The 57,671-nt window shown below is 46.0% G+C and carries 50 protein-coding genes and 1 pseudogene (1 of these 51 only partly in view); 17 read left to right on the forward strand and 34 right to left on the reverse strand.

The window, feature by feature from the left end; translation table 11 throughout:
• From B9N89_RS17040 to B9N89_RS17050, 3 genes and pseudogenes are all read right to left on the reverse strand, one after another.
• Positions 1–1,054: the 5' end (the start) of a ligase-associated DNA damage response DEXH box helicase gene (locus B9N89_RS17040; RefSeq protein WP_159455437.1), read on the reverse strand. It extends 1,370 nt beyond the left edge of the window; only the first 1,054 of its 2,424 coding nucleotides appear in the window; the start codon lies at positions 1,052–1,054; its stop codon lies beyond the left edge, outside the window.
• Positions 1,047–2,636: pseudogene (locus tag B9N89_RS17045) on the reverse strand (ATP-dependent DNA ligase); the annotation flags it as partial. The gene B9N89_RS17040 and the pseudogene B9N89_RS17045, both read right to left, overlap by 8 nt.
• A gap of 18 nt (positions 2,637–2,654) precedes the next feature.
• Positions 2,655–3,677 carry a ligase-associated DNA damage response exonuclease gene (locus B9N89_RS17050; protein WP_132321058.1) on the reverse strand — a complete coding sequence of 341 codons (1,023 nt, stop codon included), beginning with the start codon at positions 3,675–3,677 and terminating at the stop codon, positions 2,655–2,657.
• 184 nt (positions 3,678–3,861) lie between these two features.
• On the opposite strand from B9N89_RS17050, the gene B9N89_RS17055 reads away from it, so the two are divergent.
• The 3 genes from B9N89_RS17055 (at position 3,862) to B9N89_RS17065 (ending at position 6,690) form a co-directional block, all read left to right on the forward strand.
• On the forward strand, positions 3,862–4,773 hold the full coding sequence (locus B9N89_RS17055; RefSeq protein ID WP_159455438.1) for a histone deacetylase family protein: 912 nt from the start codon (positions 3,862–3,864) through the stop codon (positions 4,771–4,773).
• An 85-nt stretch (positions 4,774–4,858) separates the two neighbouring features.
• Positions 4,859–5,683, forward strand: a complete 825-nt coding sequence (nei, locus tag B9N89_RS17060) for an endonuclease VIII (RefSeq protein ID WP_132321062.1) — start codon at positions 4,859–4,861, stop codon at positions 5,681–5,683.
• Positions 5,684–5,748: 65 nt separating this feature from the next.
• Entirely contained in the window at positions 5,749–6,690 is a 942-nt protein-coding gene (locus B9N89_RS17065) for a tRNA-dihydrouridine synthase family protein (RefSeq protein WP_132321064.1), read from the forward strand.
• Here B9N89_RS17065 and B9N89_RS17070 read toward each other — a convergent pair.
• The 12 genes from B9N89_RS17070 to B9N89_RS17125 all read right to left on the reverse strand — a co-directional run bounded on the left by B9N89_RS17070 (position 6,655) and on the right by B9N89_RS17125 (position 17,324).
• The gene (locus B9N89_RS17070) at positions 6,655–7,122 is read right to left on the reverse strand and encodes a MarR family transcriptional regulator (RefSeq protein ID WP_132321066.1); all 468 of its coding nucleotides are present in this window, start codon (positions 7,120–7,122) and stop codon (positions 6,655–6,657) included. The two genes, B9N89_RS17065 and B9N89_RS17070, sit on opposite strands and share 36 nt — an antisense overlap.
• A 9-nt stretch (positions 7,123–7,131) precedes the next feature.
• Entirely contained in the window at positions 7,132–7,818 is a 687-nt protein-coding gene (locus tag B9N89_RS17075; protein WP_132321068.1) for a hypothetical protein, read from the reverse strand.
• Between the two features lie 453 nt (positions 7,819–8,271).
• Positions 8,272–9,258, reverse strand: coding sequence for a metallophosphoesterase family protein (locus tag B9N89_RS17080; protein WP_159455439.1), 987 nt, complete (start codon positions 9,256–9,258; stop codon positions 8,272–8,274).
• Positions 9,259–9,332: 74 nt separating this feature from the next.
• Complete coding sequence (locus tag B9N89_RS17085; protein WP_132321072.1) at positions 9,333–10,892, reverse strand: LTA synthase family protein; 1,560 nt, start codon at positions 10,890–10,892, stop codon at positions 9,333–9,335.
• A complete protein-coding gene (locus tag B9N89_RS17090) occupies positions 10,879–11,712 on the reverse strand; it encodes a lysylphosphatidylglycerol synthase domain-containing protein (RefSeq protein WP_132321074.1) in 834 nt (277 codons plus the stop codon). Before B9N89_RS17090 ends, B9N89_RS17085 begins: the two co-directional genes overlap by 14 nt.
• The gene (locus B9N89_RS17095; RefSeq protein ID WP_132321076.1) at positions 11,696–12,442 is read right to left on the reverse strand and encodes an FkbM family methyltransferase; all 747 of its coding nucleotides are present in this window, start codon (positions 12,440–12,442) and stop codon (positions 11,696–11,698) included. Before B9N89_RS17095 ends, B9N89_RS17090 begins: the two co-directional genes overlap by 17 nt.
• 3 nt (positions 12,443–12,445) lie before the next feature.
• On the reverse strand, positions 12,446–13,402 hold the full coding sequence (locus B9N89_RS17100) for a glycosyltransferase family 4 protein (protein WP_132321077.1): 957 nt from the start codon (positions 13,400–13,402) through the stop codon (positions 12,446–12,448).
• A 3-nt stretch (positions 13,403–13,405) separates the two neighbouring features.
• Positions 13,406–13,786: a 6-pyruvoyl trahydropterin synthase family protein gene (locus tag B9N89_RS17105; RefSeq protein WP_132321078.1), complete on the reverse strand. Its 381-nt coding sequence runs from the start codon at positions 13,784–13,786 to the stop codon at positions 13,406–13,408.
• A gap of 32 nt (positions 13,787–13,818) precedes the next feature.
• Positions 13,819–14,802, reverse strand: coding sequence for a zinc-dependent alcohol dehydrogenase (locus tag B9N89_RS17110; protein ID WP_132321079.1), 984 nt, complete (start codon positions 14,800–14,802; stop codon positions 13,819–13,821).
• Positions 14,799–15,491: a RibD family protein gene (locus B9N89_RS17115; protein WP_159455440.1), complete on the reverse strand. Its 693-nt coding sequence runs from the start codon at positions 15,489–15,491 to the stop codon at positions 14,799–14,801. The genes B9N89_RS17110 and B9N89_RS17115 overlap by 4 nt, the downstream gene beginning before the upstream one ends.
• A 62-nt stretch (positions 15,492–15,553) precedes the next feature.
• On the reverse strand, positions 15,554–16,234 hold the full coding sequence (locus tag B9N89_RS17120) for a CDP-alcohol phosphatidyltransferase family protein (RefSeq protein ID WP_132321081.1): 681 nt from the start codon (positions 16,232–16,234) through the stop codon (positions 15,554–15,556).
• Between the two features lie 100 nt (positions 16,235–16,334).
• On the reverse strand, positions 16,335–17,324 hold the full coding sequence (locus B9N89_RS17125) for a hypothetical protein (protein ID WP_132321083.1): 990 nt from the start codon (positions 17,322–17,324) through the stop codon (positions 16,335–16,337).
• A gap of 148 nt (positions 17,325–17,472) precedes the next feature.
• On the opposite strand from B9N89_RS17125, the gene B9N89_RS17130 reads away from it, so the two are divergent.
• Entirely contained in the window at positions 17,473–17,775 is a 303-nt protein-coding gene (locus tag B9N89_RS17130) for a hypothetical protein (protein ID WP_132321085.1), read from the forward strand.
• Between the two features lie 12 nt (positions 17,776–17,787).
• Here the strand turns inward: B9N89_RS17130 and B9N89_RS17135 are convergent, their stop codons facing one another.
• From B9N89_RS17135 to B9N89_RS17150, 4 genes are all read right to left on the reverse strand, one after another.
• The gene (locus tag B9N89_RS17135; RefSeq protein ID WP_159455441.1) at positions 17,788–18,159 is read right to left on the reverse strand and encodes a response regulator; all 372 of its coding nucleotides are present in this window, start codon (positions 18,157–18,159) and stop codon (positions 17,788–17,790) included.
• 670 nt (positions 18,160–18,829) lie between these two features.
• Positions 18,830–21,898 (reverse strand): efflux RND transporter permease subunit, encoded by a 3,069-nt coding sequence (locus B9N89_RS17140; RefSeq protein ID WP_132321089.1) that lies wholly within the window; start codon positions 21,896–21,898, stop codon positions 18,830–18,832.
• An 8-nt stretch (positions 21,899–21,906) separates the two neighbouring features.
• Complete coding sequence (locus tag B9N89_RS17145; protein ID WP_132321091.1) at positions 21,907–23,343, reverse strand: TolC family protein; 1,437 nt, start codon at positions 23,341–23,343, stop codon at positions 21,907–21,909.
• 203 nt (positions 23,344–23,546) lie between these two features.
• Positions 23,547–25,058, reverse strand: coding sequence for a fibronectin type III domain-containing protein (locus B9N89_RS17150; RefSeq protein ID WP_132321093.1), 1,512 nt, complete (start codon positions 25,056–25,058; stop codon positions 23,547–23,549).
• Positions 25,059–25,378: 320 nt separating this feature from the next.
• Here B9N89_RS17150 and B9N89_RS17155 point away from each other — a divergent pair, with 320 nt between their 5' ends.
• From B9N89_RS17155 to B9N89_RS17170, 4 genes are all read left to right on the forward strand, one after another.
• Positions 25,379–26,083, forward strand: a complete 705-nt coding sequence (locus B9N89_RS17155; protein ID WP_132321095.1) for a hypothetical protein — start codon at positions 25,379–25,381, stop codon at positions 26,081–26,083.
• 266 nt (positions 26,084–26,349) lie between these two features.
• Positions 26,350–26,679 (forward strand): c-type cytochrome, encoded by a 330-nt coding sequence (locus tag B9N89_RS17160; protein WP_132321097.1) that lies wholly within the window; start codon positions 26,350–26,352, stop codon positions 26,677–26,679.
• Between the two features lie 331 nt (positions 26,680–27,010).
• Positions 27,011–27,886 carry a glycerophosphodiester phosphodiesterase family protein gene (locus tag B9N89_RS17165; RefSeq protein ID WP_165931723.1) on the forward strand — a complete coding sequence of 292 codons (876 nt, stop codon included), beginning with the start codon at positions 27,011–27,013 and terminating at the stop codon, positions 27,884–27,886.
• A 211-nt stretch (positions 27,887–28,097) separates the two neighbouring features.
• On the forward strand, positions 28,098–28,736 hold the full coding sequence (locus tag B9N89_RS17170) for a DUF2959 family protein (protein ID WP_132321101.1): 639 nt from the start codon (positions 28,098–28,100) through the stop codon (positions 28,734–28,736).
• Positions 28,737–28,742: 6 nt separating this feature from the next.
• On the opposite strand, the gene B9N89_RS17175 is transcribed toward B9N89_RS17170, so the two are convergent.
• From B9N89_RS17175 to B9N89_RS17190, 4 genes are all read right to left on the reverse strand, one after another.
• Complete coding sequence (locus B9N89_RS17175; protein WP_132321103.1) at positions 28,743–29,768, reverse strand: MBL fold metallo-hydrolase; 1,026 nt, start codon at positions 29,766–29,768, stop codon at positions 28,743–28,745.
• Between the two features lie 441 nt (positions 29,769–30,209).
• Positions 30,210–30,971 carry an ABC transporter permease gene (locus B9N89_RS17180; RefSeq protein WP_132321105.1) on the reverse strand — a complete coding sequence of 254 codons (762 nt, stop codon included), beginning with the start codon at positions 30,969–30,971 and terminating at the stop codon, positions 30,210–30,212.
• On the reverse strand, positions 30,968–31,912 hold the full coding sequence (locus tag B9N89_RS17185) for an ABC transporter ATP-binding protein (protein WP_132321107.1): 945 nt from the start codon (positions 31,910–31,912) through the stop codon (positions 30,968–30,970). Before B9N89_RS17185 ends, B9N89_RS17180 begins: the two co-directional genes overlap by 4 nt.
• Positions 31,913–32,049: 137 nt before the next feature.
• Positions 32,050–33,402 (reverse strand): cytochrome P450, encoded by a 1,353-nt coding sequence (locus tag B9N89_RS17190; RefSeq protein WP_159455442.1) that lies wholly within the window; start codon positions 33,400–33,402, stop codon positions 32,050–32,052.
• 352 nt (positions 33,403–33,754) lie between these two features.
• Here B9N89_RS17190 and B9N89_RS17195 point away from each other — a divergent pair, with 352 nt between their 5' ends.
• A complete protein-coding gene (locus B9N89_RS17195; protein ID WP_132321111.1) occupies positions 33,755–35,713 on the forward strand; it encodes an ADP-ribosylglycohydrolase family protein in 1,959 nt (652 codons plus the stop codon).
• 74 nt (positions 35,714–35,787) lie between these two features.
• On the opposite strand, the gene B9N89_RS17200 is transcribed toward B9N89_RS17195, so the two are convergent.
• Positions 35,788–37,578: a family 49 glycosyl hydrolase gene (locus B9N89_RS17200; protein WP_132321113.1), complete on the reverse strand. Its 1,791-nt coding sequence runs from the start codon at positions 37,576–37,578 to the stop codon at positions 35,788–35,790.
• Positions 37,579–37,970: 392 nt separating this feature from the next.
• Here B9N89_RS17200 and B9N89_RS17205 point away from each other — a divergent pair, with 392 nt between their 5' ends.
• Positions 37,971–40,616 (forward strand): alpha-amylase family glycosyl hydrolase, encoded by a 2,646-nt coding sequence (locus B9N89_RS17205; RefSeq protein WP_234996125.1) that lies wholly within the window; start codon positions 37,971–37,973, stop codon positions 40,614–40,616.
• 23 nt (positions 40,617–40,639) lie between these two features.
• Here the strand turns inward: B9N89_RS17205 and B9N89_RS17210 are convergent, their stop codons facing one another.
• Positions 40,640–40,873: a hypothetical protein gene (locus B9N89_RS17210; protein ID WP_132321117.1), complete on the reverse strand. Its 234-nt coding sequence runs from the start codon at positions 40,871–40,873 to the stop codon at positions 40,640–40,642.
• Positions 40,874–41,061: 188 nt separating this feature from the next.
• On the opposite strand from B9N89_RS17210, the gene B9N89_RS17215 reads away from it, so the two are divergent.
• Complete coding sequence (locus B9N89_RS17215) at positions 41,062–41,517, forward strand: hypothetical protein (protein WP_132321119.1); 456 nt, start codon at positions 41,062–41,064, stop codon at positions 41,515–41,517.
• 260 nt (positions 41,518–41,777) lie between these two features.
• Here B9N89_RS17215 and B9N89_RS17220 read toward each other — a convergent pair whose 3' ends face one another.
• The gene (locus B9N89_RS17220) at positions 41,778–42,530 is read right to left on the reverse strand and encodes a methyltransferase (RefSeq protein ID WP_132321121.1); all 753 of its coding nucleotides are present in this window, start codon (positions 42,528–42,530) and stop codon (positions 41,778–41,780) included.
• Between the two features lie 257 nt (positions 42,531–42,787).
• Here B9N89_RS17220 and B9N89_RS17225 point away from each other — a divergent pair, with 257 nt between their 5' ends.
• Positions 42,788–43,996, forward strand: a complete 1,209-nt coding sequence (locus B9N89_RS17225; protein WP_132321123.1) for a serine hydrolase domain-containing protein — start codon at positions 42,788–42,790, stop codon at positions 43,994–43,996.
• Positions 43,997–44,039: 43 nt separating this feature from the next.
• Here the strand turns inward: B9N89_RS17225 and B9N89_RS17230 are convergent, their stop codons facing one another.
• Both B9N89_RS17230 and B9N89_RS17235 read right to left on the reverse strand, forming a co-directional pair.
• Complete coding sequence (locus B9N89_RS17230) at positions 44,040–44,702, reverse strand: hypothetical protein (RefSeq protein WP_132321125.1); 663 nt, start codon at positions 44,700–44,702, stop codon at positions 44,040–44,042.
• A complete protein-coding gene (locus B9N89_RS17235; protein WP_132321127.1) occupies positions 44,699–45,196 on the reverse strand; it encodes an RNA polymerase sigma factor in 498 nt (165 codons plus the stop codon). Before B9N89_RS17235 ends, B9N89_RS17230 begins: the two co-directional genes overlap by 4 nt.
• A 176-nt stretch (positions 45,197–45,372) precedes the next feature.
• On the opposite strand from B9N89_RS17235, the gene B9N89_RS17240 reads away from it, so the two are divergent.
• The 4 genes from B9N89_RS17240 to B9N89_RS17255 all read left to right on the forward strand — a co-directional run bounded on the left by B9N89_RS17240 (position 45,373) and on the right by B9N89_RS17255 (position 50,352).
• Entirely contained in the window at positions 45,373–46,959 is a 1,587-nt protein-coding gene (locus B9N89_RS17240; protein WP_132321129.1) for a caspase family protein, read from the forward strand.
• Positions 46,960–47,177: 218 nt separating this feature from the next.
• Entirely contained in the window at positions 47,178–47,621 is a 444-nt protein-coding gene (locus B9N89_RS17245; protein WP_132321131.1) for a hypothetical protein, read from the forward strand.
• A gap of 52 nt (positions 47,622–47,673) precedes the next feature.
• Complete coding sequence (locus B9N89_RS17250; RefSeq protein WP_132321133.1) at positions 47,674–48,630, forward strand: hypothetical protein; 957 nt, start codon at positions 47,674–47,676, stop codon at positions 48,628–48,630.
• Between the two features lie 246 nt (positions 48,631–48,876).
• Positions 48,877–50,352 carry an amino acid permease gene (locus B9N89_RS17255; RefSeq protein ID WP_132321135.1) on the forward strand — a complete coding sequence of 492 codons (1,476 nt, stop codon included), beginning with the start codon at positions 48,877–48,879 and terminating at the stop codon, positions 50,350–50,352.
• 141 nt (positions 50,353–50,493) lie between these two features.
• Here B9N89_RS17255 and B9N89_RS17260 read toward each other — a convergent pair whose 3' ends face one another.
• Positions 50,494–52,146, reverse strand: a complete 1,653-nt coding sequence (locus B9N89_RS17260; protein WP_132321137.1) for a peroxidase family protein — start codon at positions 52,144–52,146, stop codon at positions 50,494–50,496.
• Between the two features lie 203 nt (positions 52,147–52,349).
• Between B9N89_RS17260 and B9N89_RS17265 the strand changes: the two genes are divergently transcribed.
• Positions 52,350–52,550 (forward strand): hypothetical protein, encoded by a 201-nt coding sequence (locus tag B9N89_RS17265; protein WP_132321139.1) that lies wholly within the window; start codon positions 52,350–52,352, stop codon positions 52,548–52,550.
• Between the two features lie 89 nt (positions 52,551–52,639).
• Here B9N89_RS17265 and B9N89_RS17270 read toward each other — a convergent pair whose 3' ends face one another.
• The 5 genes from B9N89_RS17270 to B9N89_RS17290 all read right to left on the reverse strand — a co-directional run bounded on the left by B9N89_RS17270 (position 52,640) and on the right by B9N89_RS17290 (position 57,480).
• Positions 52,640–53,860: a cytochrome P450 gene (locus B9N89_RS17270; protein WP_159455443.1), complete on the reverse strand. Its 1,221-nt coding sequence runs from the start codon at positions 53,858–53,860 to the stop codon at positions 52,640–52,642.
• 503 nt (positions 53,861–54,363) lie between these two features.
• Complete coding sequence (locus tag B9N89_RS17275; protein ID WP_132321143.1) at positions 54,364–55,287, reverse strand: SPFH domain-containing protein; 924 nt, start codon at positions 55,285–55,287, stop codon at positions 54,364–54,366.
• A 10-nt stretch (positions 55,288–55,297) separates the two neighbouring features.
• Positions 55,298–56,203 carry an SPFH domain-containing protein gene (locus B9N89_RS17280; RefSeq protein WP_412535421.1) on the reverse strand — a complete coding sequence of 302 codons (906 nt, stop codon included), beginning with the start codon at positions 56,201–56,203 and terminating at the stop codon, positions 55,298–55,300.
• Positions 56,203–56,655, reverse strand: coding sequence for an NfeD family protein (locus B9N89_RS17285; RefSeq protein WP_132321147.1), 453 nt, complete (start codon positions 56,653–56,655; stop codon positions 56,203–56,205). The genes B9N89_RS17280 and B9N89_RS17285 overlap by 1 nt, the downstream gene beginning before the upstream one ends.
• A gap of 15 nt (positions 56,656–56,670) precedes the next feature.
• Complete coding sequence (locus B9N89_RS17290; RefSeq protein WP_132321149.1) at positions 56,671–57,480, reverse strand: TerB family tellurite resistance protein; 810 nt, start codon at positions 57,478–57,480, stop codon at positions 56,671–56,673.
• Positions 57,481–57,671 lie beyond the last annotated feature (191 nt).

Consider the following 57,671-nt stretch of genomic DNA (forward strand, 5'->3'; position numbering starts at 1 on the left):
GTTGATGAGCGGAACGTCCTGCTCGTTGCAATAGTCGAGCAATCGATTTCGGTGAACCAATTTGGTAAACACGCTCAATCGGGGAAAAATCGAGGCCAAGATCGAGTGAGGCAGTGCAAACCACCAGTTTGAGCTCGCCACTTTTGAGGCCATCTTCTATCTGAGTTCGGTTCACTTGATCAAGAGATCCATGGTGCAGACCAATGGCATCTTTCTTGTCAGGAAACTGCTCAATAAGACCCTGGTACCATCGCTCTGCAAACGACCGGGTATTTGTAAAAACTAGCGAAGGTTTACGCCAGTCAAAGTCTTTGGCAAAAACCTTCATCATCCCCATCCCAGAGTGCCCGGCTAAGGGAAGATCAGCCTGACGCTCAGGAACTAAGGTGGTGATTTCAATACGACGCTTTTCAGAGCTGCTCACAATCAAAACCTGGCTGTCGGTTCCCAGTAGGGTTTGGCACGAAAGGCCCAGATTGCCAAATGTAGCCGACATACCCCAAGTTTGTAAGTTGGGATTCAAGCCTCGAAGCCGAGATAAGCAAAGCTCTAGGAATGCACCGCGCTTGGTTCCAAAGAACTCATGCCACTCGTCGACAATTACAGAGTGACAAGATTGAAGCAATTGATCTGAATTCCGATAGGAAATCAGAATGGCTAAAGATTCTGGAGTGGTGATCAGGACATCTGCGAGACGCTCCCTCTGCTTCGAGCGTCGGTACGAAGACGTGTCGCCGGTACGAACATCCAAACTAATTGTTTTACCGGAAAAGCCGACTATCGGTGCCAGGGCTTTTTCTATATCTCGGGCAAGAGCCTTCAAGGGAGTAATGTATAAGACTTGCAAGCCTTTCTTCCGCGACGTTTGCACCGCTCTCCAGATGGGCCCAACTGCCGCAGCATAGGTTTTTCCAGAGCCAGTCGGCAGGCTCAGAAGACCGCTTCGACCATCACGGTAGGCCTCCCAAGCTTCGATCTGATAGGGCTTTGCTTGCCAACCTAAAGTCTCAAGAAAGGCATTGCCGAATTCCACGGGGTCTTGGGGATTAAGCACGGCGCCCCCCATAGGTATTGAGTAAATCTTGAGCCCTGGATAAGGTATCCGCCTCGGGAGCAGATTTATCCTTGCGCCAGCGTAAGATCCTAGGGAAGCGTAGTGCGATTTTCGATTTGTGTCGACCAGAGGGAGATATTCCTTCAAATGCCAGTTCAAAAACTTGAACTGGTTCTACCTGACGAACGGGACCAAACTTCTGCTCCGTATGGCGTTTGATCCAGCGATCAAGTTCAACAATTTCAACTTGATTTAGTCCCGTGTAGGCCTTGGCAATAGGCACCAGCTCCTGCCCTCGCCAAACCGCGAATGTATAGCTGGTACAAAGATTTGCCCGCCTCCCATGCCCACCTTCTGCGTAGATCATAACCACATCGAGTGTGAGCGGCTCGACTTTCCACTTCCACCAATCACCCTTCTTACGGCCGTGATGATACCGCGAATCCCAGAGTTTGAGCATCAGCCCTTCGGCAAGCTTATCTCTGGAAACTTGCCAAGTTTTTTTTAGCTCACCCCAACTGCGGCATTCATGCCTTTCGCTTAGGAGTATCGAACTTTGACCTTTCATAAGATCTTCCAAGATCTCTCGCCGAAATCTCAAGGGCTTTGAGCGAATATCGTCCCCCTGCCACTCTATTAAATCGTAGGCCACAAGCCTGACTGGCAACTCGCCTTGGATTTTTGGACTGGGCTTCTTTCTACCAAGTCTCTTCTGTAATTGATGAAAAGGGGCTGGCAGATTTGCTCGGATATCCCACACAAGCAACTCTCCGTCGAGTACGGTACCGTTGGGAAGATCTTGGGCCAATTCGAGAAGATCGGGAAACTGATCATTGATTAATTCCTCACCACGAGACCAGAGAAACGTTTGCCCTTGTCTCTTGATCAGTTGACACCGAATGCCATCCCATTTCCATTCTGCGCTATAGTTTTCAATGCTGCCAAGTGCCTCGGGGTCCACTTCAATGGGATGGGCGAGGCAAAAAGGGTATGGCTGAGCTAGATGGTCCCTCACATCGTGACTAGCATTGCGGAGCCTAGCGACAAAGTCACCAGTTACGGCCCAAGGGCCCATGAGCCGATGAGCCACTGCGCTAGGTTCTAGTTTGAACGCACTAGCCACTGCTCGGGTCACTAGCTTTTTCGATACTCCGACGCGAAATCCGCCAGTAATGAACTTGTTAATCAGGAATACCTCTTGTCTATCAAACGATCGCCACAGATGTAAGAGCCTTTCTCGACGTTGCTGCTCGTTTAAGTCTTGCATCGGTTCAATCAGAGTCGTGATCACACCTTCTAGATTAAGCTTCGCAAATTCACGATCTGTTTCGTTATCTGGGAGTAGTAAAGCAATAGTCTCCGCAATGTCGCCTACAACCCCATAGCTTTCTTCGAGCAGCCAACCTGGAATATCATTGATTTCTTGTAGCCACTCCCGCATAAGCCGAGAGCTTACGACCCTTTTCAAACGCCGCCCAGTGAGGAAAAATAACGCCCAAGCGATATCGCCATCGGGTGCACATTGTAAGTAATGTTCTAAAATATCTAACTTCTTGTTCGTCGAATTAGTGGCATCGAGTTGATAGAAGGTTTGAGGCTTTCATTCGCCCTCCCCTTCATAAAGAGACTTCAAGTCTTCTGCTTCTAGCCGGTGGTTTTCCCTAAGAAACCTAGCAAGAACATCATTGTATCCATGTGTTACAAGAACCTTTGAGGCCTTTGACTGCTCAACAGTTCTAATGAGAGCTGGCCAATCTGCATGGTCTGAGATCACGAAGCCTTGATCCATAGCCCGTCGCCGTCTGCTCCCACGAAGGGCCATCCAGCCAGATGCAAGAGCCTGGGATGCCCCTGTTAGACGTTTGATCCATCGCCCGCCTTCGGCAGATGGTGGTGCTATCACTAAGGCCTGCTGCCAATCGGAGCAATCCCGTGGATCGTCAGCACTCCTATAATGAAAGTCTAGATTCAAAGCTTCTTGATAGTATTCCGTTAAGGCCACGCAAGAGTTGTGTAAGATCAACGGCCCTGGGTAACAACTGCTCCCACCTGATGAAAGAGACTGTAATTCGGCAAGGAGTCGTTGAGCTTTGCCAAGGGAGTAAGCGTAGAGCAATGCTGGTTTTCCCAGCTTAGCCATGGACTGCCACCAAGACAAAACATCCTCCACTACCAATCTGGTATCGCGCCACTGGAACACCGGTAGAGCGAACGTAGCTTCGGTCACGAAGACATCGGAGCGAAGCGGTACGAAGCTTTGGGCGGTAGGGTCTGGTGCCCGTTTATAGTCACCGGAAACGACCCATACCCGATCGCCCGCTTCTAATCGGATCTGGGCGGAGCCAAGGATGTGCCCCGCTGGAAAGAAAGTCACACCAACTCCATTCAGCTCGAAACTCTCGCCATAGGCGACTGATTCGAGTTGCTGTTCCTCGAAGCCGTATCGAATTCTCATGATTGAGCAGCTATGGGCATGTGCAATATACCGCCCCATGCCTCGATAGCAGTGATCCCCATGAGCGTGAGTAATCAGAGCTGTCTCCACCGGGCGCCATGGATCGATGTAAAAGTCTCCTCTTTGGCAGTAGAGGCCTCGGTCATTGACTTGAAGTAGTTGTTCCATCACTCACCTGGACTTTAAGCTTTCCAACCTACCATTATCGGGATCTCAGGTTATTTGTTCTCGCCTGATTCGGTGGCACCATTTTTAGCTCGATCACCCCTGCAAAGCAGCGGTTGAGTCATTCGCCGATCCGTGATTCACTTGCTGAGAGCCAGAAAACAAAATGAACTCTAGGAAATTTAGTATGATACCGAAGCTTTACTATGCCGATCACATCGAACTTCCCCTACCTTCCGATCATCGTTTTCCAGCGGATAAATACCTGAAAACGAGACTCAAATTGAAAGAGCAACTTGGTTTGGCTGAAAACGACTTTCTACCCAGTCCTCTTGCCAGCTTCGATGACCTATGTCTCGTCCACGACCGCGCTTATGTGGATGGAATCTTTGAGGGCAGTTTGAGCGACCGGGCCCACAAAAAGATCGGATTTCCTTGGTCCCAGGGGCTTGTGAACCGCTGCCGTGCCTCTACTGGTGGCACCTATCATGCCGCTCTTGGGGCCCTACGTGATGGCTATGGAGCCCAGCTAGCTGGTGGGACTCACCACGCCCACTTCGATTTCGGAGCTGGCTATTGTGTTTTTAATGACTTTGCCGTGACAATTGCTAAGTTAAAACAAGAAGGGTCAATTGGTCGGGTGGCAATCATCGATCTTGACGTTCACCATGGCGACGGCAATGCGAGCCTCTTAAGCCACAAGTCATATACCTTCGTCTTTAGTATGCATGGGGCCAAGAATTATCCAGCCCGTAAGCCAGACTCAGATCTCGATATCGCAATGGAGGATGGCACAGGGGATGACGAGTTTTGTCAGCGGCTTGAATCGAGCCTGCCACAAATTGCGAGCTTTGAACCTGACTTAATCCTCTATCAAGCTGGTGTCGACGCCTTGGAAGAGGATCGCCTCGGACGTCTGGCTCTCAGCCATCAGGGATTAATACGTCGTGACGAAATTGTCTTTGCCTTTGCCCGAGCCTTTCGAATTCCAATCGTTCATGTTTTAGGGGGCGGTTATTGCCACCCGATTGATCCTACGGTGGAAGCCTATGTGAATACCTTTAAGACTGCATTCAAGACTTTTGGCTTCTCTAAATAGCACGCTTTAGACGAACTGCTACCGTTTGCGGCATTGGTCGCAGCAAAGACAGATCTTAGTCCGATACGATGGTAAAGGAGGTGGAATGCCCGAAGGACCAGAAATTAAGAATGCAGCCGATCGAATTGCCAAAGCACTGGTGGGTCTGGAGGTTGAAAAAATCCAGTTCGCCTTCGAACACCTCAAACCTTACCAGTCTGAAATCCGTGGAAACATTGTCGAAAAAGTTGAAGCAAGGGGGAAAGCCATGCTGATTGACTTCAGCTCCGGCTTGCATCTTTATAGCCACAATCAATTATACGGAGTTTGGAGGATCAGTAAGGCTGGCAACTACCCTAAGACGAAGAGACAACTTCGGGTTGAGATTAGAAACCAAACGCGGTCTGCTCTTCTATATAGCGCAAGCGACATTGAAGTATTACAAAGTCATGAGCTGGCTAAGCACCCTTTTCTCAGCAAGCTGGGTCCCGACGTACTATCCTCGGAGACTGATTGGAAAACAGTGAAGACACGCTTAGAATCCACCTCGTTCAGACGTCGTCGCTTGAGCACATTGCTTTTAGATCAACAGTTTCTTTGCGGCCTCGGGAACTACCTTCGATCAGAAATACTATTTCTCAGCCGACTACATCCGAATTCGAGACCCGTGGACCTGTGTAATTATCAGTTAGAGGTCCTAGCCAGCACCATATTGGAAACATCGCGCCAAGCCTACGAGCAAAAGGGCATCACCAACGACCTTCTTCGAGTGGAGCAACTCAAAGCTGACGGACTCAAACGCTGGCAGTATCGACATCATGTTTTTTCTCGAACTGGACAGCCCTGCTACGAGTGTGGTTGCCTCATTCGAAAAGAGTCGTTTAATAATCGTCGCTGCTATTTATGCCCTCAGTGCCAGAGTCCAGGCTAACTATTTTCCAACTTGCCGTAGCAGACTGAATAAGGTATAGGATCCTCTTTTGGGATTTTAATCAGATGGCAAAGCCTGACACCCTATATCTGGCTCCCCTTCTGGGGATCACCGATGCCTGCTTCAGACAATGCTTTACGAAGCATTTCAGTGGTTTCGATCGAGCCATTGCCCCGTTCGTCAAGACTTTATCAGGAGGGCGCTGGAAAGAGTCAAAAGTTCTGGACCTCGACCCGCGATTCAATCAAGCCTTACCTGTGGTGCCTCAGATCATTTCCAATAATACCGAAGACTTTATAGCCCTTGCCAACCACCTTATTACGCTGGGGTATAAAAGTATCAATCTCAATCTCGGTTGCCCCGTACCCATGGCTGCGGGGCGTGGCCGGGGCGCAGGACTCCTACCCCACCAGGATTTCCTTAGAGAATTTTTAGAGCAGATCATTGAAAGGATCTGCGTTCCTTTATCAATCAAAACCCGCATTGGCTTCCAGGAGCCCGATGAGCTGGAAGCTTTGGTGGAGATGCTCAATCAATTACCTCTCGAAACCGTTGCCATTCATCCTCGCACCGCTAAAGCATTATACAGCGGCGAAGTTGATCTTGATCGCTTCGATCGAATCGTCAACAAGCTCAATCAGCGGATTATTTACAGCGGTGACATCACTAGCTATGAAGACTATAAAGCCCTAAAAAAGCGATATCCACAGATTCAAGACTGGATGATTGGTCGTGGCGCTGTACGCAATCCCTACCTAGTAGAAACAATTCGCCAATGTGGTCGTGACGTCTTTAGAGTGCCATTTAAACCATTTTACGAGGATCTATTCGAAGCTTACCTGATTCGTGGTTTCACTAGACAGCAGTGCCTCGACAAACTCAAGGCCATTTGGTTCTATCAGGCGAACCCAACGTTGATTCAAAGAAGCCAGTATAAGCTGGCAAAGAAGACCAGGCAGCTGGATGAATTTTTAAATTTGGTCCCACTCCTGGAAACGGGCCAATAGCTGATTGAGTAGCGCAAGCAACAACTCGTATTCTTCGCTCTTGATGATTTCTTTCAACCCTTCATCGACAGACTCCAATGCCTTGAAACCCATTTGAATCGCCCGAGGTCCTTCAGTATAAAAATGAACGAGCTTCTTCCGCTTATCATCTTCCGCATCTGACATGTATAGAATATCCATATCAATCATCTGGCCTACCAACTTACTTACTGCTTGCTTACTAACACCTTTCCGCTTCGCGATTTCTCCTACGGTGGTCCCGCAAAAATCGATGTGCGGAAAGAGCTCTAAGTGAGCGAGACTCAGCTTTGGTAGGCCAAATAATTGCCGAGCATTTTGGATTCCTTGTTCGTTGACTAGCCGCCCCAGCTTAATAAGGCTATGAGCAAGGGAACCTTGTTTTACTTTTTCAAACGCTTCATTGCTTGTCATCATTGATCCTTAGTAGCTGTCACCAGAAGCGCCTATGGTTTGCCAAAACTCAGTGAGCTGACTTTGCTCAATAACGCTTCCATGGCCGACAATCACTTGTTTCGGCTCCAAGCTTTTTAGAGCGGTAACAGAGTGTCTATAGGCGCGAGGATCTTTAGTTGTTTTCTTCACAATTTTAGATTGACCAACTTTTTGATAGGCTCCCACCATTCTTAGTAAGAGGGCCGTTAAAAAAGACATTTCTTCCCTCATATTAAAACAGAGATCGGTGACAATTAAACTTGCATTTGCCTTATGAAAAAACACTGTTTCTTGAAGAAAGGGATTGCCTTGAATGTCAAACATCTCAATCTCTGGAGCGATGATTGCTTTCAACTTCTCTAGTGGCTCTATACGATCCCTAAGAGAAGGATTTTTACTCCGAACACCTTCGGGCGCAAAATAGCGAGCTTGCGATACCGTAGACAGAAATTCTTCCACATAGGCATAATGAAGGGCGTTTGGTGAAGCAACAAAGATGTCTCGATGTTCCTTCCCAAACCCTTTTAACTGCCCAGCTAAGCCAGGGCCAGGTGATAGGACCAAAAGGTCTCCACTTGAAAGCTCAATTACTGTGGAACGTACTGGAAACCTAATTCCAGGCATGATCTTGAAACTATAAAGGGATTCCATAATCTTGCTACTGATTTCTTTCATGGTTTCAGTCCTCCTTAAGTTGCATGTTACGGCTAAAAACAGATATCGTCAACTTCAGTTGACTAAATGAGCAATTTCTTTTTATAGCAATAGTTACTGGACCTTGAGTGCACTAAAAAAAACTATGTCCCCTAGTGTCCCACTCCAGCCATGGACCGCAACAAGGCCCTGTTCTAGGCTCGCTCCCTCAGGCGATCTGAACGTAAGATTCAAGCTGTATAGGAACTAGGAATCAGTGGAGACTAAGTCTAAAGACAGGCAAGAGCCCAGAATCAGGGGGACAAGTGCAGCGCACAGCCCTCTGCCACGGCGGGTGACCCATTGGCACCAAACGTACCGATCACTAATGGACCGGAGGCGGTGGCTACCAACACGCTCACAGACACCCCATACCCCCTTTCTTATGAATCGCATGGCATGGATGGCTTGCGAGCCAGCGGAAGATCGTCTCAACTAAAAAAGATCAAGTTTCTTCTGATCAATCAACTGATCGCCTATTCCGTAGCGCAGCACTTCTACTTGCTGCTCATCAATTGAAAATTCTAGGTAAGCGCCTTTAAGACCACCGCCAGCGACAAAGGTGTGAATGCGATCAGGTCCCCCCAAGCCTTCTGGCCTTTGCCAAGGAATGTACCAGTTGTTACTTAATGGAGAAAGGTGAACATGCCCAGTGATAATAGCAGCCACATTGTATTCTGCAAGCACCTCCCAATAAGCACGTCTTTGGCTCTCCGTCCACCATTCCTCGCCATAGGCTCCCTTTGAAAATGGATCAAAGCCATAGTGATGAACCAAAACTATCTGCTGAGTCTTATCGTGAACTTGGTCCTGTAAAACCTTTTTCAAAAAACTAAGACTCCTTTGTGGCGAGATGTTAGGAAATTGTGGAGCGGGCTCATCTGCGGGAAATACATTTAAGTGAACCAGCTGAACAGAAGACCATAGCCAGCTATAATGGGGTTTCTGTTTTAGGTTCAGAGAGGTATTTCGAGTTTTTTCATCTAAAGTTTGAGCGATAACGTCGGGGTACACACAAGATCCCAGACCAAGACCACAGGCTAAGCGTTGACCAAAACTCGGCCTTTCAACATCGTGATTACCTAAGCCCTCGAAAACGTCCTCACGATGACTAGCAATACTACTTAGATACCATTCAAACTCGTCTTTGCGAGAATTTTGAGTGAGGTCGCCAGCAACCAAAACCCCGTGTAGGCCCGGGTCTCGATCCAAGCGCTGAAACATTCTCAAAAAAGTCTCGTTAGATGACTGCTTGCGATCCTGATTTCCATTTTCAAATTGGCAATCTGCCGTGGCTAAGAAGCGTATCTCCGCAAACCCTAAGCTACTGCCAAGCAGGATGATCAGGAGTGCTGCGATGTTCAAACCTCTTAGTTTTCTAGGACAACGTATCGATATTATCTGGAATGTTTTAGTAGTCATAGCAAGCTCCATAGATGGTTAATAAGGGCTCACTAGCATACCCATATAAAGCATAAAGGAAGGCTTGATTAAAACTACATTCCTGATGATCGCTCACTGAGGGAACTGGTCTGCAATGGTGTTGATAAAAGTTCAATCAAGAATTGAGGAAAGCCTTCCGCTGCGAGAACAGATGACTTGGAACTAGGAATGAGGCCATCTCCTAAAAAAGTCGAGTTGCTTAGTGGAAATGGGCTAATAATATGTAAGGGGACAAAGTTACCTACCCGCTTAGATGGTATCACTCCGTGAGGCGGATGATCACCCAAGACAATCACGAGATCGTCCTGACTAAGATAGTTCTCTATCGCAAAGGAAATGACATCAAGATCGTAGATCAGGCTAGCAATATAAGCGTCATCGACCTTGCTTTCCGGCTGCCAGAAAGACTTCTTCAGCCCCGTCCCATGGTGTTCCAGGATATCAAGGCGAGTTCCAAAAAGTGGCAGGCGCCCGTTCCATGGGGTATGGGAAGCAAGCAAGAAAAACTCAACAAACCAAGGTTTCTTGTCTTCTTTTTTGGAAATGATATGATCGAATACATATCGGATTGTGTACTCATCAGGTATCCCTCCCCACCCAAAGTAAGGGCCTCGATAGCCTAAATCTTCAGCAATGACACTTGATTGAAACTTATAGGTTTCCTTTTCCTCTGCAAGTAGACCAAACTTAGTGCCTGGCTTGACTTCCATCGTATGATATCCATGGCGATTGAAAAGATGCGGTAGACAAAGGAGGGAAGATCGAAAGACCGCTTTAAACTTGATTTGGTTATCGACGAAAACACCACAATTAATGCTGGCAAATGCCATCCAAGATTGCCCCCCAAACACAGGAGACGCGATCACTCCCGAGCCATAATGGTAAGCTCGATGTCTAAACTGTTCACCTAGTTGACTCCAACGTTTCTCAAGTTCCTGGCTTAAGTCAAACGCATTCAGTCCATAAGATTCCAAAATAAAAATAAAAATCTGCGGTTTTCTGGGTAGCTGATGATTTGCCAGCAGGGGCTCAGTCTTAGCTTTCTGAACCGCTAAGGATTCAGAAAAACCCAGGAGCGTTTCTCGATGAGAAAAGCTCCGCAACGCCTTTGCCAGTTGTCGTTCAATCATGCTCTTGTTAGGATAGCAGCAGTGGTGAATTTCATGCCCTGCTATAAGAATGGCAAATGCTAAACAAGCTAACGTTGATCTTTTTAACCCAGCCAGATCATCTCTAAGGTTTCTCAAAAGAACGAAAGATCCATAAAGTAATAAACCAAGGACAATACATAACCCTAGAATGATGAGGTAGCTAGCACTCCCATAATTCATCTCTAAATATTGAAAAAAATTTCTGATTAGCAACCAGTCAAGACCCAAGTAGAGCTTGCGATTCATGAAGTAGACAAGTAGCCCGTCTCCAATATTCAACAGCATACTTATAAAAATGATCACGCTCGCTAGAGGAATCAGGGCAGGTATGAAACCAGCTAATAGTAGAAGCCAAGCGGTATCATAATTTGGTATAAAAAGCGTTCCCCACGACAGCTCATCCCAGGCTAGCCCTGAGAGATGGAATAGGTATAGGACGATGATGATCCTAAGATTCTTCATGGGACCTCATTATAAACGTCATGGAAGATATGAGAAGAACGAAACCAACCGCCGAAGCAAATGAAACGAGGCCAAGCATCACGGCTCCTGCTAGTAGCTCCTCCTCTTGAAAACCCATGCCGTGGAACAAGGATATGGCTGCCCACTCCCGGATTCCCCAGCCATTAAAACTAATAGGCACAGCCAGACAGAAGAGAAAGATCGGCAGTACGAGAACAAAGTCCCGTGTTACAGCCATCGAGCCACCTAAGAGCAAGATAAAAATAATCGAAGTCATGATATTTAGTAGAACTGAATAGATCACCGCACGGCCTAGGAGATGATGATGAAAACTAAGGAGTAGGACTGATAAGGCTAAACTGATAGTAGCAAATACAAGGATACTAAAATGAGTCGTCCATGTTAGGCAAAAAAGAAAGCCAATTGACAAAGGTAGAGAGAGACGGTCCACAACAACAGTCTTTAAAACTTTTCTGTATTGACTTTCTTTTCCCAGCTCTATAGTCCGCAGGGCATCTCCTGCCCAAGGGCCAGGCAGGCAATGATTCAAGAGGTGACTGCGAGCATAGACCTTTGCTGTGGGCCAAAAACTATGAGGACACTGGCTTCGAACAAGCACACTTCGCCATCGCTCAAAGCCAATCAAAACCTGAACCAAGCCCAGTACAAGTGATAAAGCAACTGCACGAAAGGGAGTTTCCTGAATTGCTGTGCCAACGGCAGACCATTCAAAAAAGTAGAAACAGCTCAGTACTAAAATGATAGAACCAAGGATTTCAAGCCAAGGTCTTACCTCCCGCGGCCTAGACCAAACACGCATAGATATCGCCAGACTTATCCTTTAGAGGAAGCGCCTTTAAAACAGCAACCATTTCGTCCCGACTAAACCAGCGCCCTGATTGAAATCGCATGGACTCTGTCTGAGACCAATTAAAAACATAGTCTCCTAACCCCGACAGATAGTCGATACAGCGGATCGCTCGATCCTTGGTTACAGGTATATACTCGAACGAGACCATGGGGAGTGGTTCTGTTAAACCCTGTAAAACTTCTTCCTCGTAGCCCTCAACATCAATTTTACAAAAAGCTGGCCGACCATAAGCTTTGATAAGATGATCAAGGGTATACAGGGGTACATTTTCTCGTCGATTCCACTTGATCTTTCCGAAGCGACGATCCCGCTGCACATCCTCAATCCAGGCCTCACTCAAAGTACTAACCGTTGGCGTTTGGTCGCTCACTAGTATGGATGCCTCTCCATTTTGTTGTCCAATGGCAGCCCTCAAGACCTCGATAGAGCGGTTATTAGAAAAGCGTTTGATAAGAAGCTGAAAGAATTTCTGTTGGGGTTCGATAGCCACTACTTGAGCCCCGAGCTTCGCCCAGACGGCCGCTCGGCTCCCTACATGACAACCCAAATCGAAGCAAAGATCCCCCGAATCGATGAACTTACCATAGAATCGGCTTAGTCGCCGTTTACGGCCTGGAATCCACCGATAGATTGCTAACGAACGAAACATTCCCCACTGACTGCTGAAGTACTTTAGCATGATTCACCCTTCCCCATCTAAGGACTCTAAGAAATTTAGCCAATCAGACCCAACATCAGCCCAAGTTCTAGAGGCCCACGATGATTGCGAGGGATCGCAATAAACACGCTCCGCTAACCATTCTTGAAGGAATCGCCGAACCACTGGTGCGCTTGCTTTCACATGCCACCCATGATGCTCTGCTAAGTAGGACCTTGGCGCGCCCTCTGCGCAGTTCATTATAGGTAGACCCACCGCCATTGCTTCTTGGATTGCAATTCCATGAGATTCATAAGGAGCGGCTGCTATATAAAGGCCTGCCCTCCTTAACCACTGGGCAACTTGTTGCTGATCCAGCTCCCCGTGAAATTTGATCCTTGTTGTGAGTTTAAGCTGTTCGACGCGAACTTTCAATTCGTCCGCATAGGTGGGACATAGATTTTTGTTGCCTATGATATGATAGGACCAAGGCCCAGGGAGACTCTTCATCGCCTCCAATACAATATGATAGCCCTTCTCAGGCAATACACTTCCTACTGAAACCCAAAGGTTTCGCGGCCTGTCCAAAGGCACACCGTGAAACAAGTCATGATCAATACCTGGTGCGATCACCTGGTGCTTTGGGATTTCACCCCTGTGCTTACGAAGATCTTCAACTAGGGAATGTCCAGGAAAAACGGAAAAGTCGTAATGCGACAAGTTTTCCCCTAAAAGAGCTTCCCCTAATGGACCATGACAGATAGCAATTCTACAACGCTGATCTTTATCAAGGTCAATCAGTGGATTCAGAATACTATCAACTAATAAGATGCCAGCGGAGCTGCCAAAGTTCCTCGTTTTGAAAATTCGACCGCGGGGAATTGAGTGCTCACGAATATCCCACTGACAAGTTTTGCGCAAATACGTAATTAACTTTCGATTGTAGAGGTTGCCACCTGTCATGGCTCCATGAAAGTGAGGTAGCAATATATCAATGTTCATAGATCAAATAAAAGTCTCTCTGTAGGATGCCCAGGACTGACCATCTTCCCAGACTTTGATCATGCCCTGAGAGAAGCGCCTTCGATCCAGATCTTCAAATAGCTCAGACGCTATTATTCTAGAGAAGTTTTCGATGCTTGGATTGAGACCATCAAATTCTGGAAGGTCATTCAAGAGTCGATCCCGATATTTATCAACGAGGCGCTCTAGTGCGACATTCAATTTTGAAATATCCGCAACGTAGCCATGATCGTCGAGATTGGGTGACGAAAGAATCATTTCAATGACAAAGTGATGGGAATGAGGACAATTCTCGTGTCCCCAGTCGCCGCCTATTAAATAATGCTGGCAGATAACTTCTCGCTTGATGCCTACTTCATACATAGAGCCTCCTTCGTGTGACTTTCTTAACGGGATCAATATTCAAAGCAAACCTGCAAACTCGACCCAGCTTGCTTCGAAAGCCATGGATAGGTGTCTGGACCCTCAACAAATGGGATTCGATGGCTGATCAAAGGGCTTAAATCAAGCTTTCGAAGGATATCCCAAACGATCTCAAAGCGCTTTTTCTTATCTAGAAAGCTACTAAATAAGGGATTGATTTCGCTTACCTGAGAGCTAACTAAATCAATTCGTCGTCGATGAAAACTCGTACCTAATATAGGACCTGGCCCTTGATCACCGTACCAAGATCCAACGATTATGCGGCCATGGGTTCCACAGTGTTCGATCCCTTCCTGTAGAACTTGAGCTTGTCCGCTTAGCTCCACGAGGACATGATAATCGTGATCCATTTCAGAGATACTGGTAAAAGTCTTGGCTAATCCGGATATTTCGCAACGATTCAGATGACGGTCCAAGCCATGAATTTCAACTCCCCATTGATTAGTTAGGAGTCGACTTGTCAATTGCCCTAGCACTCCTAAACCTAAAACAGCAACCTTCTCTCCAACTTGAACCTGAGCATCCATAGCAATGCTGAGGGCTGTTTCCAGGTTGGGAAACAGCGTCGCTAACTCGCTCGGAACCTCATTAGGGATAAGTTGCCAATCTTCGATTCTTGCATGGAAATAGTCTTGGTGAGGAGTGAATGAGAAAACCCTGCGGCCTAGCAGGGCTGTATCTAGGCCTGAACCTACGGCCTCAATCTCACCGACGTTTGCATATGCAAAGGCACAAGGAAACGAGCTTTCCTGGGAAAGGCCTTCGATACTTTTATCCAGTGGCAAACTTGGGTTCAGGCCTCCGTGATAGACAAGTAACTCACTGCCAGCACTCACACCGCTGTAAAGGGTGCGGACTCTTGCTTGCCAGGGTTCTAGTGGCTCTAGCTGAACATCTCTAATACCAGCCTGATAAGGTGCAGGAAAGTATATTTGTCGCGCCAGCCCTTGATTCATGGGCATGCTACCATCTCTGATGATGCACGGTGATCTTGATATCTACCATAGACAATCAAATCTGGCCCTAGAATCTGATATTGAGCCTGATCAATTACACCTGACAAGGAAACCCTAAAGTTGCTGTAACGTACAGATCGCTGCGAACCTAGAAACACTGGACTCAAGGTTACCACAAAGTAGTTGACCAATGAATTTTGGAGAAAGTCATGGATTGTACGGCCTCCACCCTCTACCATCAAGGTTTTAATCTCCAGATTTTTTAGCTTACTCATGATCTTATAGAGATAAAAAGGCTCAGAGAATGAACCGGCCAATAGATTCGCTCCTGTTGCCCCCTGAAACTCTTCCCTCTTACTCAGAGGCACAGTTTCGTCGCAGCAGATGATTGGCGTTTTACATCTAAGTTTAAAGATTCGACTGTCAGTTGGAGTATCCAGGTTTGGGTCGAGCACTACCGCAGTGGGGGACGGCCCCTCGACCAGCCGCACATTGAGCTGAGGGTCGTCAACTAATATTGTATTGATGCCAACTAGAATTCCATCGTGAATGGCACGGATCTGGTGCGTTAAGATGTCTGCTTCATAATCTGAAATTTTTGTCGATTGATCTTTTTCAGCAGATAGGCAGGCATCCAAAGATTGAGCAAAGCTGAGAGTTACAAAAGGAGTCTCTCGGTCTTCTCTCAAACATCCCTCATGCTGCTCTATAAGTTCTGCTAGAATCTTTGCTCGTATCGTGCATGAGTCCATTAAGTCCTCACTGGCTGCTTACTTTTGATTTGAATTCTTCTATTCTGTCTCATAAAGAAGATCAGGTCGAGACTAAATGACCAAGTAAGTAATATCCCCACAGATAGAAGTGCCCAGGTTGAGCCTGAGCTGGGAGCTACAACTTGCGCCAGAATCACGAGATAGCTCAACAAGAAGACCAGCCGCCCCCCACTGCTACGCCTTTCCTGAAGGACTGCGGGCCACAGTTGAAAGCGCAGCACAACCACAATGGAACGTAAAAGCCCCAGAAAGATAACAGCAGCCAGAGGTTCTTGGCTCCATGCGATCAACATGGTCATTGAAAGGACTGTAAGTGAATCCAATTCAACGTCAAACATGCTGCCGACCTGGGTCTCACAGCGAAGGCGGCGAGCGATAAAGCCGTCTAAGCCATCCAAGAGTAAAGCTACAAGCAATCCAAACATGAGTGTTTGCGACGAACTACACAGCGCTGCTAGAGTTACAGCGGCCCTCAGGAGCGTCACGCCATTGGCTAGATTCCAGCTACCCTCGCCAAACCTCCAAAGTAGAATGGATATTGCAGCAAAAAAATAGAACCAGATGATCACAAGGGTTTCACTGGCATAGGCGCTAAAAGCAAGACCAAGCAGGCCCAGGTGATAAAGCTTCGTCCATGATTGATCCGCTATCGTAGGCATTTAGATTCCGAGGCTGTCGCATTCTAAAAAATGCTAACGAGCCACGGAAGAATGGTCAAGGTAAGTCTTTAGCTGGATTAATTTCCCTTAAAAGTCCTAATCAGAAATGAGTAAGATCAGTACGCCAGCTAGGGTGGTTGAAATGCAAACGAGAATCACAGCCTTCAGACTCAAAGCTTTCTGTAAATTCCATATAACCGATGACCTCAAAAGGCTTGTCCTCGCCTAGTTCTCCGTCTGAAGTGACAGCGATCTCGAAGCGCAATCGGCCGTCATTGTTTGCCATGATCAACTCATCGCGAAAATCCTTATAATCCTCCCGACTTCCCGCTTCCCCTTGGATTCGAATCCATTTAGGAGTGATCGCTTGACTAGGATCAGCCTCTCCCAGTTCAGCCACCTGGTATACTTGTCTCACCGAAGGACTGCTGCCCATGATCGTCTCCGAGGCCTGCAATGTTGGGGTGACGATCGCAGCGATCAATAGCTGACCAGCGTTATCCACACCAAAGTTGACACTGCTGATGTCGTTGGTCATAGGTGTATCTCGGAAATGATCGATATAAGTTCCACCGAGATCGTCAATGACGAAGAAGTTAGCTGTCTTGAGCATGCTTTGATCTTGAGGGTCTTGACTCGGAAAGATCTTTACAGCCATTCCAAAAGAGCGCTTTTGCCCTTGCTTGACAGCGGTTAGAGCCGCCGAAGCACGAGCAATGACCAAGCCTTGACGACCAGCACGAAAGTAGCCCGAGTAAGGGCTATCCCCTTCGATATTCCAGGTTCCTACGAGGCAAATCCCATTTGGGTGAAGCAACTTTCGAAATGGGGGGAGAATATCTGAGCGATCGGAAAGAGTGCGCTCAGAGTCCTTCGCCAGCTGATTCTCAAAAAACCGAAAAAAGCTAGCACTAGTCACTTTTCGGTAAGGCCTATCATCGTATTTTCCCTGCCGAGCCTGGCTAAGCACTTCGTTAAAAACTGAGCCGTTGTAGGCTGGTTCGTCGTCCTGGGCGATCAAGGCCTTCAATCCAAAACCTAGTGGCAAGCCCAGACCTAGACAGGCCGCTATGATTCTACTGAACTTCATTGTCTTCTCCTTTAATTTTGTATTTAGCCACTCTTGGATAAGGAACTGCGGGCAGATGGTCAAGGAACTAATCAGACATGTCTCAATAGGTGGCGTTAGGATGAAAAATCAGTAAAATAGCCATATAGCAAATTAAGTGGAAATGACTGTGGCTTTACGACCCTTAACATCTAAGGAAATTGAAGACTATATCGCTGGCGATCAGATTGTTTGGGTTGCTTGTCGCAAGCCATCTTTCGGCCTCACGCAGGGCAAGTTCATGAGGGGCAATAAACCTCTCACTACCGGAAGTAAAGAGTACCCTTACTCTTTTTGTCCTTTTAAACGTGGATTAAAGACTGGTTTTCTACCGGCTGAAGATTGGCTGATTGATGATAATCAAGTTAACGAAGATCATGATGCAGCTGTAGCAGAGGCTCTTAGGAGCCTCAAAGCAGCAAGGAAAAAGTAAGAAAAACTGCAATCAAAGATAGTGCTGTGCCTCCAACACATCTTCGAATCGAAATGGCTTGCTAATAATCATATTAGGCTTTTGACGCAAGCGACCATCATCCCGGTCTAACAATGAATCGCCGCGATCATGCAGGCCAGTTACCGCAATCACCGGGGCGTCGACTCCCATCTGGCGAAGGTGATGAATAAATTCGAAACCATCGACTTCGGGCATCTTTACGTCAGTAAAAATGAGATCAAACTTCGAAAGAGCATCAAATCCTAGTTCCAATGCCCGCTGAGGACTATCAAGCCCCTGGCAAACGAAATTATTGGTACTTAAAATATCGCAGATCAAAATCATGATATCAATATCATCATCTATAACTAAAACTTCCTTCATAAACACCTCTTCATCGCATGTCTGATTGATGGAACTACGATTTGTTTCCTCTAGACATGAGTCGTGCTTATGTTCGTGCCTAACCACAGCCATGGTTAGGGGAAGTAACCCACGATAACTCACTTGCATTACCAATCTTTTTCTCTATTTGAATCGTTATCGTCAGCGTAACAAGAGAAGTTGAACTTTGGCCACCATTTTTCGCCCTTCGAACCACTCATAACTGAGATAGCTGTAATTTAAAGGGAAAATGAAATCTCAAGCCATGACTTAGGCCACCCACTTGTATTAGCTAGCCAGTCATTTCTTTGATGCTGAATCCCAGAGTGTCAGCTTCTAGACCTACCTCTAGAATTTCTCTCTTCTGGATTCATTACCATACAATTTTTCTTAACAATTCAATATACGGCAAGGGAGTCAGCTCTTTAATACGAGAGACTATTGACGTTTAGACGATAGGCATCTGGTCTGCCTGGATGAATGTAAGGCTCGGAATAAGGAACAGCAAAATCGGGCTATATTTATCCTTTTATATCAACTATTTATACTCCAAACGCCAACAGTCCACAATAGTAAGAATTAGATGAACACATTCCAGGCAAAAGCTTAGACAAAGCCTGCATTGCAAGCTTCAGTTTTTGTTTTCGGCGAGATAATGCTGGAGCACGACCTACCTCTCCTTAACCTTCCGTGCAATGATGGTAAAAAATGAAATCAAACTTGGTAAAAATAGCACTGATAGTGCTGTCGCAAAAGCTAGCCCCCAACCAAGAACAAGAGAAAGTGGCTGAACGAATGGATCGACGCCTCCTACACCATAGATACTTGGCAATAGCCCGATGAGCGTCGTCAGAGTCGTGATCACAATGGGTCGCAAACGCCTTACACCGGCATTGATCACAGCTTCCTTAAGATCCATACCATCTCTTAACTCTTGCTGAATAAAACTTAGTAGGATGATGCTTACATTCACAACGACACCGGATAGCCCCACGACTCCAACCATGCCCATAAGAGACAAAGGTGTATCATGTAATGAAAGAGACCACACCACACCCACCAATCCAAATGGAATTGCAATTAAAACCAAGAAGGGATAGATCACGGACTGAAACGACAGACTAATCACCATAAAGATTAGGATAATCGCAAGACCGTAAAGGCGAAAGGTGTCTTTCAAGGCATCAACCCGTTCCTTCTCTCCGCCACCAGTGGCAATGTTAGCGTTTGGAAAGCGATCGCGGATCTGGGAAAGTTTTGGCTGAATTTTATCGTTTGCTTCCTTACCGGAAATAACTTTTTCATCAACCTCACCAAATAAAGTTAGCGTTTTCACCCCATCAAGTCGTTGTATTGAAGACGGCCCTTTCTCCACAACAGCTTTAGCGAACACAGCAATAGGAACTGCCTGACCAACTTTGTTTCTAACCCGTAGCTTTAGAATATCAGCGATCGTAGCCTCACCAGAGGCCTTTATCCCGACAAGGATCTCCACCTTATCATTGTTCCGCAAAATTTCGCTGGTTACGACACCTGTGGAAGCAGCAAATATCGTTCTTGAGATATTGCTGGGATTAACCCCCTCAGAAACTGCCAGGTTATTATCAATCTTAATTCGGTAGGACTTGGTATCACCATCAGCATCCGTTTCTATACTGTGAACACCCTGAATAGTTTGAAACCCCTTCTTCAACTCATCGGCGATCAGGCGAGCTTCCGAGAAATCTCTCGATGTGATTTGAAACTGGATGGGCTTACCCACGGGGGGACCAGGACGAGAGATTGTCACAGTGGTCGATGCTTGAAATTCTTGGCCAAATTCACGAGATACCTGGCGAATCTTCGCCAGAACGTCCTTCTCTCGATCGATGAAGTCTGGATCGCTGGTAAATACTATGCTAATGGCAGCAAGGTGAGAGCCATTTTGTCGGCTTCCCCCGGCACCTCCAGTTGTAACCTGACCAACATTGGCATATAGACTTTCAAAATCGCCTCCAGATATTGCTTCGAGTCTTTGACTCAGAACATTCACCATACCCGCTGTCTGATCGATGGGGGTATTTCGAGCGACTTCTACCCGAACACTTACACCTGTTAATCCAGTAGCTGGAAAAAGCGTAAACTTCGAGAATAGAATTTTTCCTTGAAACGCTGAGGCGACAAAGACTAAAAGCAAAGCTAGAATGGAAAGCCAACGATGATTGACACTCCAATTGAGGTAGCGACGATACACTGATTCAAAACCCTTGAAAAAGGACTTTTTAGCCTTCTTCGGGCGCATGATCTCATGGGCATGAATTGGTAGGATAATCAGAGCCTCGAAGAGAGATACAATGAGCATTAAAATCACCGTAAGTGGGATCACGCTTATAAACTGCCCCATAATACCCTTCATAAGAAGAATCGGTGAAAACGCGAAAATCGTGGTCAAGACAGTAGCCACTACTGGAATCGCAATCTCGGAGACTCCTTTGATCGCCGCCTGGGTAGGAGATAAGCCTCGCTCTAGGTTTGAATAGATATTCTCACAGACGACGATCGCATCGTCGACGAGCATCCCTAAAACCACTATCATTCCAATCAATACCAACGTGTTCATGGTCGCGCCTTGGAAATAGAGCAGGGCGATGCCTCCAAGGATCGCTACCGGTATTCCCAATGAGGTCACCATCGCTGAACGCCAGTCTAAGTTGATAATGAGGACGATTAGAACCAGAAGCATTCCAAATCCAGCATTTTGAGCAACTGTCTTTAGCTGGCTTCTTACCCGTACCGATTCGTCGGTGTAGAGCTTGTACTTGAGGCTTGCCGGTAGGTTTTTCTCATAGGATACAAGGCTTTTCTTAATGGTCTCGACGGTGTTTACAATATCAGCACTAGGCTTTTTAACAATCGTTATCAGAGTTGCATTTTGCCCTTCAAATGTACTAACCTGCTGCGAAGTTTCGGTATCAAACCGGACATCAGCCACTTCTGCAAGTGAGACACCCAGATTCGAGTCGTTGGCTCGGAGTACGAAAGTTCTCAGCTTTTCAATGGTATTGTAATCCTCGCCAATCGTTATGTTGGCAGCTTCTTGATCGTTCTCAAACAACCCTCCTGGCTTCTGCCTGGACCAACTTGCCAAAGATTGGATCATTTCTAAAAGAGTCATATCGTACTGGGCCAAACGTTGGGGATCTGCCAATATCTTCAGCTGAAGATCTGTGAGCCCCGTGTAGGAAACATTTTGCACACCAGGGAAGCGACTCAAATAATCTTTGAGCCTCTCAACCTCATATTTCATTTCAAGAGGTGGTAGATCACCATAAACGGCGAGTCGTAAGATTGGAATATTGACTGCCTTAATTTCGGTGACGAAAGGGTCTTCCACCTCATCAGGCAAGCCTTTGACCTCGCCGACTTTACGTCGAATCTCATCGATGATCTCATCTACATCTGGATAGGTATCGTCGATTTCCACAGAGATCGCGCCTGCTCCTGAGAAGGACACTGAGCGATATTCTTTCACCCCATCAACTTCAGCAATTTTTTCCTCGATAGGATCGATGATAAGCTCTTCTACGTCGCTAGGAGAGGCCCCTGGATAGGCGACTGATACTGCCACTCGATTGAAGTTCACATTGGGGCGCGCCTCCCGCTGGATTCCTAAGAGGGCCATGATTCCAACGATGACAATAATGATTGTCAGGTAATGAATGAACAAGCTCTGCTTGTGCAGCCAAGTAAAAAACTTCATGGGATCTCCTAGTAGAAGCGGTCGAAGAATTGGAAGAAGTCGACAAACTCAATGGTATTAACCACAATCTGGCTACGAATATCAGCAAGCCCCCGTTGGCTTTCTAAGAGACCTTTTTGAAACTCGGTGAGAGTATTAAAATCCAGGCGACCGATCTGAAAGTCTTTTTCAGCATCCTTCAGAATCTGCTTTGAAAGGTTCACACTCTTCTTACGATCTTCGAAGATAGAAAAGTCCCGATCTAAGGTTTGCGACAACACTCTGAGGCGACCAGCACGGCTTGCCTTCTCTATTTCAATCTCGTGATCCAACGCTTCTTGGCTATAACGTTTTGCGATGAGCTGGGAGCGATTGGCTAGCTTTTCTACTGGAAACGTATAAGTTAAGCCTGCTTCAGCGTATGGGTGATCGCCTTTGGCAAAGGATTCATGACTGGCACCAAACTCTTCGTTGTAACCCTGAACTCCAACTCCAATTGAAAAGGTAAGATCGGGACGATTCTGAGCTTCTAACTCAGCCAGTTCGATCTCTCCCAACCGTTTCCGCTTGTACAGAGCTTGTAAACTCTCCTGCTCTTCGATCTTAACCTGACGATCTCGGCCGTCGTAGACCTTGTAGACTGCCTTGATATCATTGTAAAAGCGGTTGATATCAAACTCATTACGGCCTTCAAACCGCACAGCATGCTTTTGGAACAGCTCTTCTTTTAAGCTAAAAGAATTCTTCTCTAGGCTTTTGATAAGACTTTTACAGCCTATCAGTTCTTTTTGGCTTAAGAGATAATCTCGTCGATTCACTGTACCTCGTTGATCTTTCATTTTGAGGAGCCGCGTCTGCCTGCTGACTTCCCGACAGATTCTCTGTTGTAAGATCATCTCATCCTCGATCTCTAGAATCGACGCTAGCAAAAGCAAGGCTTGAACCAATTGCTGCTTCTTGGCAAGCCGTGATTCTACGTCGATGACATCCCTAGTTTGTTTCAACTTTTTCTCCAAGTATCTATAACGATCCGCCATCAGATCTTGAAAAATGCTCGTGGATGCGGTCAGCGCCAGATCAGGCACGTAGCTATGGATGCTGCCCCGAGTCCCTGCGTCCACATGGCTTTGGGTGAGGGTGTAGGACAAGCCGGTACGCCAGCCATTTGACCAAAGCTTGCTGTAGCGACTCGAAAGGCTCGTGCTCTGGCTAGAATCAAGTGAGAAATTTGCTCCAGGAGTCGGTCTAGCAGTCTGATACAGCACTCCTACGTCACCGCTACCTTCCAGGGGGGACCTCAAGCTTTCATTGGCAGCTATCCTCTGCTGCCTTTGGGCTTCCGAAAGTTTGATACCATGGGATTTTTTCGCTACGTCTTCGAGAAATCGTGTCAATGAGTCTTGGTTTTGGGCCATTGTCATCGAAGGAATGCTTAGAAGGATGAGCCATCGGATCGAGCACAGCAAGAGCGACTCCTTGTGAAAGATTGGGATCGACGCCCCTAGTCTTCTATATCTACATGGAAAGCTCTAGGAAAAATTTGACGAGCCTCAATTTGCTTCAGTTTGGGTTAGAGACATGATGGCTTTGACCAAATGTTCATAGCGGAAGTGAGGGGGCAGACCCAATCTAGGATCGGCCCTTGATAAGCTGCATGAGAGCCTAAAATCTAAAGTCCCCATTTACTTTTAAGATAAGCGCGAAGGGTGTCTAGTTCGCTGCTTGAAAGTTCTTTGTCGAAGATTAAGATCTCGCCAATATAGCCAACTAGCCGATTACTGCCAGTGGTATCATCGCCAAGCACATACTGTCCTTCGCCGATAAAATCTGTATTAAAGTAGAGCGCACCATCGTACAGGATCGTTTCGTCCTCGCGAACCTTAGCCTGAGCCCCCTTGTTTTCGATCAACCAAAGTTTAAATGAACCCTTGGTAAGCGTGGGATCGTAGAAGGTATTGGCAGCATAGCGCCTGTCGATAAAAAATGCCCTGGCATTTCCACTACCATTACGGAATTCAAACAGACAGCGATCACTAACACCGTCATCAAACTGACCGACAATTGCAATCGTCAGATCGCTACCTTCAGTTCGGGTAAAGGTTCCTTCAAGACCGCGATCCTTATTGTCGAAGCGCACTGCTGGTAAACCGTTCTGGACGTCGGTCTGATATTCTGGTTGCCGATCCAGCTCGACCTCCTCTGCAGCTCCAGCCTTGCCAGTCTTATCATGCCAAGATGCGAGCAAGTCACCATGATTTGGTGGCAAGCCATCTCCAAAGGGATCGGTAGCATCCAGCCAAGCAATGGGGTTTAAACTGAGAATATGAAATGTTTGAGCTGATGCAACTGCCGAGAACTGCCCCAGTCGATCGTTGTTAGCGGCCACGCGAATGTCATAGCTAACCCCTGCTTCCAGAGATTCGAGAGTAAAACTATTGTGGTTTGTTGATGTTGCCGACCAGACCGAACTTCCACTTCTTCGATATTGGACTAGATAGCTTTTAATGGTGCTACCATTGCCACTTGGAACCGTCCAGGTGACGGAAATCGAACTTTCGACTAAAGCAGGGGCAACCGTTAACCCAGTAACTTGACTTGGAGCTGCTTGACTCGTATCAACCAAAACACCTGCTAGTTGGGATGTGAGACCATCTAACTCTGGATCGACGAGGCTGTCTTCAAGAGAATGGATCTCGCCATTGGAGTAATCCAAGCCGCGAAGCTCCAGTCCATCGCTATCCATGTCGCCTAGCTCAGTTGTATAGATAAACTCAAGTGACTTCTCACCGTGGCTATCTAAGATAGCCTGTCCTTGCTTCGTCCCCACCTGCACCGAAAGCATTGGTGTACCGGAAACCGTAATAGGCTCGTTGAAAATAAATTGGAACACAAGGCGCGCACCTAAACCGTAGCTTCCCGCCGTAGGAGGAAGAAAGTTTGATGGGCTCGTGTAGCTGACAGCGACGGCAACACTTGAGCCTGGCTCAACGGCTTTAATGCTCGATGAGGGTGGCGCTTCCTCGGCCTGAGACGATAGATCCTCCGTCCCTTCTTCAGGATTTACATTGGTAGTTTCAACGCTTGCAACTTCACTATGACTTTCATCTTCAGCATCACCATCACTTTTCTTACAGGCAATAACACTAGCCCATAGGGCTAGTAATAACATTCTTACTTTCATAACACCTCACATCCTTCGTCTTTCCCTTATCGGTCGATCACCTATTGGAACTAAGGGAGGGGTACTATTTCTGTGGCTTTACGGTAGCTTAAGGATGAACCATTGAAATCATTTAAATCGAATTCTCTCTTAGGGGCTGTTGACGTCTGGAACACTCGCAGCTTGTCTGACTGAACGGTTTATCCAGGAGACCAAAACTGAATTGAATAGCGAGTGATAAAATTTCACCTTTCAGATCTGATGTAAGTTTTACGGTAGCTTTAATTAGCTTTTCCCTAAAGGTGATTATTTGAAGTAAAACAAATTAATGGAGTGTGTTTATGGGAAACATGTTACTAATGGCAACAATTATCATTTCGGCGATCATTTCTAGCTGTGGCCTTGAGGCTGAGAGACAAAGCCAGTCAGATCTACAAAGCACACGCAGCAATAAGATACTTTGTATTTTTGACTACGATTTGACCCTTTCTAGCAACAAATGTGGTGCTACCCAGGGCCGCTCTGAATTCAACTGTCGTTATAACAAGAACCCTACCTATAACTGGTACGATCAATGCCTAGGTCTCAGCGCGAGACAAGCCGTCGCAAAATGTGTCTATAATAACGCTCATATTGGAATCGCAAGCCACTCGCCACTGGGAGCTAGCTGGGAAGACAAGGTCCTTCCTATGGTCTATGAATCACAATTTCCTGAGTGGACTTATTCTGGGGCTTACCCCCAAGTGGATAACTGGGGAAACTGGAATTGCCCGACCTGCCCTTATCACATGAACCCAGGAATATCCAAGCCTGAAGGCATCCGCCGAATTATGAGACACTACGGTTTGAATCCATACGATCCTGCTGATCAGGCTCGGGTAATATTCTGGGATGACTCGTGGACCAACATCAATGCTGTTAGACAAGAGCTACCATCCGTTCAAGATATTAAAGTACCTCGCAACCAGAGCAGTGGTAACGACGGTGGCTGTGGAATTACTGATCGTGAGATTTCCCAAGGCTGGCAAGCTGTAGGTGGGTGGTAATCGTTTAGATATTCTAAATTATCTTTTTGTCGCACCAAGCCTACGGTTTGGTCGCCCCTAAATTACTCACCTATTTTGATATCTAACTGAAATAACTTAGCTAGCTAGTTGCGCTTCCTCCTTCCATAAACACTAGCCATAGTTTAATTACCTAGTCGTGTGCAAGGACGCTAGGCATTGACTCAAGGTTTTGCTAGTCAACTAGAGGCTGAAGTCCTTAGACCCGGCTTCAGACTTAGCTTCCATTTAATAAAAAGGAGAAGACGATGAAACGGTTATTGATGATCTCAAGCCTTGTTCTATTTACAGCCTGTGGCGGTGATTCAGGGGGTTCAGATGATACCCCCGCTACTCCAGAAACTCCAGCCAATCCTGGAGCAGGTCTTGGTGGGGATGAAGACGCGACGCTTAAGCTAGGCCAAGAACTTTACGCTCAACGCTGTTCTGCTTGCCACGGAATTCTTGCGGATTCTACAAAGAAAGGTCGAAGCTCAGAAGCTATCAAACTAGCCATTAGCAATGTACCGCAAATGTCAGGTATATCTTTGAGCGATGACGAAGTGGAAGCCATTGCTACAGCCTTAAATGAAAACTAAACACAAGACTTATTTCCTTGCACCGAACTAAAAGAGCCTGTCTTTGGACTGGCTTTTTTAGTTCTTCTGAAGCCCTCCTTGCATTCTAGCAAAACACTTTTTATGAAGTACATTTTGTAAATGTCAGCCAAAAGCTCCGCGGAAAGATTTCACATAATTTTATGAGAGTCTACTGTGAATAACTGCTAGAATTCTTGAAATCGCCCAAGACTAAATCCACTGCTGAAGTTCGCCATGAACCGGCTTGCGGCTTAAAAACTTTGTTGAAACGATCACTGTTTGTGATCGCTATAATATGACTATATCGTTTAATCCCTATCACGAGGTTATCATGAGGTTCGTGACGATTCGCCATTTGAGTCTTTCATTGATTGCAACGCTCCAGATTTTCGGTGTTCTTCAGGCTCAGCCCCAGGGCTCTAGTCTACCCCCTGAAGACGACCCATACGCACTAGGCAAGTACCTCAGGCCAAGCTCTCAACAGGGCCCGTTCGTATCAGCTCACCGCGGTGGCCTTCGCGACGATATTCCAGAAAACTCCCTTTTAGCCTTAAAAGCTACAGTTGCTCAAGGAGTCCGTATCATCGAAGTTGATGTTAGAAAAACTCGCGACAATGTACTGGTATTGTTGCATGATAGCGATTTGAGCCGAACCACCACATGCAAGGGGCAGGTTTCGCTCTATCGATTTGCGGATCTATCGAGCTGCTACTTACGCAGTTGGGATAACACTATCACCAAGGAGACCATCCCAAGTTTAGAAACAGCGATTGATTGGACCAAGGGCAAGGCGATTTTGACCCTGGATATCAAAGGTGATCTCTACGAAGAGGTTGTCACGCTAGTTCAAACCATCAAAGCCCGGGGTACGGTAACCATCATCACTTATGGCACAAAGCAAGCCTTGGATGTTCATAAGTTGGGAGCGGACCTTGTTATTTCTGGCTCCCTGAGCTCTGAAAGTGAACTCATAAGCCTGCCTCCTACTTTACGGGCAGCTATGCCCACCGTATGGGTTGGTGTAGGATTTCCAGATCAAGACTTGGTGGCAAGTCTCCAAGGTTACGATATCAGCCCTATCGCCGGCACATTTAATACAGCGGATCGTGGCCGAGATTACAGCTTTGAAGATTTTCTAGCCGTTGGAGTTGAGGTCTTGGCCAGCAATGTGCCTGAAAGAGCGAAAGTATCCGCTAAAAACTGGTAAAGACCCATTTCCAATGAGGTGGTTGAGTCAGTGATTTTCAGCAATTTGCTTGCGTAAACAGGATGTTTGTATCCTGACTCAACTGCTTTTTTACCAAACGCCCTTTGGCTTCCTAGAAGTCCCGCGACTTGCAAAACTGAAAATTCCGTGGTTTTACAGCTCCAGCTCAGCTAAGCTCCAGGATCGTAACTACGGAACTGGAGGTTTATCTATGTTGTATCGACTCACACTACTTGCCATTGTTTTCAGTTTTACGTCATCTTGTTCAACTGTCTACTACAACTTCTGGGAAACTTTCGGCAAGGAAAAGCGCGATTTACTTAAAGACAATATCGAAAATGCCAAGGATGATCAGGAAGATGTGAACGAACAATTCAAAGACACTTTGACTAGGATTCGCACTGAATACAAGTTCGAAGCCGGCGCTCTCGAAGACACCTACGACCGTTTATCGAGTGATTATGAAGCTGCTAAGGCCAAGGCAGAGAATCTAAGCGAGCGAATCGATAAGGTCGAATCCATCGCCGAAGATCTGTTTAATGAATGGAATCAAGAGGCGCAGGAGTTTTCAAATCAACGCTACCGCAATGATAGCCTCAGTAAGTTGCGGCAAACTAAAAGTAAGTTCGCAACGATGCTAACCTCTATGCGAACGGTAGAAAAAAACCTGGACCCTGTCCTCAGTAAATTTAAGGATCAGGTTATGTTTTTAAAGCACAGCCTCAACGCCAAGGCCCTTGGAACTTTCCGTACCGAATTTAAACAAATCGAAAAAGAGATCAAGTCCCTGAGCCGCGATATTGACAACTCCACCCGTGAGGCGGAGCAGTTCATCGCAACAATATCTTAGGGCCTGCTAAAGAGGGGTGATGATAAAACTATCATTCACCTTTCTCATAGGGTTTGGACCAATCCCCTGCAGCTCGGTATTCAACTCCTTAACGGTATCAATCGAAAGCTGCAATGGATGTTCATCCGGTTGAAACGTTGTTCGAATCGGATAATCCTGCCCCGGAGTATTGGACATTTCAATATGAGCACCAAGAACGTAGCGAACCTCTTTGTCAGCAAAGAAATTTGTCATCCTTGTGATGCTAGTCCGATAAGTTTCCCATTGATTGATATACAACCGTCCTGGGTAGAGGGAATCCCCCGTTAAAACTAATGCCGTTTTTGGATCATAGACTGCTATATGGGCATCTTCATGACCTGGAATTGCAACGATCGACAGCGGACGATTGCCGAGGTCGTAGGTGACAATCTGATTAGGCCAATCCGCGATACCGAAGAACTCTGCCACAGCTGCCTGGGAAACTCCCACAACTGTTGTTCTATCCTGGCCCTGAAACTGACCATCCCCAGCGGTGTGATCGCCGTGGGCGTGACTATGAGCGACAATAAGTTCCACATTGCCGATTTGGGGGCCATAGTGTTGGTTCATGATATTTGAAACCATTGTCTGAATAGGAAATGTCTGAGCGTTGGCAGTGGCCCCTGAATCGAGCAAAAGAGCTTTACTCTCTCCCAAAATTAAGTAGATGAACGGTGCCTCAAAGTTAGTACACTTATTTTGCCTCAGAATATAGACCGTCTTACTATACTGGTGAACTTGAATTGCTGGATTAGCATCGGCGTTGCAGTCCGCAGAGCCATGAATCCACTGAACCATCAGATTACCTTGTTCGATCTGTTCCCCTAAAACCTGATCCACCTCATCCTCAGGTAAGGTCTCTTCGACCTCTTCATCTGGAACAGGGGTTGCCGATCCCTGAGTATCCTGACTCACGTCTTGATTATTAACTGGCTGGCGGTACTGTGGAGCTTGGCTCGTGCATGCTCCCCAAAAAAAACTTAAAATAGCGAGTTGAATGGCCTTGGTCATGGTGTCAATCCTTCGTCGTCGTGCAGCAATTCGCTCTTATCGGCATAAAGCTCGAAAACTTTAGTATTTTTAGCTGTTTATTTCCATGCGCCGGCCCAGCTAACCCAAGCTAAGTAGCTGATATTGAGTCTTACTCACTCACCCTCATGGGCAGCGATGAATTTATGTGATCTCTTAAGCCTTTCTATATCAGTGCTTTAACATTCATGGATCAAAGAATTGCCATATATTAACGATAAGGAGGGGAAATAAACAGCGAACGTGCGAGGGTTTCGACAAATGAAGCAACCAGTCATGGGAAATGATCGTTGCAGCGAAAGCTATATGCTATGGGGAGGCTTGGTCATTGTCTCTGGGTATTTGCTGATGGCTCTACTTGTAGGTCATGAAACCAAAACTTCGAGCCTAGCCAGCTACCTGTCTTCGAAACGCCAACAGCCCCTAGGACTTAAGGCGATACCCCGTCTTGAAAATCCAAGACACGAATAAGATACATACAGTGAGAATCGCAGCCACCATCCCGAGCGACACTTCCAGCGAAACATCGGCTTTCTCATAGAAACTCCAGCGAAAACCACTGATCAGATAGACCACTGGATTCAACATGGATAGCTTCTGCCACAAGGGCGGCAACATATTGATCGAGTAAAAGCTTCCTCCTAGGAACGCTAAGGGCGTGATGATCAGAAGAGGAATAATCTGCAACTTTTCGAACCCATCGGCCCAGATACCAATAATAAAGCCAAACAAACTGAAAGTGAAAGCTGTTAGAAATAGAAAAAGCAACATGACGAAGGGGTGCTTCACCTCTAGGGGCACAAAGAAACCAGCAGTCGCTAGAATGATAAGCCCAAGAATAATCGATTTGCTGGCAGCCGCTCCAACATAGCCTATCACTATATCCACATAGGAAACCGGTGCTGAAAGAATCTCGTAAATCGTGCCGCTGAAACGGGGAAAGTAGATTCCAAATGAAGCATTCGAGATACTTTGGGTTAAGACAGAGAGCATAATCAGACCGGGAACAATGAACGAGCCATAACTCACGCCTTCAATGCTATCAATCCGCGAGCCAATGGCTGAGCCAAACACGATGAAGTAGAGGGCTGTTGATATTACAGGGGACGCAATACTCTGGCCGATGGTTCGCCAGGTCCTTGCCATTTCAAATTTATAGATAGCACCGATGGATTGAAAGTTCATATCCGTTTCTCCGCCTGTTTTCTATCTTGTACAAGTCCTACAAAAATCTCTTCTAGGGAACTCTGTTTCGTGTTCAAGTCTTTGAAGCGAATCCCCTCATTCTGTAGGTCCGTAAGTAGCTCGGGAATCTTATTGTCATCTAAGCTCTGATCGTAAGAAAAAACCAGGCTTTGATCATCGCTTCCATGGCTTAGGTCGTAAGTTGAAAGAGATGAGGGAATTTCAGATAAAGGTTTAACCAGTGAGAAGGTCAACTGTTTTGCTCCAAGCTTGCTCATCAGGGCATGTTTTTCCTCTGTCAGTATAAGCTCACCTTCACGAATCACACCGATGCGATCGGCCATTTCCTCGGCTTCTTCGATGTAATGAGTGGTTAGAATTATAGTTACACCTTGCTCACGCAGCTTCCTAACCAGCTCCCACATGGATTTCCGTAGCTCCACGTCGACCCCGGCCGTAGGCTCGTCCAGAAAAAGCACCCTAGGCTCATGAGACAAGGCCTTGGCAATCATGACCCGCCGCTTCATCCCCCCAGATAGCATCATTAATTTTGAGTCACGTTTATCCCAAAGTGACAGATCTTTAAGGATTTGGGTAATCAAGTTATCGTCTTTCTTCTTGCCAAATAAGCCGCGGGAAAATCGAACGGTGTTCCAAACGGTTTCAAAGGCATCAGCAGTCAACTCCTGAGGAACCAGGCCAATCAGTCTGCGAGCTTCTTTGTATCGCTCGGCGATATGATGACCGCCGACCCGAACGGTACCGTCTGTGGCATTGACAATGCCACAGATGATACTGATTAACGTGGTTTTACCTGCGCCATTAGGCCCAAGAAGAGCAAAGATTTCACCCTGCTTAATATTAAGATTCACCTTTTTAAGGGCTTGGAAGCCATTTTGATAGGACTTTGATAAATTTTCTATTTCAATGATGGAAGACATTGCGCCGCAGCTCCGCGAAGAGATTATTACGACCTATAGCTTATCAAACCCAGCTTTGGAGTTCGAGGAATAGTCATGCCTTCCTGCACATTGCAACAAACAGCGGCCAATGCCGTCGGTGACTAGATGATCTGAGCCTAGCTTAACTGGCTGACTTTCAATTGAACATCGCCTTTAGGCCGAAGGGTGATTCCCCCTTCATAGGGCACAGGGCCCGAATGGATCGCCTCAAACTTAAAGTTTCGCAGAAGTTTGCTCAGGATAAGAGATGCCTCATAGATAGCGAAGTTATTGCCAATACAACTTGTTTTACCAGCCCCAAACGGCATGTAAGCATGCTTTGCGAAGTCTTTAGCATGAGCCATTCTCTCTGGCTTGAATTGATCGGGCTCTGGCCACAAGTCAGGCCGATGGTGAATGTTCCACACCGACATGATCACAAGATCGTTTTGATAGATGGGATAGCTTTTAGTTCCGCAGAGTAATTGATGGTCCGAGGTCGCCATGCGAGTCAGAAACCAAGCGCTGGGCCTAAGCCTTAAAGCCTCTTGGATAGTCCACGACAGAAGCTTCAAGCGGGGTAAGTCTTTCATAGTCGGAAAGTCATCCTCAAGACTGAGAAGCTCCTCTCTCAAGTTTTGCTGAACCTCGGGAGATTGAGCTAAGAAATCAAGGGTAAAGGCTAGTAGGTTTGCAGTGGTTTCATGACCGGCAAGGAAGTATTGTATCACTTCGTCGCGAACATCTTGAGAGGACAATCGATAACCACTCTCTTCATCAACGGCATGAATCAAGCGATCAATAAGAATCGATTCATCATCACTTCCCGGCTTGTCCTCTACCATTCCGTCGATCACTCCATAGAGGAGTCCCATCTCTCTTTTGAATGCTACGTTGCTTGGAGTGGGAACCCAAAGTGGAGTTGCCAAAGGGTTGGTTACACGGGCTTTAACCAACTCAAATAGATTATCTAAGGCTTCTAATACCCGGGGACTCAATGTCCAAACATCTTGTTTGAGAAAGACTTTAGAAACAACCGCCAAGGTCAGCCTCTGCATGAGTTTTGCAACCGACCAGCGATGGCCATCATGGTCCTTGGCCCACTCCAGCACTGCCCGGTCTATCTGTTCAGCCATGAGTTCTCGGGTTTTAGAGATCTCTTTAGGGTGAAAAAATGGTTGTGACAAGCGCCTCTTTTTTTTCCAATCGTCATCATCGGCAGCTAGCATTGCGTTGCCAATCAATGGCTTTAGATTGCGATTATAACGTTTGTAACATGCGTCCTTAGACACAAGGACTTGATCGACTATTTCAGGCGATGATGTGACAACATAACTCTTGTGAAATATCTTGAACCGAAAAAACTCGCCCCACTTCTGATAGATATCCGAGGTAAATCCCAAGGGATCGTTTTTAAAGGAGTAGTAGTGATCCAAAGTTTTGGTAAACTGAAATCGCGGCCTTGAAATAACCATATGTCCTTGATTCATTGGAATCCCCTCCATCGATAGTATCTGCTCTTCTTAAATCTTGCTAAGGAGTTATATCACAATTATCTGACCGAACGTGATGGGGGACCGCGGTACGAGAACAGTTTGGGTTAAGATTTATTCACTTCCCATGGGTAAGGTTATAGCAGAATGTAAGCAAGGTCTTTCCTGTGGCCCGTTAGCAAGCTCGTAGTGAATTCCTTCCCCTTAAAATAAAATAATTTTAACAACTCAGCTTTCACTATAGAGCAAAATATGTGCCATTGAGTTTTAGGGATCCACAATCCAGGTTGAGGCATCGTCAATATTTGCTAGCTTGAGCCCTATCTGAAACATCAGACATGGGGTTAATATGAAATATTTTTGGTATAGCTGTATCACAGCAAGTGTGCTCAGCTGGCTTTCACCATCGGTGCAAGCCACTTCTAAGGAAACGTCATCTCTCAGAATCTCGGAAGCAGAGTACCAGGAGAAGGTACTAGCCTCATGGCTGGGGCAAATTGTTGGCAACATCTACGGCTTGAGTTACGAGTTTGCTTTCATCGATGAACCGGGCCCAGACCAGTTTCCATACGGTTATGGTTCCAGCCTAGAACGAGTACGACGCTACAACGGTGCATTCTCCGATGATGACACCGACATTGAATACATATACCTCCTTGCTATGGAAAAGCACGGCACCACCCCTCGCTATGAGGACCTCAGTAAGTTTTGGACCTACCACATTCGAGAGAAAGTTTGGGCTGCGAATCGGATGGCTCTCAATCTGATGAAAATCGGTTACCACCCGCCTCTTACAGGCTCAGAGCAACTCAATAGCGAATGGTTCCAGATCGACCCACAATTGATCAATGAGATATGGGCTGTTACGTCTCCTGGGATGATAACCTACGCTAGCCAAAAATCGGCCTGGGCCGCACGGATAACCAATGACAGATTTGGAATTGAACCTACAATTCACTATGGTGCCATGTATGCCGCAGCCTTCTTTGAAGACGACGTCAATCAACTCATCGAAATAGGCTTGCAAGCTCTGCCTGGAAACAGCCGCTTTCGTGAAACGGTAGAATATGCTAAGCAGCTTTACCGCCAGTATCCTGAAGATTGGCAAGAAGCCCGGCGTCGCATTGCAGATCGCTACTATAAAAATTTCGACTACAACCCTGAATCCTGGGCTGCTCTGGATGCCAATCTCAATGGAGCCTGCGGGATTTTAGCCCTCCTTTATGGTCAGGGAGACTTCCAAAAAACCCTAGACTATGCCAGCGGCATGGGTTTCGATGCCGATAATCAAGCTGCAACGATGAGCGGATTGCTGGGAATTATCCACGGCCTCAAGGGGATTCCCCAAGAGCTACTTTACCCCTTAGGGGAGCAGATCTGGTCTCAGCCATTCAATGACCAGTATGTAAATATCAGTCGCTACGATTTACCAGACGCTACGATTAGCGACATGGCCCTAAGAACAGCCCAGCAGGGACTTAAAGTTATACAGAAGAGTGGCGGTCGCATCATTCAAGAAAAGGGTCAGCGGTATCTGGAAATCAACCCAGGAGCACGATTCATACCTCCTCTTGAGTTACCAGCGGTGCCACCTATTCACGTGGAGGCATTCAAAGAGTTTTCCAAGGCTATCGCCACTCATCTAGAAAATACCCCAAGTTATTTGATTCGAGGTCAGCTGCCTGCTGGCTTACGATTTGAACAAGGACGTTTGCTAGGGACCCCTACGCAATTGGGTCACTTTCAATTTACCTTAGAGGCGCGACAGGGCAAGCAAGCTGCCCAAAGGGATTATCAGATCGAGGTTCACAGCCACAACCTTGCACCGCTAGCTTCTAGCCTAAGCATCAGTGAAAATGACCTAGAAAACCCAGGCCAAGATATTGATATTTTGCGAGATGGTAAGTTATGGAACACATTTTACTCAACGAATCGCCAAGAGTCTCCCAAAACGGATATCTATGAGCTGCGCTGGGATCAGTCTCAAGAAATCGGTAGCTTCATGTTCCGCTATGGTCGCATTCAGGAGTGGGGCGGCTGGTTCACCAGTTTCGACCTCCAGTACCTCGGCGCCAAAGGCCAGTGGCTTTCTGTTCCAGGGGTTCAGTGGTTAACCCCTATCAACTTCGACAATAGCCCATGGCTAAAAGGACAGTTTGTCGACCACTGGCTTAGATTTCCACTGATCAAGACCAAAGGCCTACGAATTGTTGGTCAGGCAGGAGGCTTGGAAAAAGATCCCGCCAACCAGCACCTTGGCCTTCGCTACTACACAAATCTTAGCGAGATAGCTGTTTTCAAGCATTAGCAAGTTGCCTGGACGAGTCTAAGTGAGTCCGGGCGGTTCTACGCCCGGAGCTTAGGCAACTATCAAGGAGGAACTTAATCAAGATACCAATAGGGGCTTAGCTCAGTTTGGAACGCAAGGCGACCAATCTGGAAATATCGCCAATTGTCTCTTTCTAGAGACACTCTTTGTCCAGCCACCCAGTAATTCCTTAATTGCAAACCGATAGGTTGCATTGGGCTTCCAATACGGACAGTCTCCCCCTCTGGGTTAGTCATTGGCATTAGTAAGCTGAGTTGCGACGTATAAAGTAAGTCGTTCCAGGCATCGACGAACAGATTTTTAATAGTTAGCGATTCAAGGTTACCCAATAAATAAAGACGCAAAGCACAAAGCTGAAGGCCCTCAGCGATAACTCCATCGATCGTCACATCAGAGATCGTCTTGCTGCTATCGGCAAGGTTGTCAGACCCACTGTCCAGATAGTGTCTGGCACTATTGATGAGGCAATGGTTGTGTTTCTGATCGTTCCAATACATGCGATTGTGGATGACATAAATGCCATTAACCTTAATGTTACGAATCGCCCGTGGTACCCAGCCCATTTGTATAACCGGCCCATTTTCTGCCTTCCACACAACAATATCACTGATTCGCAAGTTGCTATGATAGAGCTTGATAACATCGTCATTAGAGTGAAAGAAGCTATGCCTCATCGAACTGCCATCGAGGAGCTCAAGCCCATCCGTTTGCCAATACCAAGCACCCACCTGCTTGAAACGACTCACCGTCATAGCAAAGCTCGTTGAATCTCCATAGACGACGAAGCTGTGATACGGTGGGTTTGCTAGCGTAATGCCTTCGAGGCGGAGCTGCTGCGGCTTCTTACTCGAAAAAAACTGTAGAAGTTTAATGCAATCCCCGTGGCACTGCCCCTGATTGCTGCGTTGATATTGATTTTTACGGTCAGCCTCATAGGGGTATATCTCACCTGAAATCACTCCTAGCCCTGACACACTATAGGATTGCTCGCGACCTTGAAATTCGAAAGAGCCTTTTACATATGCTCCTCCTTCCAAATATAGCTCAGTCACAGAGGGGGGTAAGAAAGCATGGCTCTGGGGGGCAAGATAGTAAACCCCAGTCCGAAAGACAATCTTTCGATAGCCCTGCCACAGTTCTGGCTCTATCAATCCAGGCAAGGGAAAATATGTTTCACTGTTCTTAGCGACATCATCGGCAGCAGGAAAACTATCGAGATCCTCGGCGAAGATGAGCAAGGCATTCCGAGGCTCTTGGTGAATCCTTGCCCCCACCCCCGCGGTATTGAGGAGTCCACCATGAAACGATGGGTCGCTGTAGCTCCAGTAGAGGTCGTCATCGAACTCTATGGATATACGATAGCCCATCCTTCGATAAGGAACTCGAACCCGTACCGTATGAGAGTCAATCTGTTCATAGCTTAAATTTAGGAACGACGGTTTGATTGACACTAGGCTCGTAGGGCTAATAGGCTTCTGTCTCCTTATGTCTACAAATACGTCGGCACTGTATTGAAAGCTTGTCCAATTCATCGACAGATTCGTACTTACAGCAAACTCTGCCCCATCTTGATCACCATATGGGAGCTGCTGCTCACCGTTCCGTGGGATGCTTTTATAAACAAAGGATGGCTGACCTTTGCTATCACTTGGATTTGTAGGGCGAACAAAAACCTCGTATTCTGAAGAACTACGAACTTGCCAAAGGCTTATAGGGCCTTTGGTTTGCACTGATTGCGAATGCCACCATGTTCTTATTGTTGAGCCAGCGCTTAAAGATTTTAGTGGAAGAAATAAAGCTATCACAAGCCAAACAAAGGCTTGCATGCCACTTGTATAACTCATATCAACCTCGATTAGTTGGCGATGATAGTGTCTATTCTATCGAGGAAGCCGGAGCGCAGGGGTCCTTCAAAATTGCCTAGAACAGCTGCAAAGTATCTTAGTTTCGTGATATTCGCTGACAGAGTTTTCCGTTAAGCCTCAAAAAAATACTTGCATCTATCCCGAAAAACCTTTTGCCTAAGAGCGACAAATATAGTTTTTTTACAACATTTTCGTGTTTATACGTGGTGAGGCTAACTTCGGTGTAACTTTGATTATGACCATAAATAGAGATATCTGTCGCAATTTATGGACTATTAACAGAAAAGTTGAGTTTGATTTATTCGTTAATTTACGAGATATGCAAGGATCTCTCGAACACTTACATTTTGATTAAGGAGACTGTAGTGAAGATGATAATGAGGCTCTTACCTGCCCTACTTGTGCCCTTGTTTAGCAACTGTAGCAATGAAGAATCAGAAAAAGTGAGCCCGCAAAACGCCGAGCTTTGCGTCAACCAAAGTGCTTGTGAAGGTAATCAAGCAGTACCAACACCAAACCCCAGTGTTCCCAAAGCATTCGGCTTTCGAGATGCTAGTCGATCCTTCGTCTTAGGAGAGACCGCCCCTAAAAGTATTCCTCAAAAAGTGAACATAGGCCTGAAGGACCAGATTAATAATTCAGCTATCGTAGAAAAGGAAGGTGTTGCAGAGATTAAAACGCTCTACGGTGTAGATCGTAGCATCGACTGGACACACTTGGCTGCGATCAAGGCTCAAACAACCAGCAATCCGCCCAAAAACCCTGACATCATTTTACAAGCCTTCAACATGAGCTACGAATACATCTTAGAAAACCTGCCTCAAATTCATGAGGCAGGATACTCGATGATTCAAATATCGCCCCCGCAACGATCATTAGATAAATACGGCATCTGGTGGGAGGCTTACCAGCCTATTGACCATCGTAGTTTTAATAGCAAATATGGTCGTGAGGATGAGCTCCGTCAACTCATTAGGGAGGCGCACGCTCGGGGTATACGCGTGATTGCTGACACTATCCTGAATCATATGGCTGATCCATTGCGTCTGGGGGTTGATGATGTCCTTCACTATAATGACTTATACAAGCCAGAACACTTTATCAACTATGATCTCTTTTTAGACCGTCTTGAATTTAACTTTTTAGCAGCGACAAGCTTCATTGATGAGATAGATTTCTTCCTTTCCCCCGAACGGGCTCTCAGCCGTCGTTTCGATGATTTTGTTGCGCAACAAGGGCTTCCCCGAGTGAGCCCGTACAACCTAAGATCCAGACGCTCGTTGGAAGCACTTTTTGTTCGGCAAGAGCTACCATGGCTTTACTATGACCTTAAGCGCCTCGCCGCAAGTAAAGGAACAGATATTAGGGAAATCAATGGCAACCTCTACTGCAGCACTGATGCAAACGAATACCAAGAATGTCGATTCAATGAAGCATTTGCCAAGTCTTGGACACAGTTGTTTGGTAACAGCGCTTTGATCGTTCGTAACTACTACTTCGAACTCACAGCAGATAGCCACCCGATCTACGAAAATGAATGGGATAACAGTGAAAAAGTACTTATCAAATGGTATCCAGGACTTCCGTCTCTTAACACCTCTCATAACTTCGTAATCGAATCTCATGTAGACCTACTAGAAAAAATGCTACGTCTTGGTATCGATGGCTTCCGACTGGATGCGGTCAAGCATATTCCAGACACATATTTCGCTGAACTGATCGAGCGTTTAGGAGAACGCCTTACGGCTGACAATCAGCAGGTTGACGGCGAATGGCTCACCGAGAAAAAGTTATATGTTTATGGTGAAATGGCTACTTCTAAGGTTGATATTGCCAATGCCTACCGTGAACGAATGGACATCACCGACTTCTTTCTTCTCGATACCTTTATGTATCACACCGTGTTTAACGATCTAGTTGAAGAATATGGCCGTGGCCAGTTAAATGTTAGCGTACTTCGGCGGTCCTACCTGGAAGATGAAATTCGCTCGGGAGATAACCGCGGCTGGCAGAAGAAGCTATTTCCTGTTGTTGACGATACTGAACAATCATGGTTTAGCCTCGAAAATTTCGATCGCAGCATCTACCTTAATAGTCTGAAGTCACCTATCTACTTCGCCCGCATTCACGACTCTGTTGTCGGTGATATGTTCATTCTTAAAGATTATCAACAGGCCATGCTTGGCCATGCTTACTTTTTAACAGCCACTGACGGCAGGACTCTCGTCTACGGATCTGACGAACACGTTGGTATCAATGCTGGCGCCGACTACAAGGAAAAGATGGTCTTGGCTGCACTTCGTTTCCGCAGAGAGACCTCTGGCGAAATCTACAGTGATCGCTACCAAAGCGAAGACTACTGTACATCATGTAACCCTGAGGAAACACTATTTGTTGATCGAGGCAGCAAAGGCCTAAGCATCTTGCATTTTGGCAATAAAGACCTAGAGATTGATGCAATTCACGCAAAGTCTTTAGAAATGGGATCTTGTTATGTCGAGCTGATGAGCGGTCGTCGTTTCATGGTCAACAGCAGAGAGCAGCTAGAAAGACTTGGAGACACTAGAATTACACTTCCTGCCCGTTCGGCAGCATTCATCCTAGAGGCCGATTGTCGTGATGATGAATTGATCCCAGGCTCTGATTCATCAGTAAAGCCGCCTCCGTCCAGCAACCAACCCCCGGTTTTCCTTCGGACAAGCTTCAACAATTGGAGCGCTGACGATGCCTATCGATTTAAACCCACTATGGACAGCTCGTGCCAGTCTTTAGAAACGATGATGCCGGCGGGAACCCATGCTCTTAAGATTGCTGATGAGCACTACGAACTTGATTTAGGTTTAGAGAAATCAGGCACGATCTCACTCGACAGCGACACCCCCCTAAGTTTGCATTCTTACGCGATAACAGGTGACCGACCCGCAAATATCGAACTCGACCTGATGGCTGCGACACGGCTGTCGCTAATCGTCTGTGATATTGATGCCGCACCAACCCTTACCGTTACCATACTATAATATACTGAGGAGGCTACGCCTCCTCAAAACGCTCCAATAAAATACATCAGGCTCATCCAAGTTCCATAGCTCAGCAACATCGCTGTCAGTGGAACTGCTACCAAACTAACTTTCGTGCCAGTAGATAGATCTTGCCAACGTTTGAGATCAGCAAAGCTTAGATCAGCTAGAGGGCTCCTCTTCCGCAGAAAGTTAACAAAAAACAACCACGAAACTAGAAAATACAAGGCGATAAGAATAAACCTGAATCTTGCCATGAGAACCTCCTTGCCACTGCATTACTTGGCTGAGCTTAACAGAGATCTTAGGACTCAAAAACACCATTCCCCAAGTTTTATCGTCAGATCTCAGCTGATATCATCGACCTTAGATAAGCCCTATTGACCAATTTCAGCCATACTTTTAGACTATATATAGAATGCGAACCCAGTTTGGAGTATCAATCATGAGCAAATTGCTTTTTCCATATCTAGCCTTTTTTATATTGTCATCAGGATGTGGCGATGACTCAAGCGACAGCAGCAGCGCTGACTCAGGTTACACCTTGCCAAACATAAGCTTCGAGTGCACAGTTGATGATAACAGTGACTGCACATCAAGCATGTCGGGAGCAACCGTATATGCTGCTTTTTTCTCTGGTGACTGTGAAGATTTCGGCTCTAGCACGACGGTACTCAGTCGCGGTTCTGCTACGGCTAGCTGCGATGATGGCGGCTGCCGCAATGCCGACGTTGATGAGACCATAACAAGTTGGAGTGTAGCGAGCCTATCTGCTGGAACCTACTCCGTGTACGCATTTTATGATGAAGACGACAATGAAGTGCCTAATGGAGAGCCAGCCATGTGCGAGTCAGTTACACTTCCTGTAGAGAGCAACCCTCATTTCGCCAGCTTCGAGTGATGGCTTTTCTGCGCCCACCAGGCTCTGACCTCTTGATTAGCTTTCACGAGCCTACCAGGTTTGCTGGTAGGGTGCGCGTAGAGGTCAGAAAGATCTCCCTTACCGGATGGCGTTTCTAGAAATTGATCGCTGCTTTCTTCCCGATCGGCGCCATAGCTCTGAGACCTATCACCGATCACTTTGCGGCCACTAAGCCCGGCGTGATCACCCTAAGCTGGTTCCAAGAATAGAGTGGGCTCACAATTATGTAAGTCTAGATTCTAAAGAATAAAGGGTACAATCACCCTGCGATCATCGGGATAGTCTGCAAATTTTTCATGATACCAAGCATGGGTTCTCAGCGCTCTCGCAAGCAGATAGCTACAGGTCCACACGAAAATCATGTAAGCGGCAAGATGGCGAGACATCAATGCAACGCCGAGCCATGCACTTAGCTCCATCAGGTAGTGAGGCGCTGTCACAAATTCGAACAAGCCACCCGTCGGTATCTTATAGCTATTGTCATCGGTTCTCAAGTCAGCAAGAAGCTTGTGGTGATACAAATTAGAAACCTGGCCAACCGCAAACAGCACCATTCCCAATAGAAATAGACCATCGATTCGATCGATAGACCATTGGTTCAAATAAGCTAAGAGAAAGGCTGCCAGAGAATATGCAGCTGCAATTTGAATGACCGTGGCTATATTAATAGGTCCCGAGTACTTGTGTAAAAACAAAACCTCTAGGCATCGCTTGATAAAGTGAATATTAATCGCAGCAATAATTATAAGCTTTACTAGATCAAAGCTCGCAACAAACCAAAACGTTGCGATATCTGCTGCCAAGATTGGGACAAAATATAGTAGGAACATTCCTAAGCGGCTGCTCATCCCGTGGGATGTCCGAAATTTGCTATAATTCAGAGTTAACAACCCCTTACTCTCTAAAACTCCGAAACTAAGGCAAAGCATAGCAAAAACTGTGTATGCTACGATACTTAGTGTGTTCCACTCCGGCATAATAACAACAGGCATTAGGTAGTACTCCCTCAAAATGGATCGTTAGCTAGTTTCGATGCAAGATAGGAACCAATATAACTAGCTATAATCACTTATATATACTAACCATTGCGGTGACGAAACTGTTGACAATCCGAAGATTTTTTTCGCTTTAACAACCGGAAGGTACCATCTGGTTGCGAAGCTCAGGCACGGTAGCAGAGAGAGGTTGCCTGTGCGACCTCAAGAAGAATAAAGTGGGATCATCGAATCATAAAAAATAGAGGAACCCAATGAAGCTCAATCGAGTTATTTCTCTCAGTATTATCTTGTATAATCTGCTGCATATTCCTACACTCTACGGCCAGTCCGTGATCAAGGCCGATCTAAAACAAAAGCTCGATCAGAGCTTGTCCACTTATGTTTCTGGGGAAAGGTTAGCGGGTGTAAGCTCTCTTGTCGTAGAGTCTGGTAATGTTATATACAGAAGCGCATTTGGCTATCAGGATCGTGAGAAGCTCATCCCCATCGAAGATAACACAATCTTTCGAATTTACTCCATGACAAAGCCAATTGTTTCCACTGCACTGATGATGCTATATGAAGAAGGTAAGTTCGGCCTTGACGAACCGATAGAAAAATATCTTCCTGAATTCGCCAACCCTCGGGTCTATATAGGGAGCAACGATGCAGGCCCAATTTTTGAAGCGGCAAAATCAGCCCCAACAATCAGACAACTCCTTTCTCATACTGCAGGTCTCAGCTATGGCTTCAACGAAGACGACTACGTGGATCAGGAGTACCGAGATGCTGATCTTTTTGATCGTAATTTGAGTCTTGATACCTTTAGCAAGAAGCTTGCCTCATTGCCATTGGCCTACCAGCCTGGAACCAAATGGGTTTACAGCTTCTCGGTTGAAATTCAAGGTCGCTTGATCGAGGTTCTTAGTGGAGTTCCTTTGGATAGATTTCTGGCAGAGAGAATATTTACCCCACTGGGCATGGAAGATACCGACTTCTACGCTCCTGCTACAAAGTGGCATCGCTTGGCAAAAGTCTATCGAACACAGGAAACTAACGGTATCGCTCCTGCAACCGATGACGAGATTCCATTTAGTCCCTTTACTAAAAAACCTCGGTTAATCGCAGGAGGGATGGGCCTTGTCTCCACACTCGACGACTATCGGAAGTTTTGTGAGCTGATTCTAGGTAGAGGGAGATTTGGCAAAAGACAGCTTCTCCAAAGCTCGACTATCGAATTAATGGCCGAGGAACAAACAGGACTGGCTCCATTACCGGAAAGCGCTGGAGCGGAAGGATTCGGTTTGGGGTTTGGTATTGATGAAAAGTTTGGATCGAGGCAGATTTTCTGGGCTGGTGCTGCTAGCACGATCTTTTCTATCGACCTGGAAAATCAGATCGCAGTGATCATGCTTACTCAGCTAGTGCCAGCAGAGGTGTTCACATTTCGGGACGATCTTCTTGAGGCAATTTACAAGTAGGCCCCGATGGTGCCTTAGGGATCAAAAACCCTGGATAATAGGACTAACGAAGAGGTAGAACTTGAAAGTGACACATTCCAGGTTCTACTTCCCCTTGGTTCAAAGTATCAACGACTCTATCAGAATCAATACTTCCCTCAGGGCAAACTACCACACGAAGCTCCTCTCCTTCGTTTTCTTCGGTGAGAGCAAGCCCACCTACAAAAAACTTTTTGCTATCGTGAGAGCTCACAAGATAGCTTTGTAAGATTTGCTCTCTTGTATCCAAAGCTTCTCCTCGTTGATTGTAAACTCCATACCAGGCTTCGAAAGGAGCTGGAGCTGACACCTGAATACGAAATGCTTGCCCCTCTTCGATAGGACGATGATCGTCTTTTACATCTAAACCCTTCTCAGTTTGAACAAATATCGTAGCCTGAGCTTTCCCTTTGATACGCAGACCTTCGTGCCCCGACTGAAAGTTCCCTACAAAAACGGTTAGGAGGGCCATAGCTACAAGTGCCAAGATCCCCGAGCGGTACCAACGGCTCTGATTACCTGAACCCTTTGAGGGCTGTCTAGTATTAGTAGGCAGCTCTAACGGTGGCAATGATAGAGTATTCATCCGCTCCTGTTCTCGCCGTACATCGAGATCATCTGCGTTAGCAACATCGTAACCCAAGGCTTGCCGTTGAATCTGTAGCAGTGACTTATTTTCTTGGCTCATCCTTCTTTCCTTTTCGCTATAAGGTTTTGGGTCGACGACAATGAGCGGGCGACTGTGGCACGAGAAATATCCATAAATTCTGCGATCTCATGCTGAGTCATCTGATCAATCGTTTGATAAACATAGATCGCTGCATCGCGGTCTTTTAGTTGACTTAAAATTTTCTCAAAATCGTGAAGAACTTCTACCAAGATCTGCTCATTTTTCTCCTGGCAAACGGACTCCACATGCTCCCACGGCTCATCTCTATGTCGCCGGGACTTTCTAATTTGATCGATAGCTGCGTTATGACTGGTTCTGTAGATCCAGTTAAACGCCTGCCCTTCAAAAGCAAATGTCAGGTTCGACATCCAAAGCTTGGCGAAGGTATCTTGCAATATCTCCTCCGCAATACTTGATGACGAAATCATGCGCCCGATCTTACTGAGCACGGCTGGCCCCGTTTTTTCATAGAGGTAGCGAACATCCTCCTGATTCGAACTATCTAATTTCATTAATATTCCTTAGCCATACAACGAGACACCCACTAAAGAAACGAGCCTCCCGCAATTTTTGTAGCAAGATTCTCGAAGATTTTAGAATTCTACTGCTGAACTAAAAAATGCTTGCAATAAAACAGAGTCAAGTTAGTCTTGCCCCCGGTTTGTACCATACGAGAGAAAAGAGACCCATGACGCCACAAATATTGAGCTTATTTCTTCTAATCCTCTGGATTTTCAACACAAATCAGATTTTTGCAGCTAAGAAAAATCTTACATTCGTGTTGGCAGTGAGTTCGCCGCGATCCTACGACAAGTCACTTCCTGCCTTACGCTATTCGGAAAAAGATAGCGAGCGATTCCTGAGCGTCATGCGCAGTGTAGGAGGTGTTCAGCCTGAGCACATATTGCAAGTAGATGAGCCCAGCGTGGAACAATTTCGTGAAGTATTCAAAAAAGCCCGCAGCACTCTTCAAGATTGCCCATCATGCCAGGGTAAGTTTGTATTTTACTACACCGGACACTCCGATAAAGACGGTTTGCACTTAAAAGACGGCCCCATGCCAAAAGGAGAGCTGCACCAACTTCTTGCTGATGTTGATGCCCGGTCGAGAGTCGCTATCCTAGATAGTTGTTTTGCAGCAGCCCTTTCTAAAAAGGGAGTCACTAGGTTAAGTTCAGAAGTTTTTCTACCAGTTGCGCGGTACGATGAACCAAGTGGTTATGTATTCCTAGCAGCAACTTCTGATCGAGATTATGCCTTCGAAAGCGATCGACTCCGCGGCAGCATCTTCACTCACTACTTAAATACGGGCCTTGTGGGTCATGCTGATAGCGATGATGATGGCATTGTAGCTGTCAATGAACTCTATTCTTATGTCTACAAACAGATGAAGTCTGAAACAAGTGTTGTCGGCTTCGATCCTGTTCAGCAGAATCCCGAGTTCGTTTCTCAGCTTGCAGGTAAGGGCGCACTAGCTATGTCCTTCCCGAAACGATCATCAGGCTATGTGCGTGTTGGCGAAGACCTAGGAGGAATGCTTAAGATCAATCGCCAGGATGGCATCCAGCACTTTAGCATCAGTAAGAAATTAGGGGAAAGTCAAAAAGTTCAGCTCCCCATTGGAACCTACCATATAATTGTTTCAAACGGCCCCATGGTCGGTAGCAAGCAAATAGAAGTCGCCAAAGACCAAGAGCTGATGGTCTACGCAGACAATATGCATTGGCTACCGCGAAGCCGGTGGAATAGCATGCAAAAGAAAGGTGGTAGCACTCGCGATGACAATCACCTAAGCTTCCTTTTTGCTTTGTTTAATCAGAATAGCCAGACTCTAGACCAACACACCTACGCCTCATTCCAGGTTCCATCTGACCACCTAAGCATCGGCGGCAGAGACCATAGTCTATTTTATGACTTTTTCATCGAAAATCAGAATTTTGAAGATTGGAAGTACAGCTCGTTTGGAATCCATTATGGAATCCAATATGAAAGTAGCTTCAATTTTTTCTACAAACCTCAGCCTTTAAGTATGAGTGCTGGCATTGGGGCCAAACTATACCGGCATGAAGAAAGAAACTCCTGGGATTGGTGGTCCGATTCAAGCTCTAAAAAAAGCCAATCCATTGCTGACAGCCTCTTTCTACGGGTAAATCCTCACTGGGTTTTAGACCAGTATTCTGTAGGTGCCTTTATCAATTTGAACCACAGCATTTCGAGCGAATCTCTGAAGGGGGTTAACGGAAAAATCAATATAGGAATGTCATTTAGCTTCTAGTGCTTAGAAACCTCAATAGGCTAACTATTCTTCGCTATATCTGCGCTTTTGCAATCATTTACCTGCCATATCTACGCTCTGGTCTTAGCACCTGCCTTTTCCGATTAACGGACAGGCAGTACTGAGTCCGACTTAATATTTTTTCTATTTTTATTGAGACAATTTTTGAAGCTCCAACGTTGGTCCTAGTGCAGACAACACAATGGAGTTTCAAAAACATGAAGATTGCAATCGGACCTATTCTAACAGCGACACTTCTCAGTACTACTATCTCGTCACAGGCCTTCGCCCGTGATATAGCCTGCGACAGCCTCGGCGGCGGAGTACTGTTTAAAGATATGTTCTATGGTATTGGCATCGGAGGAGTGATCGGCGGGCTTGCTTACGCTGCGGGTGACAACGACAAGAATGATGGGGGCAAAATCGCTGCTCAAGGTGCTTTGGTTGGTTCCGTGCTCGGCTTAGGCGTCGGCATATGGGAATTCTCTTCTAGAGACTGTGTAGATGCTCAACCTAGCGAACCTCAGCATCTTAACCAAGCCCCTAAAAGCTATCATTTTAGCAGTCAGAAATTTGGTTGGAGCCAACCGAAAGTAAGCTATGTTCCTGCACGTAAATCTGATCCAAGTGCTTGGCAGCTTGGATTGGACTTTAATTTCTAATTTTTTCTAGTGGTTAAATATTGATTTACTTTAGTTTTATAGGGAGCAAATGATGAAGCGGATTTTGAGATACACTTTTCCTTTAGCAATGATTTTGACAGCTGCTTGCGGTTCAGACAAAGATGATAAGAATGTTGATCCTGAAGTTGTACAGAAGTCAGTCCAGGGCTACTGGGCTAACCCCTATCATACCAGTTACTTCAACAGCACGATCTTTCTATTTACCGATAATAAGTTAGATATCCTAAGTACTGAACCACACCTACACTGTCCAGATTCAAGACAGTTCCAAATATCAAATAACTTCATTTCAGTTCCAAAAACAGAACGTTGCAGCGAACTCCGCTTTACCTGGACACCAGATCAAATCATTAGTCTTTGGAATTCAAGAACTAATGAAGAAGAGGGAGGCTTTATACCGACGGAAAGTAAAGTTCTATTGGAGTCTAGCGCAAACACGATTGCTAAAACTCAAGAGTCTATTGCCCCAGTCTTCGATGATCTGATTTTGAAAGATCTAGGCTCGGTGTTAGAATTCCAAAACTTCATAGATGAGTTAAAGCCTTTAGCCAACGACTTCGTTATCGAAGTAACTAAGGACATACAAAACGACTTCGAAAGCGACGGCAGCCTTTTCCCTAGCCATTCAACAAATACATACCCTCAAGGAAAGGATAAATTTTGCCTGTTTGACTTCGTTGGAGATGTTGATTCAAAAGAAGCCATCAAAGAGATCAAAATATGGACTCCAGGCTCTTCCTTAAACCTCTGGTCAGTAAAATACCCAAACAAGAAGGAGCTACTAGAGCTCGGTGTATCTGAAACAGAAATAGAGCGAATTATTTCTGAACCTAGAGACGGGGAATACGAAATCGCTAATAAGATTGGCAATCACTGGCAGATAGAAACAAATTCCACAAGGATCAACTGCTACAAGCGAGTTTCCTTAGCCCCCTGGACTCTCGATGAGATTAAAGAAACGCTTAGCCCAGGAATCCTATTGAAATAGTTGCTGGAATAGGGTGGCCCAAAAAGTGTAGTCGCCTCTGCGTATGTATCTCGTATGATCGATCACTTTCTCGTCATCACCTTGTCCAACTACCTACCGTTCGCTTTGCGGCCTAAAAGGCCGCAAAGCCTTTCCAAGCTCAGATCCAGAACCCCACTCACGATCATAAAAACTCGGCTTCAAATAAGGCTAGAATCCTTGCACAAATTTTCATAGTCTAAGGAAAATTTTTAGGAGACAAGGGTCATGGATAAGAAAGCAAGTGCTGATGGCGTCGTCTATCAGCACGTGGATAAACAGTACTTTGAAAGCAGAACTTTAAAACGCTATGCTGGCGTCTGGTCCCTTTGGGCTTTGGGTGTGGGTGCCGTTATATCTGGAGATTTCTTTGGATGGAACTTTGGCCTTGCAGCGGGAGGTTTTGGAGGTCTTCTGATTGCTACCATCATCATCACTATCATGTACGTAGGCTTAGGTTATTCTATTGCAGAAATGACAGCAACTCTCCCTCACACTGGTGGCGCCTACTCGTTTGGAAGGACCGCCATGGGTCCTTGGGGAGGTTTTATCACGGGTCTTGCTGAAAATATGGAATATGTCTTAACACCAGCAGTCATCGTGATCGGTATCGGTGGTTACTTCGGCTCGATAGCAAACAGCCTCTTAGGTATAAACCTCCAAGAACCTGTATGGTGGACCCTAGCCTATCTGATCTTTGTGGGGCTGAATATTAGAGGGGTGGAGATGACATTTCGTTTCTCAGTAATAATCACCATGATTGCTCTTTCCATCCTATTGGTTTTCTGGATCGGTGCTATCCCCCTATTTTCTTTCGATCAAGCTCTGAATATTCCCGCAACTGAGGGACATAGTTCATTCCTACCTTTTGGCATTAGCGGAATTATGAACGCCTTACCTTTCGCCATTTGGTTCTATCTTGCCATTGAACAGTTGCCATTAGCTGCTGAAGAAAGTCATCAACCAAGTCGCGATATTCCAAAGGGTATGCTTTGGGGCTTACTGACTCTTGTCATTGCAGCATTTCTTACCCTCTTCTTGAATGCTGGTATCAGCCCTGGTGCTGCCGCTGTTGGTGCTTCAGATGAGCCCCTCTTTCTAGCATTTACGACGATCTTTGGCCCTGGAATCGCCCCATGGTTGGCCCTCATCGCTGTGGCTGGCTTGGTTGCAAGCTTCCACACGATTATCTATGCATACGGTAGAAACATTTACTCCCTATCAAGGGCAGGTTACTTTCCACGCTGGCTATCGGTCACCGGACCTTCACAAACTCCAAAAGTCGCCCTAATTGCTGGCGCTACTGTAGGCTTTGTTATTGCTTTGATCATCAAGTACGCACCTACGGACGGGGGAATTCCTGTGGGCCCAGCTCTACTCAACATGGCAGTTTTTGGGGCTTTGATAGCCTATGTCATGCAACTTGTGTCATTTATCATTCTGAGAAAGAAGTTTTCTCACTTGGAAAGACCTTTTAAGAGCCCACTTGGAATTGTCGGTGCTGGTATTGCCCTGCTTATCTGTGTCTTAGCCTTGGTCTTTCTTCTAATGAATGAAGAGTACAGAGTTGGCATTTGGGGCTGTGCAGCATGGATCATTGTCGGAACAATTTGGTTCGCACTACGAGGTAAAACTCAACTAGTCTTCTCTCCAGAAGAGGAATTTGCCTTCAAGGCTAGAGAATCGGCGGCACTACAAAATTGAAGATTGATACTTAGGCACCTAAAGCTTGAATTGATGGATTCGCTTCTCCTGCGGGTGGGATATACAGCTCAATGGAGAAGCAGTAGAATGGTTAAACCAGGTTCCATCACAGGACGCCTTCATGGCATCCTGTGAATCCATTTAGCGGTCCGCAAAAAACACAGTATTATCGAAGTAGTTTCCTAAGTCTGAGTTGCGTTGCAAAACATCCGCGAGGGTGCTTCTTTCGATATACTCACGCCAGAAACCATCCTTGAAGACGTTTTCGTACCAGAAACGATCGCCATCTCGCAATCGAATGAACTGATCTGTAAGAATGCTTGTGAAAGTTTCTCCCAGTCGGCTACCTCCTAACTTGTCTTCACTGAGGCCCCCCACCCAAAGCTCCACGCGATCGGGGTGACCATAAGCTTCTTCTAAGTTTGCGGCGATCTCGGAATTTGAAGTGATACCCTGCTGATCTCTAGAATGACGTTTCAAGAATCTAGATTTTTTATTGTAACCTAGCTCCTGTCTCATTTCGTTATAGGTCGGGAGGAGGTGATCACGACCTCTTTGGATATTCAAAGCGGCAAGATCTGATCCAGCAGATGGAGGGGGCCCAAACAAGAAGCTTCTGACATCTTCAACGATAGCTGTATCGATCTTCTGACTTCGGTTCATCGAAAAACCTAGAAGAATTTTTTCGGGACCTAGCTCCCTGTAGAGAGTCGGGTTAAAGAATGCATTTCTGAGCTTCAAATCCTGAGTTCTAAGCTGACCATTAACAATGTTTGCAACTTTGAGATCACTGGAAAGCATTGAGTGACCAAAGCGAAACGCCGCTGAAGCGAATACATCCTCGATATTTGGATTTATATTTGAGTTGTAGCCTTGATAAGGGAATAAAGGTCGACCCAATAGTAGAGGTAAAAATTCATCATAGGTGATCTTCTGGACAATTCCACCAACGATCAACCTAGCAAATTCGTAAACGTCATCATCTGCCAATTGAGGGTGAAACCCTCGAATCACCTCCACCACATTGTTATGCTCACGAACAAAAATATTATGCATTGCACTCAGGCCTATGTGTTCATTAGCCCGTACATCTCCAGCTGCATAGAAACCAGGTCGGCCGGAACCCCCATCATCATTTTCAATGCCATCAATGATTGGTAGTAGGTCGTTGGCTGATACGGCCAATCTAGCAGAATCATTTTGATCCCGAAGTAGCTCGGCACGCTCTGAATCGGAGCCATAGACCTGTGAACCATCGATAAACGCGGTAAGGCGATTAAACTGCCTTTTCCCACCTTGATCCCGAACAATAGCTGACCGGTTAAATGATATCGTTACGCCACCGCGATTTTTAGGATCAAAAAACGAGTCACCTCTAGGGACTTCAATAGGCATAGACTGAGTCGGGTCTTGAGGTACTAGAGTGATATCATGATCAAGAAATTGACCCCATAGCCAAAATAGATCGCTCACTTGCTCACGACCTTGAGCTGTAGCTTGACGAGCTACGATATTACTGATGTCACGAGGGCTTCTCAAATCAGAAAAATCATCATTATCCTGGCTAGCCCTGAGAGAGAAAAATGATTTCAGTAGTAGCGTTTCCTGTCCTTCATTGCCTGCACTGCCAAAAAAGGGATTATTGCGATTGTTTCCATAGCCATCGATAGAACGGAACTCACCGGGAACCGAGGGAAAATTAAATGGTGGTAAAAAATTATTATCCCCTGGTAACCTGATATCCCCCAGAGCCGAAGCTGAAATGGATAGTGCTATCGCCGATAAAGTTTTCATAATTGATCTCCTGTTGTAGTGCACAGGAGCCTAGAGCAACTTTTGTACCAGACAAATCTGAGGGAAAGTTCCTATAAAAAACCTATTTAGTCATGTAATCTTTGTTTTTAAAGATGCCAAGATGTCCTATTCAGCTTATGCTGTCCGATAAAATCTTCTAGTAGCTCAGCTGCATTCGCAGTTTTGCAACAATAAATAAGCTAGTGGCTAGTCAAATTGAATTCTCGTCTAGGCGACAAGGAGCGAGCGAAGAGACAGTACGTGCTGGATACGGTGACGAGCGAGTGACAAAGTCAACAACGCCGAGACAGCAACTTAAAGATTACAGAGAGCAAGATGTACCAGACTATGGACAAAACTTCCTTCTATCAGAGCAGCTCAGTTGCCTAGTGGGGCAAAACTAAGGGAAGACGGTTCAAAATTCTTGGTTTTTAACTACGAGACTTAAAGAACCGAATCAGCTAAGCAGATCACAAGGTCAAAGAAAGCCAGCCTATGACAATGGCTTTCTTTTAGCTCTTATCCGAAATTCATTGAGTGCCCGTAACCCCAAACTATCCCGATAACTGGGATTAGGAGTTTCACATTCAAGATCCTGAAAATGGCTGAAAAATGTCTCAAAGAAAATCTGGCTCTCTAGGAGGGCAAGGTGATTCCCAGGGCATAAGTGAATACCAACTCCAAAACTAAGGCTTGGTTCTTCATTTCGGAAGATATCAAAACGATCAGGATCTTGGAAAATCGATGCATCTCGGTTTCCTGCACCCAATAAGCAAAAAACACGCTCTCCAGCTGGTATTTTCACTCCTTCAATCACGACAGGCTCCGTTGTAACTCTGGTGACTCTTTGAACAGGAGCATCAAATCGCAAAACTTCGGCTAGAAAACTAGGAATCAGCTTAGCATCGTGAACCACAAGATCTAGAGTTTGTGGGTGATCCATGAGGCATTTCATACCATTGGCAATTAAATTACTTGTGGTCTCATGACCCGCGAAAATAAGAGCGATTGAGTTCGCGATTATGTCCTTATCGCTAACCCCTTTTTCCCGAAGCATTGCTAAAGCTTCAAGAAGGTTGGTTGATAGAGGCGCTCTTGGTTTCCGCCAGACATCTTCGAAATATTCTTCTAGGCCTACAATTGCAGCATAGGTCTTGCGAACAGCATCGGGTTTAACCTTACCATTGAAAAATCCTGCAATATCATCGGACCATTCTTTTATAATTTCCCTATCCTTGGGATCAGCTCCAAGAAGTTCAGAAATTACAATAACAGGAAGAGGGAACGCTAGGGCTTGAACGAAGTCAAAGCTATTAGCCTGATCATAAACACTAGTAATCAAATCGTCGACAATCGCTTGTATTCTATTCTTTAAGTCGAAAACAGATCGGGGTTGTAGAGCTCGAAGAATAGTTCGCCTTATAGGGGTATGTTGAGGTGGATCTAAGAATATCACCCAACGCTTGAGGTTTGACAGCATTGGCTCAAGAGCCTTAATCTGTTCAGCCCCCAAACGGCTAGCCATCGCATCGACGCGATTCGAACTTATCTGAGAATGCTTTAGAACTTCCTGAATTTGTCTGTAGCCTGCAATATAGAATATATCGTCCTTTTCGCTGTAGTAGATGTTTCCATAAGTTTCAAACAACTGACGATACTTCGGGTGGGGGTTTTGAAACATGTCTGGTGAGCCTAGATCTAGCAATGTTGCCATATAGTCTCCTCTCATCTAACGAGTGTGCAAACAAATGTAACATGTTAACTTTTAGCTGCAACTCTTAATATAACAATTGCGAACAGTATAGAGTTAGTACATACAAAGCCTTGTGCCTAATCCCACGTCGCTGCTGATGTGAGACACCTTTTGCCACGACTTCAAGCCCTACTTCATCCAATACATACTCGTTGACTGAACCTACCAGCCTGGGATCAAGGCCGGGGGTTTGGCTATGTTAAAGAAATGACTCCTGAGTCCAGCACATTGACTTCATCTTTTCTGAGGGAATATACCATTCTCAAGAAGCTCCAATAAAAGCCTTTCAGGCTGGATGAAATTCAAACAGAAGGTGAAGCAAATCACCCTTTCCCACTCACGATCTAAGTATGATTGCAGAGAGCTTTACTTTCAAGTCCGATCTCACACACCCACAGCACTTGGTCAAAATTAGCCAGCGAGATCAAATTCGACCTTGCTAGCCCTCCACTAAGTACATGCTCTTAACTTCGAATATCAACACCCATGTTGGATAGCCAGCTATCTGCTTTCGTAAGATCAGCAGGAATAATGATCCTTGTCTTGTCCTTAGCCAGTCCTTGCATATGCTCAACGTAGCGCTCAGCCAATTGCAATTTTAAGGCCTCAGAACCGCCTGGCTCAGCGACGACATCACCGATTTTCTTGATTGAATCAGCAGTAGCCATAGCCAGAGCAAGAATCTCGGCAGCCCGCCCCTCAGCCTCATTAATGAGCTGCTGCTTAGTACCCTCGGAGAGGTTGATCATCTCTTTTTTTCTGCCCTCAGATCGATTGATCTTCGCCTGCTTATCGCCCTCGCTTTTGGCGAGAATAGCCCGGCGGTCCCGCTCTGCAGTGACCTGCTTTTCCATCGAGACACGAACAGACTCTGGAGGCCTAAGATTTTTGATCTCATAGCGGTGAACTCGAATCCCCCAGCTTTCGCCCGCTTGTTCGAGCACCTGAACAACTCTCGCAGAAATTGTATCTCTCTCTTCAAAGGTGCGATCTAGGTCTAAAGTGCCGATCACTGCTCGTGTGGTAGTCTGTGCCAGCTGAACCGCCGCATAGCGATAGTCAGTAACACCGTAGGACGCCTTTGCTGGGTCCATGACGGACAGGTAAATCACTCCATCGACGGTAACATGAACTTCATCCTTCGAGAAACACTCCTGCGGTGGTACCTCGATCGCCTCTTCCTTTAGATCCACCTTGAAGGGAACCTTATCTAAAAACGGAATCAAGGCATGGAAACCTGGTCCTAGAGTTCGATTATAGCGACCAAGGCGCTCCACGATAAATGCCGACCTTGTGGGAACCAACTTGATGGATGAAACAAGCTTCAAAGCAAGGACTAAGAACAATACTCCCCAAAAAACCAAATTGATAATATCCAAAAGTTCCATGTATAACTCCTTACTTCAGTTTGTTTTGAATCTGATCAACGCCCTCGAATATGCCCTTAACTTGCGCCATCTCGCGAGGTAGGACCGAGATATCAGACTGTTTAAAGATATCACCCAACTCGTCGATATATCGTTCTACAACCCGAAGTTGGGCGGCCTCCTGCCCACCCTTCCGTCTCATAGCCTCAGCTAGCAGCTTCATGCCATCAGCAGTAGCTTCTGCAATAATTTGGATCTTTTTAGCCCGACCTTCCGCCTCATTGATCCTCTTTTGCCGCTCGCCTTCGGAGATATTAATGGCATACTGGCGATCCCCTTCCGATAAATTGATGGTCGACTCCTTCTCGGCGGTAGCCAATAAAATCTCAGCGCGCTTTTCCCGTTCCGCCTCCATCTGCTTCTCAAGGGTATTCACCACATGATCACTGGGATCGATATTCATAACTTCGTAGCGAAGGACCTTGATACCCCATGAGCTAGATGCCTTATCAATCTCCTGGACTATCTTTTCGTTAAGGGTATCTCTTTCCGAAAACGTCTGCCCGAGAGATAGTTTACCTATCTCAGAGCGCATTGTGGTTTGAGCAAGGTTGATCGCAGCAATGCGATAGTCTTCTATTCCATAGCTCGCAGATTTCGGATCGATGACCTGTAAATATAGGATGCCATCCACTTCAATTTGAATATTATCTTTAGATATACAACTTTGAGGAGGAATATCCAGGACCTGCTCTCGGGTCTCGTGTCGATATGAGACTCGATCGAAGAATGGAATGAGAATATGCAAGCCAGGGTCTCCCGTCTTGAGAAACTTACCCAATCGCTCAACAACAATGGCTTCTCGCATCGGAACGATGACAAAGGTCAGATAAGCAAAGATCAGGAAGATAATCGTTATAACAGTAAAAAATGTGATCATGTATGAGTTCCTTTCTCTAATGAACTAACCACCCAGGCTACGCCTTGCCGCTTCACGATCACAGCCTGACGACCTGCTGTGAGAGTCTCGCGACTCAGTGCCTCCCAAGTGGTGTTTCGATATTGAATTCGTCCTGAACTTTCAGGATGGATGTCTTGGGTTACCAATACCACTGCACCAATCGCATCAGCGTCTATTTCAACGTTTGCAACACGGCTTTCTCCTGGAAAAAATCTCATGCACAAAGTTCTAATAAGCAAGACATTGACCAAGGCGCAGATAAAAAACATGGTGAACGCCGTGACCCAGCTATCAATCAAACCTAGGTAAATGAGTAAACTGATCACACTAGCGGCCAGACCAATAAATACCAGCACGGCACCCGGAAGAAAAAATTCTGCAACGATACAAACTATGGCGAAATACAGCCAAAAACGCATCATATCCATAGTAGACGTCTCCTCCTAAAAATCCAGTTCAGCCGGTAGCTGTATCTGTTGATGAATGTAGCGAAAGCTCTGCTCATCAAGTTTAATGTGAATAGCAACCTGTTTGATGTACTCAGTTTCTTGATAGTTAAGCTCGCCATCACTGACAGCAATGACAAACATCACCCAAATGAGAAAATGTTTGAGAGCCGGCCTTGGAAATTTTCGATCAATACTTCCACCGAGGTATCGATTGCTAAAGGCCTTCAGAAGGCTTTTCCTTTCTCTATCATCCACCACAATAGGCGCATGTCTAAGAAGAATATCAGCAGCATCGCGCTCCACTTGATGAATTTTTCGATCCGCTGCAATAGTGGAATGCACATACCGGCACAGCTCTAGGTAGTAATCTCTTTGTTGAACCGGTGTTAATTGCGCAAGCAACAGCTGGAGCAAGGGCTTGGGAGTATTAGCACCAGCAAAACCAAGCTCTGCCACAATCATCGGGTCTTCTCGAATCAAGTTGATCACTTGAGCGATCCGGGGCGCAATCATACCAATTTCAAAGAGCGGGCCGATCTGAGGTAACAAGGGAATGGCCTCATCACGATCTTCATCCTGGTAGTCTCCGCTGAATAATTCTGACCAATCAGCGTTATATAGCTTCAGAAGTTGCCAGCAGGCTTCTAGGCTTAGTGTCAATCTTTGTCGTTCAAGATCATAAAGCATACCAGATCGCCACGATAAACTGTCGTCAACTTGCTTACGACTCAAGCCTTTAGCTTCTCGTAGCTGGATCAGGCGCGCGCTGATTTGATCAATGGGAAATTTAAGCTGTTTTGACATTGCATATCTCCGTTTCGTTGTATATTACGAACTATTTGAGGAAATTCTGCAAGTTAATTCGTATTAACTGAATCGAATCGCAATTATTACGGATATTTAATCTACAATATTCAGCCTTACCAACAAGCAAGGGCTATGATTTGACAACCATGATAGACATAAGATCACGCCAAAAAAACCATCTCAGGGAA

It is taken from the genome of Pseudobacteriovorax antillogorgiicola, from assembly GCF_900177345.1.
Classification (GTDB): domain Bacteria; phylum Bdellovibrionota_B; class Oligoflexia; order Oligoflexales; family Oligoflexaceae; genus Pseudobacteriovorax; species Pseudobacteriovorax antillogorgiicola.

Excerpts from the sequence above, each read along its gene's own strand:
- B9N89_RS17195 (WP_132321111.1), top strand. The coding sequence starts at position 33,755 with ATGAAATATTTTTGGTATAGCTGTATCACAGCAAGTGTGCTCAGCTGG.
- B9N89_RS17075 (WP_132321068.1), bottom strand. The coding sequence starts at position 7,818 with ATGAAAGAAATCAGTAGCAAGATTATGGAATCCCTTTATAGTTTCAAG.
- B9N89_RS17205 (WP_234996125.1), top strand. The coding sequence starts at position 37,971 with ATGATAATGAGGCTCTTACCTGCCCTACTTGTGCCCTTGTTTAGCAAC.
- B9N89_RS17105 (WP_132321078.1), bottom strand. The coding sequence starts at position 13,786 with ATGTATGAAGTAGGCATCAAGCGAGAAGTTATCTGCCAGCATTATTTA.
- B9N89_RS17225 (WP_132321123.1), top strand. The coding sequence starts at position 42,788 with ATGAAGCTCAATCGAGTTATTTCTCTCAGTATTATCTTGTATAATCTG.
- B9N89_RS17150 (WP_132321093.1), bottom strand. The coding sequence starts at position 25,058 with ATGAAAGTAAGAATGTTATTACTAGCCCTATGGGCTAGTGTTATTGCC.
- B9N89_RS17160 (WP_132321097.1), top strand. The coding sequence starts at position 26,350 with ATGAAACGGTTATTGATGATCTCAAGCCTTGTTCTATTTACAGCCTGT.
- B9N89_RS17175 (WP_132321103.1), bottom strand. The coding sequence starts at position 29,768 with ATGACCAAGGCCATTCAACTCGCTATTTTAAGTTTTTTTTGGGGAGCA.
- B9N89_RS17125 (WP_132321083.1), bottom strand. The coding sequence starts at position 17,324 with ATGAAGTTCAGTAGAATCATAGCGGCCTGTCTAGGTCTGGGCTTGCCA.
- B9N89_RS17215 (WP_132321119.1), top strand. The coding sequence starts at position 41,062 with ATGAGCAAATTGCTTTTTCCATATCTAGCCTTTTTTATATTGTCATCA.
- B9N89_RS17275 (WP_132321143.1), bottom strand. The coding sequence starts at position 55,287 with ATGGAACTTTTGGATATTATCAATTTGGTTTTTTGGGGAGTATTGTTC.
- B9N89_RS17065 (WP_132321064.1), top strand. The coding sequence starts at position 5,749 with ATGGCAAAGCCTGACACCCTATATCTGGCTCCCCTTCTGGGGATCACC.
- B9N89_RS17190 (WP_159455442.1), bottom strand. The coding sequence starts at position 33,402 with ATGAATCAAGGACATATGGTTATTTCAAGGCCGCGATTTCAGTTTACC.
- B9N89_RS17110 (WP_132321079.1), bottom strand. The coding sequence starts at position 14,802 with ATGAATCAAGGGCTGGCGCGACAAATATACTTTCCTGCACCTTATCAG.
- B9N89_RS17290 (WP_132321149.1), bottom strand. The coding sequence starts at position 57,480 with ATGTCAAAACAGCTTAAATTTCCCATTGATCAAATCAGCGCGCGCCTG.
- B9N89_RS17180 (WP_132321105.1), bottom strand. The coding sequence starts at position 30,971 with ATGAACTTTCAATCCATCGGTGCTATCTATAAATTTGAAATGGCAAGG.
- B9N89_RS17260 (WP_132321137.1), bottom strand. The coding sequence starts at position 52,146 with ATGAAAACTTTATCGGCGATAGCACTATCCATTTCAGCTTCGGCTCTG.
- B9N89_RS17235 (WP_132321127.1), bottom strand. The coding sequence starts at position 45,196 with ATGAAATTAGATAGTTCGAATCAGGAGGATGTTCGCTACCTCTATGAA.
- B9N89_RS17135 (WP_159455441.1), bottom strand. The coding sequence starts at position 18,159 with ATGAAGGAAGTTTTAGTTATAGATGATGATATTGATATCATGATTTTG.
- B9N89_RS17220 (WP_132321121.1), bottom strand. The coding sequence starts at position 42,530 with ATGCCTGTTGTTATTATGCCGGAGTGGAACACACTAAGTATCGTAGCA.
- B9N89_RS17230 (WP_132321125.1), bottom strand. The coding sequence starts at position 44,702 with ATGAGCCAAGAAAATAAGTCACTGCTACAGATTCAACGGCAAGCCTTG.
- B9N89_RS17140 (WP_132321089.1), bottom strand. The coding sequence starts at position 21,898 with ATGAAGTTTTTTACTTGGCTGCACAAGCAGAGCTTGTTCATTCATTAC.
- B9N89_RS17095 (WP_132321076.1), bottom strand. The coding sequence starts at position 12,442 with ATGCTAAAGTACTTCAGCAGTCAGTGGGGAATGTTTCGTTCGTTAGCA.
- B9N89_RS17090 (WP_132321074.1), bottom strand. The coding sequence starts at position 11,712 with ATGCGTGTTTGGTCTAGGCCGCGGGAGGTAAGACCTTGGCTTGAAATC.
- B9N89_RS17155 (WP_132321095.1), top strand. The coding sequence starts at position 25,379 with ATGGGAAACATGTTACTAATGGCAACAATTATCATTTCGGCGATCATT.
- B9N89_RS17245 (WP_132321131.1), top strand. The coding sequence starts at position 47,178 with ATGAAGATTGCAATCGGACCTATTCTAACAGCGACACTTCTCAGTACT.
- B9N89_RS17240 (WP_132321129.1), top strand. The coding sequence starts at position 45,373 with ATGACGCCACAAATATTGAGCTTATTTCTTCTAATCCTCTGGATTTTC.
- B9N89_RS17100 (WP_132321077.1), bottom strand. The coding sequence starts at position 13,402 with ATGAACATTGATATATTGCTACCTCACTTTCATGGAGCCATGACAGGT.
- B9N89_RS17210 (WP_132321117.1), bottom strand. The coding sequence starts at position 40,873 with ATGGCAAGATTCAGGTTTATTCTTATCGCCTTGTATTTTCTAGTTTCG.
- B9N89_RS17055 (WP_159455438.1), top strand. The coding sequence starts at position 3,862 with ATGATACCGAAGCTTTACTATGCCGATCACATCGAACTTCCCCTACCT.
- B9N89_RS17050 (WP_132321058.1), bottom strand. The coding sequence starts at position 3,677 with ATGGAACAACTACTTCAAGTCAATGACCGAGGCCTCTACTGCCAAAGA.
- B9N89_RS17255 (WP_132321135.1), top strand. The coding sequence starts at position 48,877 with ATGGATAAGAAAGCAAGTGCTGATGGCGTCGTCTATCAGCACGTGGAT.
- B9N89_RS17185 (WP_132321107.1), bottom strand. The coding sequence starts at position 31,912 with ATGTCTTCCATCATTGAAATAGAAAATTTATCAAAGTCCTATCAAAAT.
- B9N89_RS17120 (WP_132321081.1), bottom strand. The coding sequence starts at position 16,234 with ATGCCTACGATAGCGGATCAATCATGGACGAAGCTTTATCACCTGGGC.
- B9N89_RS17165 (WP_165931723.1), top strand. The coding sequence starts at position 27,011 with ATGAGGTTCGTGACGATTCGCCATTTGAGTCTTTCATTGATTGCAACG.
- B9N89_RS17070 (WP_132321066.1), bottom strand. The coding sequence starts at position 7,122 with ATGACAAGCAATGAAGCGTTTGAAAAAGTAAAACAAGGTTCCCTTGCT.
- B9N89_RS17250 (WP_132321133.1), top strand. The coding sequence starts at position 47,674 with ATGAAGCGGATTTTGAGATACACTTTTCCTTTAGCAATGATTTTGACA.
- B9N89_RS17270 (WP_159455443.1), bottom strand. The coding sequence starts at position 53,860 with ATGGCAACATTGCTAGATCTAGGCTCACCAGACATGTTTCAAAACCCC.
- nei (WP_132321062.1), top strand. The coding sequence starts at position 4,859 with ATGCCCGAAGGACCAGAAATTAAGAATGCAGCCGATCGAATTGCCAAA.
- B9N89_RS17085 (WP_132321072.1), bottom strand. The coding sequence starts at position 10,892 with ATGAAGAATCTTAGGATCATCATCGTCCTATACCTATTCCATCTCTCA.
- B9N89_RS17170 (WP_132321101.1), top strand. The coding sequence starts at position 28,098 with ATGTTGTATCGACTCACACTACTTGCCATTGTTTTCAGTTTTACGTCA.
- B9N89_RS17200 (WP_132321113.1), bottom strand. The coding sequence starts at position 37,578 with ATGAGTTATACAAGTGGCATGCAAGCCTTTGTTTGGCTTGTGATAGCT.
- B9N89_RS17285 (WP_132321147.1), bottom strand. The coding sequence starts at position 56,655 with ATGGATATGATGCGTTTTTGGCTGTATTTCGCCATAGTTTGTATCGTT.
- B9N89_RS17080 (WP_159455439.1), bottom strand. The coding sequence starts at position 9,258 with ATGACTACTAAAACATTCCAGATAATATCGATACGTTGTCCTAGAAAA.